This is a genomic window from Vagococcus sp. JNUCC 83, from assembly GCF_053667615.1.
Window position 1 is genome coordinate 1,671,768 of sequence record NZ_CM132204.1, and the last position, 57,671, is coordinate 1,729,438.

The 57,671-nt window shown below is 31.6% G+C and carries 61 protein-coding genes, 1 other RNA gene and 1 pseudogene (2 of these 63 cut by a window edge); 15 read left to right on the top strand and 48 right to left on the bottom strand.

Going from position 1 to position 57,671, the window contains the following annotated elements:
* The 4 genes from JNUCC83_RS08090 to JNUCC83_RS08105 all read left to right on the top strand — a co-directional run.
* On the top strand, positions 1–1,059 hold the 3' portion of the coding sequence (locus tag JNUCC83_RS08090) for a replication-associated recombination protein A (RefSeq protein WP_454459539.1). 222 nt of this gene lie to the left of the window's left edge; 1,059 of the gene's 1,281 nt are visible here — the last part of the coding sequence; its start codon lies off the left edge, out of view; its stop codon occupies positions 1,057–1,059.
* 39 nt (positions 1,060–1,098) lie between these two features.
* Positions 1,099–1,288: non-coding RNA, 6S RNA (gene ssrS / locus JNUCC83_RS08095), on the top strand.
* A 61-nt stretch (positions 1,289–1,349) separates the two neighbouring features.
* Positions 1,350–1,619 (top strand): hypothetical protein, encoded by a 270-nt coding sequence (locus JNUCC83_RS08100; protein WP_454459540.1) that lies wholly within the window; start codon positions 1,350–1,352, stop codon positions 1,617–1,619.
* 16 nt (positions 1,620–1,635) lie between these two features.
* A complete protein-coding gene (locus JNUCC83_RS08105) occupies positions 1,636–2,091 on the top strand; it encodes a universal stress protein (RefSeq protein ID WP_454459541.1) in 456 nt (151 codons plus the stop codon).
* A gap of 55 nt (positions 2,092–2,146) precedes the next feature.
* Here the strand turns inward: JNUCC83_RS08105 and JNUCC83_RS08110 are convergent, their stop codons facing one another.
* From JNUCC83_RS08110 to JNUCC83_RS08160, 11 genes are all read right to left on the bottom strand, one after another.
* Positions 2,147–3,334: an acetate/propionate family kinase gene (locus JNUCC83_RS08110; RefSeq protein WP_454459542.1), complete on the bottom strand. Its 1,188-nt coding sequence runs from the start codon at positions 3,332–3,334 to the stop codon at positions 2,147–2,149.
* 16 nt (positions 3,335–3,350) lie between these two features.
* A complete protein-coding gene (locus JNUCC83_RS08115) occupies positions 3,351–4,361 on the bottom strand; it encodes a class I SAM-dependent methyltransferase (protein WP_454459543.1) in 1,011 nt (336 codons plus the stop codon).
* A gap of 122 nt (positions 4,362–4,483) precedes the next feature.
* Complete coding sequence (locus JNUCC83_RS08120) at positions 4,484–4,813, bottom strand: hypothetical protein (protein WP_454459544.1); 330 nt, start codon at positions 4,811–4,813, stop codon at positions 4,484–4,486.
* Positions 4,791–5,201 carry a competence type IV pilus minor pilin ComGF gene (gene comGF / locus JNUCC83_RS08125; protein ID WP_454459545.1) on the bottom strand — a complete coding sequence of 137 codons (411 nt, stop codon included), beginning with the start codon at positions 5,199–5,201 and terminating at the stop codon, positions 4,791–4,793. The genes JNUCC83_RS08120 and comGF overlap by 23 nt, the downstream gene beginning before the upstream one ends.
* Before the next feature lie 2 nt (positions 5,202–5,203).
* On the bottom strand, positions 5,204–5,503 hold the full coding sequence (locus JNUCC83_RS08130) for a hypothetical protein (RefSeq protein ID WP_454459546.1): 300 nt from the start codon (positions 5,501–5,503) through the stop codon (positions 5,204–5,206).
* Positions 5,487–5,930 (bottom strand): prepilin-type N-terminal cleavage/methylation domain-containing protein, encoded by a 444-nt coding sequence (locus tag JNUCC83_RS08135; RefSeq protein WP_454459547.1) that lies wholly within the window; start codon positions 5,928–5,930, stop codon positions 5,487–5,489. The genes JNUCC83_RS08130 and JNUCC83_RS08135 overlap by 17 nt, the downstream gene beginning before the upstream one ends.
* Positions 5,923–6,168, bottom strand: coding sequence for a competence type IV pilus major pilin ComGC (comGC, locus tag JNUCC83_RS08140; RefSeq protein ID WP_454461349.1), 246 nt, complete (start codon positions 6,166–6,168; stop codon positions 5,923–5,925). Before comGC ends, JNUCC83_RS08135 begins: the two co-directional genes overlap by 8 nt.
* 50 nt (positions 6,169–6,218) lie before the next feature.
* Positions 6,219–7,268 (bottom strand): competence type IV pilus assembly protein ComGB, encoded by a 1,050-nt coding sequence (gene comGB / locus JNUCC83_RS08145; protein WP_454459548.1) that lies wholly within the window; start codon positions 7,266–7,268, stop codon positions 6,219–6,221.
* Entirely contained in the window at positions 7,222–8,169 is a 948-nt protein-coding gene (gene comGA, locus JNUCC83_RS08150) for a competence type IV pilus ATPase ComGA (protein ID WP_454459549.1), read from the bottom strand. Before comGA ends, comGB begins: the two co-directional genes overlap by 47 nt.
* Positions 8,170–8,278: 109 nt before the next feature.
* Positions 8,279–9,001, bottom strand: a complete 723-nt coding sequence (locus JNUCC83_RS08155) for a YebC/PmpR family DNA-binding transcriptional regulator (RefSeq protein ID WP_454459550.1) — start codon at positions 8,999–9,001, stop codon at positions 8,279–8,281.
* Between the two features lie 84 nt (positions 9,002–9,085).
* Entirely contained in the window at positions 9,086–9,589 is a 504-nt protein-coding gene (locus JNUCC83_RS08160) for a VanZ family protein (RefSeq protein ID WP_454459551.1), read from the bottom strand.
* 96 nt (positions 9,590–9,685) lie between these two features.
* On the opposite strand from JNUCC83_RS08160, the gene JNUCC83_RS08165 reads away from it, so the two are divergent.
* A complete protein-coding gene (locus tag JNUCC83_RS08165) occupies positions 9,686–11,500 on the top strand; it encodes a M3 family oligoendopeptidase (RefSeq protein WP_454459552.1) in 1,815 nt (604 codons plus the stop codon).
* A gap of 46 nt (positions 11,501–11,546) precedes the next feature.
* On the opposite strand, the gene JNUCC83_RS08170 is transcribed toward JNUCC83_RS08165, so the two are convergent.
* From JNUCC83_RS08170 to JNUCC83_RS08200, 7 genes are all read right to left on the bottom strand, one after another.
* The gene (locus JNUCC83_RS08170; protein ID WP_454459553.1) at positions 11,547–12,056 is read right to left on the bottom strand and encodes a QueT transporter family protein; all 510 of its coding nucleotides are present in this window, start codon (positions 12,054–12,056) and stop codon (positions 11,547–11,549) included.
* 136 nt (positions 12,057–12,192) lie between these two features.
* A complete protein-coding gene (locus tag JNUCC83_RS08175; protein WP_454459554.1) occupies positions 12,193–12,942 on the bottom strand; it encodes a 3-oxoacyl-ACP reductase in 750 nt (249 codons plus the stop codon).
* On the bottom strand, positions 12,942–13,163 hold the full coding sequence (locus JNUCC83_RS08180; RefSeq protein ID WP_454459555.1) for a DUF2829 domain-containing protein: 222 nt from the start codon (positions 13,161–13,163) through the stop codon (positions 12,942–12,944). The genes JNUCC83_RS08175 and JNUCC83_RS08180 overlap by 1 nt, the downstream gene beginning before the upstream one ends.
* A gap of 12 nt (positions 13,164–13,175) precedes the next feature.
* Complete coding sequence (locus JNUCC83_RS08185) at positions 13,176–13,922, bottom strand: hypothetical protein (protein WP_454459556.1); 747 nt, start codon at positions 13,920–13,922, stop codon at positions 13,176–13,178.
* Positions 13,923–13,985: 63 nt separating this feature from the next.
* Complete coding sequence (locus JNUCC83_RS08190) at positions 13,986–14,795, bottom strand: hypothetical protein (protein WP_454459557.1); 810 nt, start codon at positions 14,793–14,795, stop codon at positions 13,986–13,988.
* Between the two features lie 36 nt (positions 14,796–14,831).
* The gene (locus JNUCC83_RS08195; RefSeq protein WP_454459558.1) at positions 14,832–15,680 is read right to left on the bottom strand and encodes a hypothetical protein; all 849 of its coding nucleotides are present in this window, start codon (positions 15,678–15,680) and stop codon (positions 14,832–14,834) included.
* Positions 15,681–15,707: 27 nt separating this feature from the next.
* Positions 15,708–16,259: a 5-bromo-4-chloroindolyl phosphate hydrolysis family protein gene (locus JNUCC83_RS08200; RefSeq protein WP_454459559.1), complete on the bottom strand. Its 552-nt coding sequence runs from the start codon at positions 16,257–16,259 to the stop codon at positions 15,708–15,710.
* Between the two features lie 264 nt (positions 16,260–16,523).
* Between JNUCC83_RS08200 and JNUCC83_RS08205 the strand changes: the two genes are divergently transcribed.
* Both JNUCC83_RS08205 and JNUCC83_RS08210 read left to right on the top strand, forming a co-directional pair.
* Positions 16,524–17,456, top strand: a complete 933-nt coding sequence (locus JNUCC83_RS08205) for an ABC transporter ATP-binding protein (protein ID WP_454459560.1) — start codon at positions 16,524–16,526, stop codon at positions 17,454–17,456.
* Positions 17,457–18,236 carry a DUF2705 family protein gene (locus JNUCC83_RS08210; protein WP_454459561.1) on the top strand — a complete coding sequence of 260 codons (780 nt, stop codon included), beginning with the start codon at positions 17,457–17,459 and terminating at the stop codon, positions 18,234–18,236.
* Positions 18,237–18,257: 21 nt separating this feature from the next.
* Here JNUCC83_RS08210 and JNUCC83_RS08215 read toward each other — a convergent pair whose 3' ends face one another.
* The 6 genes from JNUCC83_RS08215 to JNUCC83_RS08240 form a co-directional block, all read right to left on the bottom strand.
* A complete protein-coding gene (locus tag JNUCC83_RS08215; RefSeq protein ID WP_454459562.1) occupies positions 18,258–19,121 on the bottom strand; it encodes a sensor histidine kinase in 864 nt (287 codons plus the stop codon).
* A 43-nt stretch (positions 19,122–19,164) separates the two neighbouring features.
* Positions 19,165–19,842 (bottom strand): response regulator transcription factor, encoded by a 678-nt coding sequence (locus JNUCC83_RS08220; protein ID WP_454459563.1) that lies wholly within the window; start codon positions 19,840–19,842, stop codon positions 19,165–19,167.
* A 104-nt stretch (positions 19,843–19,946) separates the two neighbouring features.
* Positions 19,947–23,597 (bottom strand): DNA-directed RNA polymerase subunit beta', encoded by a 3,651-nt coding sequence (gene rpoC, locus JNUCC83_RS08225; protein ID WP_454459564.1) that lies wholly within the window; start codon positions 23,595–23,597, stop codon positions 19,947–19,949.
* Positions 23,598–23,642: 45 nt separating this feature from the next.
* Positions 23,643–27,218, bottom strand: a complete 3,576-nt coding sequence (rpoB, locus tag JNUCC83_RS08230; RefSeq protein WP_454459565.1) for a DNA-directed RNA polymerase subunit beta — start codon at positions 27,216–27,218, stop codon at positions 23,643–23,645.
* Positions 27,219–27,925: 707 nt separating this feature from the next.
* Positions 27,926–28,528: a class I SAM-dependent methyltransferase gene (locus JNUCC83_RS08235; RefSeq protein ID WP_454459566.1), complete on the bottom strand. Its 603-nt coding sequence runs from the start codon at positions 28,526–28,528 to the stop codon at positions 27,926–27,928.
* Between the two features lie 3 nt (positions 28,529–28,531).
* Positions 28,532–29,095, bottom strand: a complete 564-nt coding sequence (locus tag JNUCC83_RS08240) for an SGNH/GDSL hydrolase family protein (protein WP_454459567.1) — start codon at positions 29,093–29,095, stop codon at positions 28,532–28,534.
* A gap of 91 nt (positions 29,096–29,186) precedes the next feature.
* On the opposite strand from JNUCC83_RS08240, the gene JNUCC83_RS08245 reads away from it, so the two are divergent.
* The 5 genes from JNUCC83_RS08245 to JNUCC83_RS08265 all read left to right on the top strand — a co-directional run bounded on the left by JNUCC83_RS08245 (position 29,187) and on the right by JNUCC83_RS08265 (position 34,248).
* Positions 29,187–29,729, top strand: a complete 543-nt coding sequence (locus tag JNUCC83_RS08245) for an acyl-CoA thioesterase (protein ID WP_454459568.1) — start codon at positions 29,187–29,189, stop codon at positions 29,727–29,729.
* Positions 29,730–29,741: 12 nt separating this feature from the next.
* Positions 29,742–30,665 (top strand): type I pantothenate kinase, encoded by a 924-nt coding sequence (gene coaA, locus JNUCC83_RS08250; protein ID WP_454459569.1) that lies wholly within the window; start codon positions 29,742–29,744, stop codon positions 30,663–30,665.
* A gap of 61 nt (positions 30,666–30,726) precedes the next feature.
* Positions 30,727–32,253, top strand: a complete 1,527-nt coding sequence (gene guaA / locus JNUCC83_RS08255; protein WP_454461350.1) for a glutamine-hydrolyzing GMP synthase — start codon at positions 30,727–30,729, stop codon at positions 32,251–32,253.
* A 159-nt stretch (positions 32,254–32,412) separates the two neighbouring features.
* Complete coding sequence (locus tag JNUCC83_RS08260) at positions 32,413–33,336, top strand: tyrosine-type recombinase/integrase (protein WP_454459570.1); 924 nt, start codon at positions 32,413–32,415, stop codon at positions 33,334–33,336.
* A gap of 60 nt (positions 33,337–33,396) precedes the next feature.
* Positions 33,397–34,248 carry a hypothetical protein gene (locus JNUCC83_RS08265; protein ID WP_454459571.1) on the top strand — a complete coding sequence of 284 codons (852 nt, stop codon included), beginning with the start codon at positions 33,397–33,399 and terminating at the stop codon, positions 34,246–34,248.
* A 61-nt stretch (positions 34,249–34,309) separates the two neighbouring features.
* Here the strand turns inward: JNUCC83_RS08265 and JNUCC83_RS08270 are convergent, their stop codons facing one another.
* From JNUCC83_RS08270 to JNUCC83_RS08325, 12 genes are all read right to left on the bottom strand, one after another.
* On the bottom strand, positions 34,310–34,552 hold the full coding sequence (locus JNUCC83_RS08270) for a hypothetical protein (protein ID WP_454459572.1): 243 nt from the start codon (positions 34,550–34,552) through the stop codon (positions 34,310–34,312).
* Positions 34,553–34,846: 294 nt separating this feature from the next.
* Complete coding sequence (locus tag JNUCC83_RS08275) at positions 34,847–36,688, bottom strand: ATP-binding protein (RefSeq protein ID WP_454459573.1); 1,842 nt, start codon at positions 36,686–36,688, stop codon at positions 34,847–34,849.
* On the bottom strand, positions 36,678–37,757 hold the full coding sequence (locus JNUCC83_RS08280; protein ID WP_454459574.1) for an SIR2 family protein: 1,080 nt from the start codon (positions 37,755–37,757) through the stop codon (positions 36,678–36,680). The genes JNUCC83_RS08275 and JNUCC83_RS08280 overlap by 11 nt, the downstream gene beginning before the upstream one ends.
* Before the next feature lie 397 nt (positions 37,758–38,154).
* Positions 38,155–39,423 (bottom strand): hypothetical protein, encoded by a 1,269-nt coding sequence (locus tag JNUCC83_RS08285; protein WP_454459575.1) that lies wholly within the window; start codon positions 39,421–39,423, stop codon positions 38,155–38,157.
* 457 nt (positions 39,424–39,880) lie between these two features.
* Positions 39,881–40,093 (bottom strand): type II toxin-antitoxin system RelB/DinJ family antitoxin, encoded by a 213-nt coding sequence (locus JNUCC83_RS08290; protein ID WP_227288708.1) that lies wholly within the window; start codon positions 40,091–40,093, stop codon positions 39,881–39,883.
* A gap of 28 nt (positions 40,094–40,121) precedes the next feature.
* Positions 40,122–41,018 carry a ParA family protein gene (locus tag JNUCC83_RS08295; protein ID WP_454459576.1) on the bottom strand — a complete coding sequence of 299 codons (897 nt, stop codon included), beginning with the start codon at positions 41,016–41,018 and terminating at the stop codon, positions 40,122–40,124.
* Between the two features lie 316 nt (positions 41,019–41,334).
* On the bottom strand, positions 41,335–41,637 hold the full coding sequence (locus JNUCC83_RS08300) for a hypothetical protein (protein ID WP_454459577.1): 303 nt from the start codon (positions 41,635–41,637) through the stop codon (positions 41,335–41,337).
* Positions 41,618–42,277, bottom strand: a complete 660-nt coding sequence (locus tag JNUCC83_RS08305; RefSeq protein WP_227288705.1) for a recombinase family protein — start codon at positions 42,275–42,277, stop codon at positions 41,618–41,620. Before JNUCC83_RS08305 ends, JNUCC83_RS08300 begins: the two co-directional genes overlap by 20 nt.
* 314 nt (positions 42,278–42,591) lie before the next feature.
* On the bottom strand, positions 42,592–43,686 hold the full coding sequence (locus tag JNUCC83_RS08310; RefSeq protein ID WP_454459578.1) for a hypothetical protein: 1,095 nt from the start codon (positions 43,684–43,686) through the stop codon (positions 42,592–42,594).
* A gap of 164 nt (positions 43,687–43,850) precedes the next feature.
* Complete coding sequence (locus JNUCC83_RS08315) at positions 43,851–44,066, bottom strand: hypothetical protein (RefSeq protein WP_406718822.1); 216 nt, start codon at positions 44,064–44,066, stop codon at positions 43,851–43,853.
* Positions 44,059–44,475, bottom strand: a complete 417-nt coding sequence (locus JNUCC83_RS08320) for a hypothetical protein (RefSeq protein WP_454459579.1) — start codon at positions 44,473–44,475, stop codon at positions 44,059–44,061. The genes JNUCC83_RS08315 and JNUCC83_RS08320 overlap by 8 nt, the downstream gene beginning before the upstream one ends.
* On the bottom strand, positions 44,468–45,697 hold the full coding sequence (locus JNUCC83_RS08325; protein WP_454459580.1) for a phage lytic cycle repressor MrpR family protein: 1,230 nt from the start codon (positions 45,695–45,697) through the stop codon (positions 44,468–44,470). Before JNUCC83_RS08325 ends, JNUCC83_RS08320 begins: the two co-directional genes overlap by 8 nt.
* A 190-nt stretch (positions 45,698–45,887) precedes the next feature.
* On the opposite strand from JNUCC83_RS08325, the pseudogene JNUCC83_RS08330 reads away from it, so the two are divergent.
* Positions 45,888–46,109 (top strand): annotated as a pseudogene (locus tag JNUCC83_RS08330) (GMP synthase (glutamine-hydrolyzing)); the annotation flags it as partial.
* 85 nt (positions 46,110–46,194) lie between these two features.
* Here JNUCC83_RS08330 and JNUCC83_RS08335 read toward each other — a convergent pair.
* From JNUCC83_RS08335 to JNUCC83_RS08365, 7 genes are all read right to left on the bottom strand, one after another.
* Positions 46,195–47,796, bottom strand: coding sequence for a hypothetical protein (locus JNUCC83_RS08335; protein ID WP_454459581.1), 1,602 nt, complete (start codon positions 47,794–47,796; stop codon positions 46,195–46,197).
* A gap of 86 nt (positions 47,797–47,882) precedes the next feature.
* Positions 47,883–48,860 carry a Replication initiation protein gene (locus JNUCC83_RS08340; protein ID WP_454459582.1) on the bottom strand — a complete coding sequence of 326 codons (978 nt, stop codon included), beginning with the start codon at positions 48,858–48,860 and terminating at the stop codon, positions 47,883–47,885.
* Between the two features lie 230 nt (positions 48,861–49,090).
* A complete protein-coding gene (locus JNUCC83_RS08345) occupies positions 49,091–49,420 on the bottom strand; it encodes a hypothetical protein (protein WP_454459583.1) in 330 nt (109 codons plus the stop codon).
* Between the two features lie 199 nt (positions 49,421–49,619).
* Positions 49,620–49,997 (bottom strand): hypothetical protein, encoded by a 378-nt coding sequence (locus JNUCC83_RS08350; RefSeq protein WP_454459584.1) that lies wholly within the window; start codon positions 49,995–49,997, stop codon positions 49,620–49,622.
* A gap of 93 nt (positions 49,998–50,090) precedes the next feature.
* Complete coding sequence (locus tag JNUCC83_RS08355) at positions 50,091–50,423, bottom strand: hypothetical protein (RefSeq protein WP_454459585.1); 333 nt, start codon at positions 50,421–50,423, stop codon at positions 50,091–50,093.
* Positions 50,420–51,601, bottom strand: a complete 1,182-nt coding sequence (locus JNUCC83_RS08360) for a site-specific integrase (protein WP_454459586.1) — start codon at positions 51,599–51,601, stop codon at positions 50,420–50,422. The genes JNUCC83_RS08355 and JNUCC83_RS08360 overlap by 4 nt, the downstream gene beginning before the upstream one ends.
* Positions 51,594–51,809: a DUF3173 domain-containing protein gene (locus tag JNUCC83_RS08365; protein ID WP_454459587.1), complete on the bottom strand. Its 216-nt coding sequence runs from the start codon at positions 51,807–51,809 to the stop codon at positions 51,594–51,596. The genes JNUCC83_RS08360 and JNUCC83_RS08365 overlap by 8 nt, the downstream gene beginning before the upstream one ends.
* 139 nt (positions 51,810–51,948) lie before the next feature.
* Here JNUCC83_RS08365 and JNUCC83_RS08370 point away from each other — a divergent pair, with 139 nt between their 5' ends.
* The gene (locus tag JNUCC83_RS08370) at positions 51,949–52,518 is read left to right on the top strand and encodes a helix-turn-helix domain-containing protein (protein ID WP_454459588.1); all 570 of its coding nucleotides are present in this window, start codon (positions 51,949–51,951) and stop codon (positions 52,516–52,518) included.
* A gap of 318 nt (positions 52,519–52,836) precedes the next feature.
* Here the strand turns inward: JNUCC83_RS08370 and JNUCC83_RS08375 are convergent, their stop codons facing one another.
* The 5 genes from JNUCC83_RS08375 to JNUCC83_RS08395 all read right to left on the bottom strand — a co-directional run bounded on the left by JNUCC83_RS08375 (position 52,837) and on the right by JNUCC83_RS08395 (position 57,467).
* Positions 52,837–53,403: an antirestriction protein ArdA gene (locus JNUCC83_RS08375; protein ID WP_454459589.1), complete on the bottom strand. Its 567-nt coding sequence runs from the start codon at positions 53,401–53,403 to the stop codon at positions 52,837–52,839.
* A gap of 411 nt (positions 53,404–53,814) precedes the next feature.
* Positions 53,815–54,843, bottom strand: coding sequence for a reverse transcriptase family protein (locus JNUCC83_RS08380; RefSeq protein ID WP_454459590.1), 1,029 nt, complete (start codon positions 54,841–54,843; stop codon positions 53,815–53,817).
* Between the two features lie 204 nt (positions 54,844–55,047).
* Complete coding sequence (locus tag JNUCC83_RS08385) at positions 55,048–55,290, bottom strand: hypothetical protein (RefSeq protein WP_454459591.1); 243 nt, start codon at positions 55,288–55,290, stop codon at positions 55,048–55,050.
* Positions 55,291–55,325: 35 nt separating this feature from the next.
* Positions 55,326–57,041, bottom strand: coding sequence for a retron Eco8 family effector endonuclease (locus JNUCC83_RS08390; RefSeq protein ID WP_454459592.1), 1,716 nt, complete (start codon positions 57,039–57,041; stop codon positions 55,326–55,328).
* Positions 57,042–57,146: 105 nt separating this feature from the next.
* Complete coding sequence (locus tag JNUCC83_RS08395) at positions 57,147–57,467, bottom strand: helix-turn-helix domain-containing protein (RefSeq protein WP_454459593.1); 321 nt, start codon at positions 57,465–57,467, stop codon at positions 57,147–57,149.
* A gap of 135 nt (positions 57,468–57,602) precedes the next feature.
* Between JNUCC83_RS08395 and JNUCC83_RS08400 the strand changes: the two genes are divergently transcribed.
* Positions 57,603–57,671, top strand: partial view of a hypothetical protein gene (locus JNUCC83_RS08400; protein WP_454459594.1) — the beginning only. Its footprint extends 96 nt past the window's final position; 69 of the gene's 165 nt are visible here — the first part of the coding sequence; its start codon is at positions 57,603–57,605; its stop codon lies off the right edge, out of view.

The window sequence follows — 57,671 nt, forward strand, 5'->3', positions numbered from 1 at the left end:
GATAGTAAAAAAGATTTACAAATTGTTGTGGAAGAAGCCAAAATGAGTGGCACCCTTATCTTATTACTAGATGAAGTCCATCGCCTTGATAAACCAAAACAAGATTTTTTATTGCCTCATATAGAAAACGGTCGGGTTATTTTGATTGGTGCGACAACTGAAAATCCTTATATTTCAATTAACCCAGCGATTCGAAGTCGAACGCAGATTTTTGAAGTCAAACCGCTCAATGAAGAGGATATCAAACAAGCGATTGAAAGAGCGTTAACTGACAGTCAAGATGGTTTAGGTGAGTTGGATGTAACGCTCACTGATGAAGCGATGACTCATTTAACACGTGCAACAAATGGAGATTTAAGGAGTGCTCTAAATGGCTTAGAACTCGCTGTCAAATCAACGAAACCAAATGATGACGGTAAGATACTTATTACATTAGATATCATAGAAGAATGTGTGCAAAGAAAATCTCTCACCCATGACAAAGATGGGGATGCTCATTATGATGTGATTTCTGCGTTTCAAAAAAGTATTAGAGGAAGCGACGTAGATGCCGCTCTGCATTATATGGCAAGATTAGTAGAGGCTGGTGACATGATGTCGATTTGTAGACGACTGATGGTTATTGCTTACGAAGACATTGGTTTAGCAAATCCAGGGGCTTGTGCTAGAACCGTCTCAGCGGTCCAAGCAGCTGAAAAATTAGGATTTCCCGAAGCACGAATTCCATTAGCAAATGCTGTGATTGATTTGTGCCTATCCCCTAAATCAAACTCAAGCATTGTCGCTATTGATAAAGCTCTAAGTGATATTAGACAAGGAAACACTGGCGATGTTCCTGATCATTTAAAAGACTCTCATTACAAGGGGGCTGAAACACTAAATCGTGGAGTAGACTACAAATACCCTCATAATTATGATGGCCATTGGATTAAACAACAATATTTACCTGATAAGTTAAAAAACACCTCTTATTATGAACCTGTTCAAAACGGGAAATATGAGATAGCACTAGGAAAACAATGGGAATGGTTTGCTTCACAAAAGAAGGGTCAGTCCTAACAATTGAAGAATCTAGTTTCCTGTGCTATTATATAACTAGAATATCTGTGATGTACGCAGTATCCCCATTAGTGTTGACCGAACAAATCGTTTTACTTTGGGAATCAACGAGTATGTATTAAAAACACGCCTTTTCATTTGGTAGTTTGAGATATTTACAGCGATTCCCACCTGCATTTTTTAGCGGGTTCAACCAGCAGGGATACAAAACGGCATCGACGGATATTTTTTGGCAATTTGCTTATGCAAATTGCCTTTTTATCATGGTACAAAGAAAAGGTTGTGATACGTTGTATAAAATCATTTTATTAATTTTTGCAATTACATTATGTATTATTAGTTATTTTTTATCAAAAAAACAACAATCTCTACTAGTTGTATTTACAGAAAAAAACAAACCAACATTAAAAGCTTTTTCAGTATCACTTCTTTTACTAGCAATTATTGGTGTTGTGATTAGTCTTTTTTTTGCGACAAAACTTATTAGTTTAATTTATATCATTATCGTGCTTTGCACATCTGCGTTATTTAGTATAATATTATCTCAAAACATTCACTAAAGGGAGTCCTGTTATCATGCAAAAAGAATACAAAAAAATATTGGTTGCTATGGATGGTTCAAAAGAATCAGAACGTGCGTTAAAAAAAGCCGTGCACGTTACTAAAAGAAATAATGCTACTTTATACATCGCTCATATTGTGGATATGCGTGCCTTTGAAACCGTCTCATCTTATGATGAAACGTTAGCGACAAATGCTAAAAGAGAAGCTGAGACAGCCTTAAAACAATATGTTGACTATGCTCATGAGCATCATTTAGAAACAGTTGAAACAGTCATCCGTATTGGTGTACCTAAAATTGTATTATCTGAAGATTTGCCAGAAGAGTTAGGAATTGATTTAATCATGTTAGGAGCTACCGGTTTAAATGCCATGGAAAGAATTTTACTTGGGTCTGTATCAAGTTATGTTTCTATCCATGCTAAAAGTGATGTGTTAGTTGTTCGTACAGATATAGATAATAAAAATTAATATACAAAAAGCGAGAAACTTAAACAGTCTCTCGCTTTTTGTATATATTTTTTAATTATTTATTTTTTAATTCTTCAACATCTCTTGCAATCATTAATTCTTCATCAGTTGGTACTAAAAGTACTTTAACTTTTGAATCATCTGTTGAAATAACTCGTTCTTCACCACGAACATTATTTTTTTCAGCGTCCATTTCGCATCCAAAGAAGCTTAATCCATCAATAATATTTTGACGAATATTAATTGCATTTTCACCAATACCTGCTGTAAAGACAATAGCATCTACACCGTTCATTGTTGCAACATAGCTACCAATGTATTTACGGATACGGTCTTCAAAAATTTCAATCGCTACATTAGCTGCTTCTGTATTAGCATTTTCTAAATCACGCATATCACTTGAAATACCAGATAAACCTAGTAAACCAGATTTTTTATTTAAAATCTCAACCATCTCTTTAATATCAGTAATTTCTAATTTACCCATTAAATATTGTAACAATGACGCATCGATATCTCCTGAACGAGTTCCCATTGTAACACCTGCAAGTGGAGTGAATCCCATTGATGTATCAATTGATTTTCCTCCATCAACAGCTGTAATAGATGCTCCATTACCTAAGTGACAAGTAATGATTTTTAATTCTTCGATTGGTTTACCTAACATATCAGCCGCACGTTCTGCTACATAACGATGACTTGTTCCATGTGCACCATATTTTCTCGCACCATATTTTTCATAGTACTCAGTTGGAATACTATATAAATAGTTTACTTTTGGCATAGTCGTGTGGAAAGATGTATCAAATACACCAACATTTAATGTGTTTGGTAATAATTTTTGGAATACTCGAATAACTTTGGCTTCTGCAGGGTTATGCAATGGCGCAAATTCTGCTAAGTCATCAACTAATTTAAGTGCTTCATCATCAATAATTGCTGACTCTTTAAAGTGTTCCCCACCAGCAACAATACGGTGTCCTGCTCCTGTAATTTCATCAAATGAGTCAATAATATTTAGTTCTGTTAATTGCTCTAATAACATATTAATAGCAATTTCATGATCCTCAATATCTTTGATAACTTCATATTTTTCATCTTCACCATATTTAATAGTAAAAATTGAATCATTTAATCCGATTCTTTCAACGATTCCTTTAGCGACAACTGTTTCTTCTGGCATTGTGTATAATTGCCACTTTAAGCTTGAGCTTCCTGCATTAATTGCTATTGTTTTTGACATGTTATTTTCTCCCCTATTATATATTCGATTCGCACCATTGACGAAACTGATTAACAAAATTTAACACACTTTTATTCTCTTTTAAAGACGGTAATTCTGCCAGTAATACTTCTTTGGCTTGTTTAGCTTGATCGCCTTTATTTTGAACAAGTACAATCGATTTCCCTAAACTTTTTTGACTAAACAGAGTGGTTGGTAATTGTAAAATACCTTGTAGATAAACTTCTTTCATAAGCCATGTTTTTAATAGTTCAGCTTGTTCTGTTTCTAAGAAGTTGTTTGGCAATAAAAACAAACCAAACCCACTCTCTTTTACATATTTCATGCTTTGTTCCATTATCAAATGATGCGCGTAACTATGCTCAGTAGGAAAAGACGTCATGAAATCTTTTGCTACCTCATCTTTAGGATAATACCCGATAGGTAAATCAGCAATCGCAACATCGAGCGGTTCAATTAAGAGTGGTTCTAAAGAATCTTGATGAAATAACTCTACATCCAATCCTAACCAATTTTTATTAACAGCTGCTATTTGCAATAATAAATCATCAGCATCTACGCCAATACCTTTAAGATTTTTATAGCCTGCTAAATCCAAATGACTTAAAACAGTGTAAAGCAAATTTCCCATACCAACTGACAAGTCCCCAACAACCATATTGTCTTTATTTTTTTTCGTTAATTGTTCAATCATGTAACTAAATAAAAAGCCAATACTATCTGGTGTTAGTTGATGATTTGCTTGAAGTGGTTCCACTTTTAATCCACTAAGTAATGTTAATTGAGTGATTTTTCTTTTGTCTTCAACTGATAAGTCCAAACTTAGCAATTTGTGATAGTGTGTTTCAAGCTGTTTGACTTCTTCTTGATTTGGAACACCATTAATTACTCGGACATTGCCACCATCTAACAAATTTTCACCATTTTCAACATAGGCATCAAAAAAAGACGTGTCTAATGCTTTTTGTAATAATTTCACAGAGTCATTCAACGCTTGAAAACCTATCTCAACATTCGTTTGAGACAAATGTGTCACCTCTTCCTTGTCTTATTCACAAATCTCTTACTTTCCTATTCTATCGAAAGAATCGCTATATTTCAAGGTATTGAAACTGAAATTGATAGGGTTTTTTCGATTTATGATAGCCTTTACTCATTATTTACAAAAACATGTCGTTTAAAACCACTGTTTAATTCGATGTTTAGTTTGATCAAACTCCCAAATCGGCTTTTATCTATAACTAACTTGCCAATAGAATAATTGATGGTTTTTGATTCGCCATTTGACAAATGTTCAGATTCTTTTTTCCCTTTATCCTCTATAATATCTGCCAAATAAGAATCGGTCGCTTGTTTCATGACCAATTGCTTTTGTTTGTAATCATCAATGAAAAATACGGTGGTAATCATAAATAAAGCTAATAAACACAAAAAAGGAAGAGAAACCCCTCCCTCATTATTTCGATAAAAAGTAGACATAACTCTCCCCTTTTACAGTCACAATAGTCATTTGAATGACATTGGTGTATTCAATAAATTCTACTGTTTTTAGACCAACAATAATCGGTTGAAATCCTGGTTGTTTACGTAATTTATCCTCATACAAATCAAATATGACACGCTCTGCTTGATTATTTACCATCTTCGAATAGATTAGTTTATTAGGTTGGACATCAACAATATCTAAGCCTTTAATTTCATGCTCTAATTGTTTTTTACCTATTTGTAACTCCAAATACGTGCCATCTTGCTGTATGTCCCAAAAAGTATTGATTTGCTGAATAAAAGGCGTTAAAAATATTAATAATCCCATCATAATACTTAAAGTAATTAAACATTCTAATAAGGTAAAACCGTCTTGCGACATTATCATCTGTTGCTGATTTCTAGTATAATGTCGCCCTTTTGTAACACAAAATGTTCCTCACTCCCATCTACAACTGTAATCTGTTCTCTTTCAGCTTTCTTCTTTAAAGCCTCTTTATCTTCCTTATCCTCTATAAATCCCCATTCTTTTGCAAAAATAGCCAGTTCCAACTCTATTTGATGTTTCTGATTTTCTTGTCTTAAAAATAATATTGTTTCAAACATAAATAATATCCCCACTGTTAATGTAAAAACAGCTAATAAACTTTCTAGTAATAGAAAACCATCATTGTTTTTCTTCATATCTAAACACCTTACTGCTCCCTAGCTGAACAACATAACGTATGACTGTATCCCTCGATTCATCGATAAACTGAAAGGTTTCTAATTTACTTGGGCTTGCTGAACCTCCTCTTAGTGTCACTTCACTCTTTTTATCAATGATTAGTGGAGGCTTAATATCAATGACTTCCTCAACTTTTTCTCCTTTAAATGTGTAATTAAATACTAATTGTTGGGTTAATTTATTCGCACTTACTTTACTATTTTCTAATTCAATCACTGCACTATGTTGGCTTTTCTCATAGAGTCTTTCAAACCCAATTAATTGAGAAGTAACAAGTTGTTGTTCTTTCCACCTCTCTAATTTTATCAGAGGAAGTATCCCCAACACGCTAATAACCAGTAAGACACATAGACACTCCCACAACGTAAATCCTTGATTATTCAACAACTATCCCAATTTTTTCTGCCTTATCTTTTTGCTCTTTAGAAATATAACCACCTTTAACTAATTCATCTAAATCTTTTGGTCTTTCTGAATTATCTAGGTAATACATTTCTGTTTGCGTTTGTATGACCTTAGTTAGTGCCTCGTCACCTTGTTTGTTGATACTTGATTGTTGTTTAGATAAATTTGGGACGAATAAAATAATCAACACGGCTATCACCAATAACACAATTAGCATTTCAAGTAATGTAAATCCATCATTCTTTTTTCTTAACTTTTTTAATATTTTCAATAGAAATCCCCCATTCCACTATATATTGGTAACAATAATGAGCCATAAACTGAGACAATTAGAATAGCAATTAAGATAAATGTGATTGGTTGAAGCCATTGGATTTTCTTCTCACATTCATCTATAAAAGATTCCCATTCACGTTGCCCGAAAACAACTAATTCTTGCCCTAATTTTCCATGTATTTCACCTTGTCTGATAATCCACGTTAATTCTGGCTTTAAAAATGTCCAACGAGCAATTGGCTCATCAATGAATATCCCTTCTTCTAGCGTTTCTTTTATTTCTTTAGCCATCTCTTGCATCAAATTTGAGTAGCCTGACTGTTGCATTGTTAACACCACTTCTTTAAATTCCATACCTTGTGATAATAAATTTCCCCACTCTGTTGCAAACAGTGACGTGTAGTAGTTTGTCATTAAACGTCCAACGATTGGTATTTTGATGTATATTGTTAATTTTTTTATCTGTGAGCCTTTATTCCACCTCTTATCTAATAAGTAGCCAACTACTAGTAAGACACCTAAAAAAATAAACGTGTATTGAATCCCCTTATCTAGAAAATAAAACATTGGAGAATCAGCCCCATCTTGCGACAAATCAGATAATTGTGGTAGGATAAGCCACTTCATTCCTAGCACCATAGCCACTAAAAATAGTAGTAACAACAACGGATAACTTAATACCTTGATCATTTCTTTTCGTTGTTTTTCTCGTTCTCTCATTTGACGCGACATTCTTTTTAATGTTCCAACCAAATCTCCATGCACTTCAGAAAATTTAATAGGGGCTAATTGTTCTTTGGAAAAACCTATCCCCATTAAACTTTGAGCAAATGACTCTCCCTTTAATAATTTCTTCTCAATAAATATTAATTGTTTCGTCTGTTTGACTGAAATAGTCCTCATAAATGTTATACTCTGTTCAAGACTAAAACCATTTTCTAAAAGAGTCGCCAATAGATAAACAAAATCATCTTTTTGTTGTCGTTTAAATGGCTTAATCTTTGAATTTTTGGTACGTTTTCCCAGTGATTTTCTTTTCATAATATGCTTTTTGTAAACTTTTTTCCCATTGGTTCTCACCTTCTTGATAAGACATATCATATAATACGCCATACTTATCTTTGGTTAATATCGGTATCATCTCTTGATAAACAATTCCTTGAACACTTTGACATATGTCTTCTTTAGGAATCCCTAATTCGATTAATCGCGACTCAACTCCTCTCCTATTTTTTGCATGAATTGTTGAAAAAACTAAATGTCCTGTAAGAGCTGCTCTTATAGCCATTTTTGCTGTTTCAGTATCCCTAATCTCCCCAATCATCAAGCAATCTGGTCGATGTCTTAGACAAACTTTTATTAACTCTTGGTATGTTAGACCTATCTTTTCATTCACCTGAAACTGTAAACACCCCTCATCTTCAATTTCTACGGGGTCTTCAATTGTTATAATATGTTTATTATTTCGAAGGAGTAACTCATTCATCAATACATGCATCGTTGTTGATTTTCCTGAGCCTGTCGGACCAGAAAATAAAAACAAGCCATTTCTACTGATTTGTTGTTTAATCATATGTAGTTGTTGTTCATCAACAAAATTCAGCGTTTTTGAAGACATAGGATATAAAAAACGAATAACTAATGTTTCTCTGTTTAAAAAATCTCCTACAACGGATAAGCGTACCCTGATGACACCTTGCTTTAACTTTATTGTTGTGCCACCCATCTGAGCTTTCCTTTTCTCAGCTATATCCATCCCTGCAAGATATTTAAAATATAAAATTAGCTGTTCTGCGGTTTTATCTGCTAATTCACTATAACGACTTATTTCATGATGGTATCTAAAAGACACTTCATAGTGAGAGACTTTTGGTAGAATATATAAATCACTCATCTGATTCGTATAACCATAATGTAATAATTTCATTGCTAATTTTTTCATGTGTAAATTCCTTTCTCATAACTTATATTTGCTTAATTTTAAAAATTCACTGAAAAAAACAAAAAAACCAACCAGATAGTTTCTGATTGGCTTGTTGATGATTATTATTCTACATATCTGCTGATGTAAAGACTTCTGAAACATCGTCATCATCTTCTAAAATATCAACAATTTTTTCTAACTTTTCTTTATCACTTTCACTTATCTCAACCAAGGTTTGTGGTACCATTGTTAACTCTGCTTGAGCGAGAGTATACTCTTTTTCTAACGCATCTCTTACTGCCGTAAATTCAGTCGGTTCGGTATAGATTTCAAATACTTCATCTGACACTTCGATATCATCACCACCTGCTTCAAGGACACTTAATGTCATCGTATCTTCATCAACGTCTAATCCTTCACGTTCAATGACAATGTACCCTTTACGATCAAACATATAAGCAACTGAACCGGACTCGCCTAAAGAACCGCCATTTTTATTGAAAGCTACGCGTACATTAGTAGATGTTCGGTTTCGATTATCTGTCAAAGCATGAACCAAAATTGCCACTCCAGCTGGACCGTATCCTTCATAAACCACTTCATCATAATTTTCACCTTCACCAGCGCTTGTTGCTTTTTTTATTGCTCGCTGGATGTTGTCATTTGGCATATTAGCTGTTCTTGCTTTATCTAACACTAATCTTAATGAAGGATTAGACGACGGATCAGGCCCACCACTTTTTGCTGCCATATAAATTTCACGCGATAACTTTTGAAATACTTTACCACGCTTAGCATCTTGTGCTCCTTTTCGATTCTTAATGTTATTCCATTTTGAATGTCCTGCCATTCTAATTCCCCACTTTCTAGTATGATTTAAAACATATACTGTCATTTTAACATAAGTTATTCTTAAAAGAGACCTATGACTAACCTATTTTGACTTTTTACGTCCAAACTCAGTATAAAGCAGTAACATCGCACACGCTGTTAGAGCGCCTATACTGTCTAACATGACATCTTGAAACAATGGCGTTCTATCCCCTGTTAACATTTGATGAAACTCATCCATTGCTGCATATCCAGTGGCACTCATCCAAGCAAAAAATAAACTCCAAATAGATTGTTTCAATTTTGAGTATAATATGAGAAATAGGCTACCTCCCAAAATAAAAAACGTAAAAAAATGTGCCGCTTTACGTATAAAGAATTCTACAAATTTAAAATAACCCATTGCTTGTATACTAACCTCGCTCCCACCATAATGAAAGACAACACCTTGTAATTTTGATGAAAATGGCTCGCTTACTAGCCACTTTTGAAGTAGTGGGACTGAACTTTGTTCTGTATAGGTTTTTGATGAACTATAAAATAGAACAAACATGATAGCTAGAGCAACTATCACATACACTTTTGGTTGACTTAATTTACTTTTCATAAACAACTTCTCCTATCTTAAACTTTTTTAGCTTTTTATCATTGTTTTTTAATAGTATAGGGTATAATATAACCATAATGAAAGGAGTCAGATAATATGACATATTCTATAACATGGGATTTAGATTCAATTTTTAATGGAGGGATTGACTCTAAAGAGTTAGAACAACGCCTATTATTACTTGATGATGAAATTACAGAGTACCAATCACTCGTTACAGATTGGAATCCAGAAACAGATGTGCCAGAATTTAAAGCATTCGAGGCTATTATGACTGTTCAAGAAAAAATATCTAAAGGCTTTGGCCAAACAATCAGTTTTGTAAATGCCATTCAATCAGCAGATGTTAACAATAAAAAAGCTGGTAGCGTGTTGGCTGGATTATTTACAAAACATACAGGATTTAAAAATGCTAACGTCCTTTTCAATAAAAAATTAACAAACCTATCTACAGATACTTGGAATGCTCTTCTTGCTTCTGATTTTGCTCAAAAACAAGGTGTGGCTTTTAATTTAACAGAAGCTCGCGAACAAAGCAAACGCCTATTAAGTGAAAAAGAAGAATCAGTAATTAACCAATTATCGACAGATGGATTTAACGCATGGAGTTCTCACTATGATACAATCGTAGCTAATATCCAATTTCCATTTGAAGAAGATGGAAAAACAACATACCTTTCAGCAGGACAAGCATTTAACCGTATGATGGGAGATGCTGATAAAGATGTTAGACAACGTTTGTTTGATACATGGGAAAAAACATGGGCAAATTACGCGCCACTTTTTGCCGACACATTAAATCACTTAGATGGTTATCGTTTAACAAATAATAAACTACATGGTATCACTGATCATTTGGAAATTCCATTAGAGTATAACCGCATGAAAAAAGAAACGTTGGATGCTATGTGGGGAACAATCGCTGCAAACAAACAACCTTTTGTAGACTTCTTAACTCGTAAAGCTCAATTATTCGGCAAAGAAAAAATGGATTGGCAAGACCAAGATGCCCCTGTGATTTTAGGTAAATTTGAAGAAAAACGTTACACCTTTAATGAAGCCGCTGAATTTATTATTGAAAACTTCAATAAATTCAGTCCTAAAATGGCTGACTTTGCTAAAATGGCTTTTGAAAAAAGTTGGATTGAAGCAGAAGATAGACCTGGTAAACGTCCAGGTGGTTACTGTACTGGATTACCTGAAAACGAAGAATCTCGTATTTTCATGACATATGGTGAATCAATTAATGAAGTATCGACTTTAGCTCACGAATTAGGTCATGCATTCCATTCACACGTGATGTGGGATTTACCATCTGTGAGTCAAGACTATGCCATGAACGTTGCTGAAACTGCGAGTACGTTTGCTGAATTAATTGTGGCAGATGCAACTCTTAAACAAGCCAAATCAACAGAAGAAAAAATCAACTTGCTTGATATTAAAATGCAAAATGCCACAGCGATGTTTATGAACATTCACGCGCGCTTCATCTTTGAAGATAATTTCTATACTGAACGTAAAGAAAAAGTATTAACAGATACTGAAATTACTGACTTAATGGTGGCTGCCCAAAAAGAAAGCTACTGTGACTCATTAAATTCATATCACCCACATTTTTGGGCAAGTAAATTACATTTCTATATCGATGATGTGCCATTTTATAACTTCCCATACACATTTGGTTACTTATTCAGTTTAGGGATTTATGCTTTTGCACAAAAACAAGGAACATCATTCGAAGATGATTACATCGCTTTATTGCGTGACACAGCTTCGATGACAACGGAAGAATTAGCACAAAAACATTTAGGTGTTGACTTAACATCCAATGAATTCTGGCAAGCTGGAATTGATATGATGATTCAAGATGTAAATACCTTCTTAGAATTAACAGAAGACTACGTAAAATAATTTAAAAACCTCTATGATTGAAGAAAATCAATCATAGAGGTTTTGTTTATTTTATAAAATCAATTTTTTTACTCATCCAATAGATAATGATACCGCCAACTGTCATAGAAAATAATTCACCTAACCCAATAATCAACCAGTTATAAAAAAATGGTAAATCATATAATATCGTGAGTTGTCCTGCGACGGTAAACATGGATATGGCAAAACTAATAGCTGTTATCACCATTTTGACTTTCATATTTTTAATACGTTTAGTGAGGGCATAATTTATTACTAATACTAAAAACGTGCTAATGCTTCCAACCAATACATCGATGATTCCTAATGGTGAAAAAGCATTTGCTATTGCTACACCTAGTGTTACAGCAACAATATAGCGCTTATTATAAAGTGACAAATAATTAAACATCTCAGATAATCTTAACTGAATTGCTCCAAAGCTAGTCACTGATAAAACTAACGTCACTGCAACATATAAACCTGCGACAATTGCCATTTTTGCTGTATCTTTTGTGGTCCATGACACAGCAGTGTGTTCTCTTTTATTTTCCATTGATATTTCTCCTTTACAAGGGATTACCTTGCTAATAACTACAACCAAAGGATGTGAGAAAAAATTCCCAACGAAGTGTTGTAGTGCGATAAACTCGCTAATTAATAGGATACACTTTTTCTACAAAAAAACAATCCTATTTTGTCATCCATCCACCATCAATAGGGACAATACTTCCTTGAATATAAGACGATGACTGACTCGCTAAAAATAATGTTAATTGAGCAACCTCTTCAGGTGATGCCCATCGTTTACAAGGGGTTTCTGCTGCCACCCATTTAGCCATCTGTCCGTCACCAGCAAAATCAACTGCATTCATTGGTGTTTCGATAGCACCAGGTGCTATACCAACAACATGAATCCCTTGACTGGCATAGTCTAACGCCAATTGTTTCGTAAATCCAACTATCGCGTGTTTTGACATCGTGTAACTAATACCACCTCCGCCACCAATTAACCCAGCAATAGAGGCCATATTTATAATTGTCCCGTGTTGTTTTTCTAACATAATAGGTAAAATTAATTTTGTTAATCTAAAGTAACTTTTTACATTTGTCTCGTAAATCGTATCCCATAACTCTTCAGACGTGTCATTCAATGTCTTAAAATCATCTAGTTTTCCAGCAGTATTTAACAATATATCGATTTGATTGTATTTAGCTAGACACTCACTAACAGCTTTCTCTAAATCTTTTATATTTGTGACATCACCTTTAAAAAACATAAACTGATTAGAAAATTGACTGTCACTATCTACTTTATCAATCCCGAACACATAAGCACCCTGTTCTAAAAACAAACGTGCTTGTTCTTTTCCTATACCCGAAGCGACACCTGTCACAAAAACGACTTTTTTATTAAATTCTGTGTAAATAATAGAACTCATTATTCAACAATCTCCCAATCATCTGCTAAAATATCGCACACAGTTGGTGCAAAACTTGAAAAACCTTCATCACTTGTCTTAATTAAAAAATAGTCTGTTACTGGACAGCCATCATAGACCTCACCGCTTACTAAAGTAACGTATAACTCAAATCCTCCCCAGCCTTTTCTAATTACTTTTTTCCCTGCTTTAAGTTCTGGCAATATTTTTTCAAATATCATATTATTTCTCTCCTATTGATTTATTATCGATATAATTCGTTGCAGTTCATTAATCTCATCCGTATCTTCTGAATAGCTAAACTCTTTCACATTAATTTGACTACGTGGAATCGTTCCATCATCAGTTGCTTCATTGAATCCTATTGACAATGAAGCATTACTAACCAATTCATATATCATGCCATTATCGCATAAAATATACTTAATAATAGGTTTAGTTGTATCTGCAACTTCACTAAATCCAGCAGCAAATGAACTCCTTTGTCGTTCATCAGTTGCCCCAAGTGTCCCATTTTTTGAATAATAAAATGTCACACCACCCACAACATGAAGTGGGAAAAAATCATAACCAGGATTATCAAGATTTTGCGCCATAGCCATACCATCTGGTGTCACAGCAAACCAATCTCCTCGACCTGCTGCACCGTGATCAAAAAACTCAGATGTAACAGCCATACCTCCAACTTTCGCTCTATGACTTGCCCAGTTTAAAAATTGCTGGTTAATATTTTGAAGTACACTCGTTTGATAAAACATCTCTTTTGATAGGGTTGTTTCACCAGACCCCTTTTCATTCGTCTCGTCAGATGTAGTTGAATTTTGTTCGGATGTTTCTTTCGTTGAACTTTGTTTTGTTGTTGATTGACTGGCTTGCACACTAGAACTAGTTTGACTAATTTTCGTCTCATCATTGTTTGAGTTTTGACTACAACCAACCAATACTAGGGATAATGACAATAATCCCGCCCATTTTTTCATCATACTCTCCTCACTTTTTTTTGATAGATTAAGTTTAGCATGATTTTTTATAGTTGATTATAACTATTCACTTGATGTTTTAGAAAATACAATACTCGATTCATAAAAATCTAACGTTTCTTTAAAACGAGAAATAAACTCACTATACGTTAAATCGTCTGTTATCCCTTCATCATAAGCACTACCAAATATATCATATTCAATTAAAATTCCTGTGCCATCATCAAAAATATAATACCGATATAAATTATTGCTAATAGACTTCTCATTACGATGAAATAAAATATATCCCGTTTGTATGTTTTCTATCTCTTCTGATGGAAATACCTTAGAAAAACTTTTTTTCTCTTCAACATATAAATCAAAACCATTAATTAAATTATCATACATTTTAAAATCAGCAGTATGCCCGACACTGCTCTTTTTATCATACACATTGGCTACTAGTATATCTTGATTATCTTGATATTTTTCTACATTAGGGATAATTGACCAATCAGTCTGAGTTTTACTTGCTATTTCTGTATTTTCTTTAAATTCAAATTGACATCCTTTATTTGTTATTAACTTTTTATCCTCTAATTTCAAATAAAGAGGTTGAGATTTATCAATATTCTCTTTATCTATTTGAGTAATAGTTGAGATTTTAAGAGGATAGAGAATATCATTCTCTTCATCATTATACATAAATAAATTATTATCAGTAATAAAAAAAATTAATACTATTAAACTAAAAAAAATACCCACGACCACTAATATTATTTTCAATATTTTATTTAGCATTCTATTCTTCTTCTTTTTAGATCTATCAATATCTGGTTTTATAAACAACTCATCGTAATCATCGTTAAACATTGGTTCTTTTTTAGTCATTTTATATCCAGCCCCACATAGTGAATAATATTATTTTCAAATCGGTGATAACACGATTTTTCTTTCTAAAAATTCTAAATCATCTTTAAAAACATTTCTAAATTCCTCGTATGTCATATCATCTGACACATTTTCATTTTTGGATTTATCTGGCCCGTTCATTCTTAGAAGTATCCCGGTACCATCATTAAAAATATAGTAACGATAAATATCATCATATAGATAAGATTCATCTTCTCCATCATGTTTAAACATATATCCTGTTTGAACATTTTCAGTTGTTTCTTCTGGATATACTTTTGTAAAACTTCCTTTTGCTGTGTCCATAAAAAAATATTTACCATTAATAACATTTTCATATATTTCAACATATATAGAAGAAACCAATCTTCCAACACTATATAAAGACACACTCATTATATCCTCACCGGAGGAATATTCCATTAAAGTAGGTATAACTGACCAACTTTGTTGATCATATGATTCTATTTGAACTTCTTCAATAAATTCTATCTGATATCCCTTGTTTGTCACCAGTTTATTACCATCTAATTCTACATATAATGGATTAGCCTTATCTACATGTTCATTCCTAGCTTGTGTTACCTCAGTTACTTTAAAAGGATAGTAATTATCATATACTTCTTCTTCACTTTCACTAACAATAGCATTTTTTTCATCTGTTTCAATTTCTATATCAGTAGGGGAAGACCCTATCCATGCTAAAAAAATCACTATCATAATTAATGAAAAATATATGCCAATGTTTTTAAAAAGTGTTTGTTCGTTAAAAATTATATCTTTCTGTACTTTTTTCTTTTTATATTTTGGTTTTATAAATAATTTATCATAAGAATCATAAAAATTCCCCTTTTTCTTTTTCATCACTATCTCCTAACTTCTAAGCATTTTTCATCGTTGTTTTTCTAACACTTTTTTAGTCAAATCAATTTCATTCATCACATCAACAATGCTCTCTTCATAGTCATCTGTAATACTCTCACAAATAAAAATTAAACTTAATAAAATTGATTTCATTGATTCTTTTATTTCTTGAGTATCAATACTAGACGCTTCAATCGACTCGTATCGCTTGGTTGCAGACAAAACACCCGGTAATTTAACATATAAAAAATCGTTAAATCCTGTCATCTCATTAGGATACTCCATTAATCGTTTAAATATCTCTTCAGCTGATTGAATCGCTGTATTAATCTCTGTATTATTTCTTAAATTATTTGAGTTTTCTACAAGTTCTTTCCACTCGATTATTTGATTTTTAGCTACTCCCATGGTCTCTTTAAACAAATCCAAATCATTTTTTGATAAGTGATGTTTCTTTTTATAATTTCTAATCCCTTGTTTGTATCCTATAATCAACTTAACTTTTTCCCTATTTTGATAAACAATGATACCTGCTATTATCGCTAAAACAAAGATTAATCCTATCATCTCAATTCCCACTCCAATTCCTCATTATACAAAAATTACATTAATTGCTATAAAGTCCCTTTCTTTATGATAGCTTACTATACTCAAATTTTAAATATAAATAATACATTTTATGAACAAAAAACAAGTTATTTATACTGTTATTATTTTTCAAATTAAAATAGATAAATAGAATATGTTAAAACAATTAAGAATTAATTAATAATTAACTTAAGATTTCGTTTATTAATACACAGTATATTAAATGTATAAATAAAAACAGAGGAGACACATACCATGGAAAATATTCTAGGATTAAAAAATATTTCAAAATCATTTAAACAATATAATGTTCTACATGACGTAAACTTAACTATCAAAAAAGGAGATATCTACGGCTTAATAGGAAAGAATGGTGCAGGTAAAACCACACTACTAAAAATTATTACTAGCCTATCAAAACAAAGCTCTGGAACGATTCAATTATTTGGATCAAATACACATAAAGATTTTATTAACTCTTTAAAACGCACAGGGAGTGTTATTGAAACACCTGTTGCATATGATAACCTCAGTGCTAAAGAAAATCTAATTTATTATAGTAAATTACGAGGAGTAGTTGATGAAAAAGACATTGAGGATACTTTAAAATTAGTTGATTTATCTGATGTTGGCAATAAAAAGTTTAAACACTTCTCTCTTGGTATGAAGCAAAAATTGGGCATAGCCATTGCTTTATTAAGTAAACCAGATTTTTTAATTTTAGATGAACCGATTAATGGTCTTGATCCAATAGCTATCGTTGAATTTAGAGAATTACTAAAAAAATTAAATACCGAATTAAATATTACGATTCTTATATCAAGTCATATACTTACAGAGCTTTATCATGTGGCTAACAGATTTGGTATTTTAAATAATGGTACTTTGGTAGAAGAAATTACTAAAGAAGAATTTGAGAAAATGTCTCAAACAATGATAACCTTACAAGTAGCAGACACAGCAAAAGTGACATCAATATTACACGAACATTTGGTACATGATTTTAAAACCATTTCATCTTCAGAAATCAATATTTATGAGCCAAAAATAGACGTATCAGAATTAATCCCTATTTTGATTAAGGAAAAAGTAAAAATTAATGGGATTTATAAAACAGGAATTGATTTAGAAAATCATTTTCGAGATTTAGTTGATGGTACAGTTTTAACAAATAAGGAGGGAAAATAGATGATTGCAACATTCAAAGCAGACTTCTATCGATTATTTAAAACAAAAGGATTTTGGTTATCACAATTATTTATTATTGGTTTTATATTTATTTCAATAGCCAGTCAAAGCGTTGGACAAGTCGGCGTAAACCTCGAAGAATCAACACAAGAAACAGCCGCTCAATATGCTATGAAATGGACCGGCATTATATCTGTACAAGCAGTGACATCTATGATGACGATGTTTTTCTATGCTATGTTACCAATGCTTGTTATTATTATCGGTCATGATTTTTCAAAGAAAACATATAAAAATATTTTAACTGTGGGCGTATCTAGAACAAAATACTTTTTATCTCAATACATATCATTTGCTATTATGATTTTCTTACAAGTTATCTATATTTATCTAGCTTCGTTTCTAACAGGTACTCTTTTTTATGGTGTAGGAAGTGGCTTTAATCAAAAACAGCTACTCAACTGGCTCATGACTGCTAGTGTTCAATTCATCATGATAATGGCTATTTTAACTATCAGTTGTTTTGTCACATATTTAACAAAAAATAATGTATTGTCAATCTTAACAGCGATTATACTTCCAATTATTCTAACTCTGTTAGGTTTTATGTTTAAAAATGCCGAGTGGGTCAGTCTTTTCGACTTCCAAAATACTTTAGGTGATACAGAATTTATCTTAAGTAGATCTAATGAACTTTATCAGAGTATTTTGGTAGCTCTTAGTACGATTTTGGTTTTTCTTATGTTAACTATTTATCAATTCAATAAAAGTGAACTATAAATAGAAACAACTCTTTTCAACTTAGGAAAGAGTTGTTTTTTTATATAAGGGTAAGCTTATTAACAATTCAAAATACTTTTTATTCCCACTAGCTTCTGCTGTCCCTCCAAGAAGAGTCGATAGTTCCTTAATAATATATAAACCCAACCCTGAATTTTTATTAACTCTTGATAAATCTTCGGTATAAAATCGTTCAAATAACTTCTCATAATTTGAAACAACTTGCTCAGTAGCATTTGAAAATACTAGATTAACAGCTTCTCCACTTTTGGATAACTTAATAGATCCCTTATCTATGCCATGATTCAATATATTTCCAATTGCATTATCTATAATTCGACTAAGTATGTCTTTATCACTAATGATATGTACATTTTTTTCAATCATAATATCTAATTCAATGGACTGCTTTTTAAATGCTTCATAATAAGTAATTATCTTTGATTCTAATAAAGATGATAGATTAATCTCATCTAATTCAACATCAACCCTATCTTCCACCAAACGATTATATGTCAGTAAATCATCTAATTTCTTTTCAACATCAGTCAAATTTATAGAAATCTTTTTTACCAAATTTTCCTGTTTAGCATCTACTTGTTTTCTTAAAATTTGAGTATAACCACTAGCCACAGTTAATGGGGTTCTTATATCATGAGAGATATTGTTGATAGATATATCAAATTGTTTTTGACTTTTCACAAGTTGCTGATGATTTCTTTTATTTTGTTCAATTAACTGATTAATTTGTTTCACTAACATTATGATGAATGGATTTTTGCTTGTTGATTCAATGACTAGATTACTTTGGATAGAATTAATATAGTCTAAACGTTCTGTTACTTTTAATAGCATGATATGGATATAAATTAAATAACCAAACACGCCTATACTTATTACTATAAAAACATAAATCATTTTATTCTCCTTAATCAGCCAATTTTATACCAATTCCCCAAATTGTATCAATATAATTATTATCTGCATCCAATTTTTTTATTTTTTTTCGTAAATTACTTATATGCACGTTTATGGTATTTTCATCACCAAAATATAATTCATCCCAAACTGCATTATAAATGTCTTCTTTTGTATAAATTTTGTTTGGATATAGAAATAATAACTTTAATATTTCCGCTTCTTTTCTTGATAAATCAATTTGTTTATTGTTATTCTTCAACTTAAAAGCTTGTACATCTAATTCAATGTTCTTATAATACATATTTTCGCTACTATCCTGAATCATCTGAGTACTTTTTCTTAACTGAACATTAATTCTAGCTAGCAATTCATCTACATCAAATGGTTTAGTCAAATAATCATCTGCTCCATTGAGCAACGTTTCGCTAATTAATTTTTTATCATCCAAAGCTGTTAAAACAATAACTGGTATTTGGCTATCTATTCTAATTTTTTTTAATACATCTTGACCATTCATACCTGGTAACATCATGTCTAATATAACTAAATTTAGTTGTTTTATTTCCAATAATAATAGTCCTTCTGTTCCTGAATAAGCCACTTCTACTTCATAATTAATTGCCAACATCTCTTGTAATAGTTGACTAATTTCACTATCATCCTCAATTATTAATATACGTTTCATGAACTTCTCCCTAAGATAAATGAGAACTTTATAAAGTTCTTTTATAAAAGAATTTTATACTAAAAACTAGCATAAGTCTATTCAACTTATGCTAGTAATACATTTTATTCTTGATTTTTTAACGCTTCTGCAGCAGCCATTTGTGCTTCAATATCACTGATACTATACACATTTTCACTTGCTACACCCACTTCTTTTGGTTCCATGTTACGGTATTTTGCCATACCAGTACCAGCTGGAATGATTTTACCAATGATAACATTTTCTTTCAATCCAAGTAAGTGGTCTTTTTTACCTCTAATCGCAGCATCAGTCAAGACACGAGTTGTTTCCTGGAATGATGCAGCAGATAAGAAACTGTTTGTTTCAAGTGAGGCTTTTGTAATACCTAACAAGACCGGACGTCCAGTTGCAGGTGTTCCACCAGAAACAAGTGTGTTGTAGTTACGGTCTTTAAATTCACTAATATCAACTAGTGTACCTGGTAAGATATCTGAATCACCTGGATCCATGACTCTTACTTTACGTAGCATTTGACGAACCATAACCTCAACGTGTTTATCTCCGATTTCTACCCCTTGCATACGGTAAACTTTTTGTACTTCTTTAAGCAGATAATTTTCAACAGCTAAGACATCTTTGACTGTTAATAATTGTTTTGGATCAATTGATCCTTCTGTTAACGGAGTACCACGGTCAATAATATCACCTTCAGCAACTTTCATACGAGAAGTATAAGGAACAGAATAAGTTCTAGTATCTGTTGTTCCCTTAACAACCACTTCTTTTGTACGATCCGCTTGATCCTCAGTAATTTCAACAACTTCTCCAGCTACTTCAGAAATAACGGCTTGTCCTTTAGGATTACGTGCTTCAAAAATCTCTTGTATACGAGGTAAACCTTGAGTGATATCATCTCCGGCAACCCCACCCGTATGGAATGTACGCATGGTTAACTGAGTACCAGGCTCACCGATTGATTGGGCTGCAATTGTACCAACTGCTTCTCCAACTTCAACTTCAGAACCAGTCGCTAAGTTACGACCATAACAATGTTTACATACACCATGTTTTGTATTACATGTAAAGACTGAACGAATCGTAATTTGTTCAATACCCGCATCAACAATTTGTCGCGCGATATCTTCTGTAATAATTTCATTTGCACCAACAATAACTTCTTTTGTTTCGGGATGAATCACTGATTTACGAGTGTAACGACCAAGCATACGCTCTTCTAGAGTTTCAATGACTTCATTTCCTTCTTTCATCACTGTAATGTCTAGACCTCTGTCAGTACCACAATCCGTTTCACGAATGATAACATCTTGAGCCACGTCAACTAAACGACGAGTTAAGTAACCTGAATCGGCTGTCTTAAGGGCTGTATCGGTCATACCTTTACGAGCACCGTGAGTCGAGATAAACATTTCTAAGACAGTTAACCCTTCACGGAAGTTAGATACGATAGGTAACTCCATAATACGACCATTAGGAGCGGCCATAAGTCCACGCATACCAGCTAACTGAGTAAAGTTGGAGATGTTACCACGAGCTCCAGAATCACTCATCATGAAGATTGGGTTACGTGCGTCTAAACTTTCCATCAGTTTTTCTTGGATAGCATCTTTCGTTGCGTTCCAAATACCAATAACTCGCTCATAACGCTCATCATCTGTAATTAAACCACGACGGAATTGTTTTGTTACTTTTTCTACTTGGTCATGTGCTTCTTCAATCATTGCTTGTTTTTCATGTAAAACAACGATATCAGCAATCCCTACAGTCATACCTGCATAAGTAGAGTGTTTGTATCCTAAGTCTTTCATTCTATCTAACATTTTAGATGTTTCAGTAATTTTGAAACGTTTGAAGACTTCAGCGATAATATTACCAAGATTTTTCTTCTTGAATGGTCCAATTTCTGGTTGTTCTTTGATAAATGCAGGAATATCTGCTCCGGCTTCAACAAAGTATTTATCAGGTGTTTGAACTGTCAAGTTATAATCAGTTGGTTCATTTAAGTAAGGGAATTCTGGTGGCATAATCTCATTAAAGATTGCTTTACCAACAGTTGTTGTTAAAATGCGTTCGCGTTGCCACTCTGTAAATGGTTTCTCAGGCATTGAGCTTGTTTGTAAACCAATACGAGTATGTAAGTGGACACAACCGTTTCTCCATGCTAAAACAACTTCGTCTAAGTCACGGAAAATCATTCCTTCACCAATTTGTCCTGGTTCCTCCATTGTTAAGTAGTAGTTACCAAGGACCATATCTTGAGATGGTGTAACAACTGGTTTACCATCTTTTGGATTAAGGATATTTTGAGCAGCAAGCATTAACATGCGTGCTTCAGCTTGAGCTTCTTCGTTTAATGGAACGTGAACCGCCATTTGGTCCCCATCAAAATCGGCATTATACGCCTCACATACTAATGGGTGAAGACGAATCGCGCGTCCTTCAACTAAAACTGGCTCAAACGCTTGGATACCAAGTCTATGTAGAGTAGGTGCTCGGTTAAGTAACACAGGATGTTCTTTAATCACATCTTCTAATACATCCCAAACAGCGTCTTCTTGACGTTCGATTTGGCGTTTTGCATTTTTAATGTTGCTTGCAATTTCACGCTTAACTAATTCATGCATCACAAATGGTTTAAATAATTCAATTGCCATCTCTTTTGGCAACCCACATTGATACATTTTTAAGAAAGGTCCAACAACGATAACTGAACGGCCTGAGTAGTCAACACGTTTACCTAATAAGTTTTGACGGAAACGACCTTGTTTCCCTTTCAACATATGAGATAACGATTTAAGTGGACGGTTACCGGGTCCAGTTACTGGACGGCCACGACGACCATTATCGATTAACGCATCTACCGCTTCTTGAAGCATACGTTTTTCATTTTGAACGATAATTCCTGGTGCATTTAAGTCTAATAAACGTTTCAAACGGTTATTACGATTAATAACACGACGGTATAAGTCGTTCAAATCACTTGTTGCAAAACGTCCACCTTCTAATTGAACCATCGGACGTAAATCTGGTGGGATAATTGGTACAACGTCCATTACCATCCAGTCAGGATCATTTCCTGATGTACGGAATGCTTCTAAGATATCTAAACGACGAATAGCACGCGTTCTTTTTTGTCCAGACGCTTTTTTCAATTCTTCTTTTAATTCAGCGACTTCTTTTTCTAAATCAACTTGTTCTAATAAACGTTTGATTGCTTCAGCACCCATACCAGCTTTAAATGCTTGGCCATATTGCTGACGTTTTTCACGGTATTCACGTTCAGTTAGAAGTTGTTTTAATTCTAAGTTAGTATCACCTGGATCTGTTACCACATAAGAAGCAAAATAAATGATTTCTTCTAATGCTCTAGGACTCATATCTAATACAAGACCCATACGACTAGGAATTCCTTTAAAATACCAAATATGTGTTACTGGAGCTGCAAGTTCGATATGACCCATACGTTCACGACGAACTTTAGAACGTGTTACCTCAACCCCACAGCGGTCACAAACGATTCCCTTATAACGGATACGTTTATATTTACCACAAGCACATTCCCAGTCCTTAGTAGGACCAAAAATACGCTCACAGAAAAGACCATCACGTTCTGGTTTTAAAGTACGGTAGTTTATTGTCTCTGGTTTTTTCACTTCACCATATGACCAGCTTCTAATTTTTTCAGAAGAAGCTAGTCCAATTTGCATACTTTCAAATTTATTTACATCGATCAAAAGATGTCCCTCCGTTTCTTTGTCTGTCAGAATAATTCAGCTGGATTATTCTTCGTTTTCTTGTGCATCTTTCAACGATTGTTCTGCCAATGCTTTTTCTTCTTGCTCTTTAGCATATTTTGCTAGTGCATCAACAGTAATCAAATCATCGTCCTCATCATCCATGTCACGTAGTTCAATCTCTTGATCCTCAGCATCCAATACTCGCATGTCTAATCCTAAAGCTTGTAACTCTTTAACAAGTACGCGGAATGATTCAGGAACACCTGGTTTTTGAATTGGTTCACCTTTAACGATAGATTCATAAGTTTTCACACGACCAACCACGTCATCTGATTTGTACGTCAAGATTTCTTGTAGAGTATAAGCCGCACCGTAAGCTTCAAGTGCCCAAACCTCCATCTCACCAAAACGTTGTCCACCAAATTGTGCTTTACCACCAAGTGGTTGTTGTGTAACTAATGAGTATGGTCCAATAGAACGAGCATGTAACTTGTCATCAACCATGTGAGCTAGTTTCAACATGTACATCACACCAACAGAAATACGATTATCAAATGGTTCACCTGTACGTCCATCATAAAGAACTGTTTTAGCATCACGAGCTAGTCCTGCTTCTTCAACAGTGCTCCATACATCTTCTTCATTGGCCCCATCAAATACTGGTGTTGCAACATGAATATTCAATGAACGAGCTGCCATACCTAAATGCAACTCTAATACTTGCCCAATGTTCATACGAGAAGGTACCCCTAATGGGTTTAACATGATATCAACTGGTGTTCCATCAGGTAAGAATGGCATATCTTCTTCTGGCATAATACGAGATACTACCCCTTTATTACCATGACGACCGGCCATTTTGTCCCCTTCATGAATTTTACGTTTTTGAACGATATACACACGAACTAACATGTTAACACCTGGAGATAACTCATCTCCGCCTTCACGAGTAAAGATTTTCACATCATGAACAATACCGCCACCACCATGTGGCACACGTAGAGATGTATCACGAACTTCACGCGCTTTCTCTCCGAAGATTGCGTGTAATAGACGTTCTTCTGCTGATAACTCTGTTACCCCTTTAGGAGTGACTTTACCAACAAGTAAATCACCATCTTTTACTTCAGCACCAATACGGATAATACCCATTTCGTCTAAGTTTTTAAGTGCATCTTCCCCAACGTTTGGCAATTCACGTGTAATTTCTTCAGGTCCTAATTTTGTGTCACGTGCTTCTGATTCATATTCTTCAATATGGACAGATGTGTACACATCATCTTTCACTAATCGACGACTCATGATAATCGCATCTTCGTAGTTGTAACCTTCCCACGTCATAAATGCGACTAAAACGTTTTGTCCTAATGCCATTTCCCCTTCTTCCATAGAAGAACCATCAGCTAATGTATCGCCTTTTTCAACGATTTCACCTTTTCTAACGATAGGGCGTTGGTTATAACTTGTACCTGCATTTGAACGGTGGAACTTAATCACATTATATTTATCTAAAGCACCGTCATTACGACGAACACGTACTTCACGCGCATCAACGTATTCAACGACACCATCATGTTTACATAAAAGTGCTGCTCCTGAATCATGGGCAGCTTTGTATTCCATACCAGTCCCAACAAGTGGAGAACGTGGTTGAATCAAAGGTACTGCCTGACGTTGCATGTTCGCTCCCATAAGTGCACGGTTAGAGTCATCGTTCTCCAAGAAAGGAATACACGCTGTCGCTACCGCAACTACTTGTTTAGGAGAAACGTCCATGTAGTCAACTTTATCAACTGATACTTCCAAGTTTTCACTTTGGATACGAGCCATTACGACATCTTCAGCAAATGTTCCATCTTCATTTAATGGAGAGTTCGCTTGCGCTACCATGTAATGATCTTCCTCGTCAGCTGTTAAGTAATCAATATGTTCTGTTACACGTTTTGTTTCACGATCCACACGACGATATGGTGTTTCGATAAAACCGTATTTATTTACTTTCGCATAACTTGACAAACTATTGATTAACCCAATATTTGGTCCCTCAGGTGTTTCAATCGGACACATACGGCCATAATGTGAGTAATGCACGTCACGTACTTCATATCCGGCACGGTCACGTGTTAACCCACCAGGCCCTAAGGCTGATAGACGACGTTTGTGTGTCAACTCTCCTAATGGGTTTGTTTGGTCCATGAATTGTGATAACTGAGAAGAACCAAAGAATTCTTTCATTGAAGCCACAACTGGACGAATATTAATCAATTGTTGTGGTGTCAATGTTTCAGTGTCTTGAATAGACATTCTTTCACGAACCACACGTTCCATACGAGATAACCCAATACGGAATTGATTTTGTAATAATTCACCAACTGAACGGATACGACGGTTTCCTAAATGGTCAATATCATCTACTTTACCGATATCTTCCATTAAGTTTAAGAAGTAGCTGATTGTAGCCACAATATCCGCCGGACGAATTGTGCGTACATCTGCATCAAGTTGTCCATTACCAATCACGTTTACTACACGTTCTGGGTCTTTTGGAGACAATACTTTAATCACTTGAACAGTCATAGGTTCAGTTACCACACCATCTTCACTTGGATAGTATGTTTCGTTGTTTAAACCATTGTCTAAATGTTTTTCTAATTCATCCATGACTGAATGTGTAATAACTGTTCCTTTTTCTACAAGAATCTCGCCTGTTTCAGGATCAACTAACGTTTCAGCCAACGTTTGATTTAATAAACGTGTTTTAAGACTTAACTTCTTATTTACTTTATAACGACCAACTGCTGCTAAATCATAGCGTTTTGGATCAAAGAAACGAGAATTTAATAAGTTTCTTGAACTTTCAGCTGTTTTCGGCTCACCTGGACGAAGTCTTTCATAAACATCTTTCAATGCTTCTTCTGTACGAGAATCGCTAGAATTTTTATGAATATCTTTTTCGATTGTTAACTGTAAGCTGTCACTTTCACCAAAAATTTCTGTAATTGTCGTATCAGAACCAAATCCTAGTGCTCTAACTAATACAGTTAAAGGAATTTTTCTTGTTCTATCAATACGAGCATAAGAAAGATTTTTAGCGTCTGTTTCAAGCTCTAACCATGCACCACGGTTAGGAATAACAGTTGTTCCAAATCCCTCATGTCCATTTTTTTCTTTTTTCTCATTGAAATAAACTCCGGGTGATCTTACTAACTGTGATACCACTACACGCTCAGCACCATTGATAATAAATGTTCCCATCTCTGTCATTAATGGGAAATCGCCAAAGAACACTTCTTGTGACTTAATCTCTCCAGTCACTTGATTATCCAAACGTAATGTTACGTGGATAGGAGCTGAGTAGTTAGCATCATGTGCACGTGCTTCCTCAACTGTATACTTTGGTTCTTTCATTTCATAATCGACAAATTCTAATGATAATTTATCACTAAAATCTGTAATCGGCATAATGTCCTCAAACATTTCGCGCAAACCTTCATCTAAAAACCACTTGTAAGAATCAGTTTGAATTTCAATTAAGTTTGGCAATTCTAGTACTTCACTAATCCTAGAATAGCTACGTCTTTCTCGGTGTTTTCCGTATTTAACTACGTGTCCAACCAAATTAGTCACCCCTCTGAGTTTTTTCAAAAATACCTTATGTTACAAATGTTAAAAATACTTAACAATTTTATTACTGATCTGTTTTAAAGTAAAAAAAAACCAAAAATAGACGGTGAACATATCTCGATATGGTCGATCTATCTTTGTTTTCCTATAAAATAAAGGCGTATGGACAATATTTCATCGCCTTCAACATTCAAAACATAAAGGTTTCTGCAACTAATCATTCTACCGTATAACCTTTTATATGTCAACACAAAAACACAACAAAAAAAGCTAGAATTTCTTCTAGCCTCTCCCCCATAAAACAATCCATCATAACAAACTAACCCGTAACTTATTTTTCCCCTACAAAAAATAATTACATGAGTTAATTAATCTGGACTGGCGTTCCAAGCATTATCATTTTTATTCCCCTAAATAAACAAAAGATAAGCCAATTAATGTTATTTTGTTTTCATTATATTTGAACTTAGTACTTATATTCCCTTACCCATACTTGTACTATGTGTTACAACACGTGTTCTAACTTACTAGACCAAAATATCTTATAAGACTTATAATAAACCATCTCTAAACGGAACTGCCTCTTTATTATAATGATTTTTTTATCTTTTTTTATCCCACTTTTTTCCTATGCATATGCAAACCGTTCGTTTAATCATTTTTGAATAACTGTTTTCACACAACAAAGTTCGTATTTTACTTTATAAACGATAACTTTTAAAAATATAATACCCTTTTGAACTTGTTACAACTTCAACTTGTCCATAGACTTCTTCCATTTTTTTCTTTGCACTTGGTGCTCCCTGTTTTTTCTGAATAACAATCGTTAACGTCCCATTTGGTTGTAAATGTTCTTTCGCACCTTCGATGATAGCATGAACAATTTTTTTACCAGCACGTATCGGCGGATTACTCACTACAGCGGCAAAATCTTTTTTAGTCACGGAATCATAAACACTCGATTCATATATATCAACATTTTCTACATGGTTTAATTTTGCATTTTCTTGAGCTAATTCTAGCGCTCGTTCATTGACATCTACCATATGTACACAACGTTTAGTTGAATCTGCTAAAGATAAACCAATTGGTCCATATCCACAGCCAACATCTAAAATGGCTCCATCCGGTAAATCACTATCAGAAAACGCCTCTATCAATACACGCGACCCAAAGTCAACAGTATCTCTGGAAAAAACATTGCTATCTGTTATAAATTGGTAATTTTTTTCTAATAAGGGAAACGTCCATGTCTTTCTATCATGTTCTGTCTCCGGTTTATTTGTATAGTAATGGGCACTCATTTTTCACACTCTTTCTTTAATTGTTTCTACTATTAATTTCGCTAATAAATTATAACCATCATCTGAAAAATGCAATCCGTCAGATTGTAAATACTTCGTTGGCGCTTCTGATGCAATCATTTCACCTAGTATATCGATATAGTTTACATCAAATAAAGAAGCCACTCGTTGAGCTGCATTATTGTACTGCATTAAGTTAACTAATGGTCGCTCGTGTTGATACATCATTTGGTGAGCATAAGGTGGCCCAATAAGCACCACTTTTTTAGGACCAATCTGTTCAACTAAATAAGATAGATTATCTTCATATTGCATTAATGAAATACCTGAAAGCTTTTCAGCGTCATTAGCACCAAAGAAAATAGTGACAATATCTGGCTCATAAGATACAACATGGTCTTTAAAACGACTAATTGCACCTTTTGTCGTATCACCAGGAATACCTGCATTGATTATTTCAACTTTTTTATTCAATAAACTCATCATTTTAGTGTTTAAGATAGTATCAATCTCACCATTTTTGTATCCAGCAGTAATGCTATCACCAAATAGAATTATTTTTTTCATCTTTCAAACCTCATTTCATTATCTCAGCGTTTATCTATGATATAATCAGTTAGACTTTATAATATCATACCACGAAAAAGGAGTTTTTAACGTGTTTGTACCACTACCAAATGAAAAAAAATGCAAAGAATCCTATGCTACCCAAACGCATCGTGTGTTTCCAAATGATTTAAACTCATTCGGTGCTTTATTCGGAGGTAAATTAATGTCATTGATTGATGACACCGCATCTATCGCTGTTTCTCGTCATTGCCGTATACCAACAATGACCGCTTCAACAGACAGTCTAGATTTCTTGCATCCTATTTACGAAAATGATGCTGTCGCTGTTGAGGCATATGTTTCTGGTACAGGTAAAAAATCAATGGAAGTGTTTGTTAAGGTAACTGGAGAAGTCCTAGAAACAGGGCAACATTATCTAGCTGCGACATGTTTCATGACGTTTGTCGTTGTTAAAACCGATAATAATTTTACGAGTGTACCAAAGATTATTCCTGAAACAACTGAAGAAAAAATGATTCATAAAGGTTATAATAAAAGACGTGAAAATAGACTAAGAGAATTATCATTTAACAAAGAATTAGGTAATTACATTTCTAAGCAACTACCTAATTTGATTGAAGATGATAAGTAGAGGTTATAACATATGGATGAAAAAACAAATTTTTATCATTTAACCAGAGATGAGTGGCAAGGCTTTTATCGTAATGGCACAGCTCCATTGACGGATGAAGAACTGCAACAAATTAAAAGTTATAACGACACCATCTCTCTTCAAGACGTTCAAGATATATATATCCCTTTGACTCATTTAATAAACATATATATGAAGGAATACGAATCACTCCATCTCAGTAAAGGATTATTTATGCAAAAATTCTTGCCTTCTTCTCCGTTTATCATAGGGGTTGCAGGTAGTGTGGCCGTTGGAAAAAGCACGACAGCTCGTTTACTACAAATGATGCTCTCTCGTATTTTTAAACGACGTCACGTACAACTCATTACAACTGATGGGTTTCTTTACTCGACAGAAGAACTAACCAAGCGAGGTATTTTAAATAAAAAAGGATTTCCTGAAAGTTACGATATGGAAAAGTTATTATCTTTTCTAAATGCTGTAAAAAATGGTGGAGATAATTTAAAAATACCTATTTATTCTCATGAAATTTATGATATTATTCCAGGAGAATTTGAAACAATTTCGCAACCCGATATCTTGATAGTTGAAGGGATAAATGTTCTTCAATTACCAGCTAATCAACACATTTATATCAGTGATTTCTTTGACTTTTCAGTCTATGTAGATGCTGACCCGAAACTCATTGAAAGTTGGTATTTAAAACGCTTTGAAGATTTATTGGTTCTTGCAAAAAATGATAAAACTAATTATTATTATGAATATGCTAATGGTCCGCGTGAAGATGCATTAGCTATGGCTCGTCGTGTGTGGAAAGATGTCAATCTAAAAAACCTCAATGAGTTCATTTTGCCAACTCGTAGTCGTGCAGATGTTATCCTGCACAAAGCACAGAATCACGAGATTGATGAAATTTATTTGCGTAAGTTTTAATAATATTAATATATAGAAAGAAAAGGTGAAGTAAGTGACGAAAGTATCTGAACTTAAAGATATGGAAAAGATTATAGTGTTGGACTTTGGTAGCCAATATAACCAACTAATTACACGTCGTATTCGTGAATTAGGAGTATTCTCAGAATTATTAAGCCACAAAATTACTGCTGAAGAGATTAAAAAAATCGCACCAAAAGGAATTATTTTTTCAGGTGGACCAAATAGCGTCTATGATGATGGTAGTTTCAATATCGATCCAGAAATTTTTGAATTAGGTATTCCTATTTTAGGGATTTGCTATGGTATGCAATTAATGACCCACAAATTAGGTGGTGTTGTGTCTGAAGCTAATAGCCGTGAATATGGTAAGGCAATGCTATCTTTAACAACTGAATCAACATTGTTTGACTCTTTACCTGAAGAACAACAAGTATGGATGAGTCATGGTGACTTAGTTACTGAAGTTCCTGAAGGTTTCACTGTAACAGCTACAAGTGAAAACTGTCCAATCTCTGCTATGGAAAACCATGCGAAAAAAATGTATGCTGTTCAATTCCATCCAGAAGTTCGTCACTCAATCAATGGTAATGACATGCTTCGTCAATTTGCTTTTGACATCTGTGGATGTAAAGGTGATTGGTCAATGGGTAGCTTTATCGACATCGAAATCGCTAAAATCCGTGAACAAGTTGGCGATAAAAAAGTCTTACTTGCTTTATCAGGCGGGGTTGACTCAAGTGTTGTTGGGGTATTATTACAACGCGCGATTGGGGATCAATTAACATGTATCTTTGTTGACCATGGTTTATTACGTAAAGGTGAAGCAGACCAAGTAATGGAAAGTTTAGGTGGAAAATTTGGCTTAAACATCATTAAAGTGGATGCAAAAGATCGTTTCTTAGATAAATTAAAAGGTGTTTCTGATCCTGAACAAAAACGTAAAATCATTGGTAACGAGTTTATCTACTTATTTGATGATGAAGCAGCAAAACTTGATGGGATTGAATTCTTAGCTCAAGGTACACTTTACACAGACGTTATCGAAAGTGGAACTGATACTGCCGAAGTCATTAAATCACATCATAATGTTGGTGGACTTCCTGAAGATATGGCGTTCAAATTAATTGAACCATTAAACACATTATTTAAAGATGAAGTTCGTGCATTAGGAACTGAACTTGGAATGCCAGACTCAATCGTATGGCGTCAACCATTCCCAGGACCTGGATTAGGTATCCGTGTCTTAGGTGAAATCACTGAAGAAAAATTAGAAATCGTGCGCGAAAGTGACGCTATCTTACGCGAAGAAATCGCAAATGCTGGTTTAGATCGTGACATTTGGCAATACTTTACTGTTTTACCAGGCATCCGTTCTGTTGGGGTTATGGGAGACGGTCGTACGTACGACTACACTATCGGTATCCGTGCGATTACATCAATCGATGGTATGACTGCTGACTTTGCTCGTATTGATTGGGACTTACTACAAAAAATCTCAGTTCGTATCGTAAACGAAGTCGATCACGTTAACCGTATCGTGTATGATATTACAAGTAAACCACCTGCAACAGTAGAGTGGGAATAAAGGGAATTGGTATAGTTTGTAAATTTATATATTTCAACATATACAATGGATTGGTATACTTTAAAAAGTGGAACTAGCAACTATTCTTGGAATATTTGACCTACAACTGTTCTCAAACTCTCTTTTCAATTATTTAATAATTGGAAGGAGAGTTTTTTTATGCGTTTAAAAGAATTACAAGAAGAATATCTACTAAATTTAGAAATATTAGGTAGAGCAGATGGCACTATTTGGAATCACACCTACTCTACTACATTATTTATTCAGTTCATGGATGATAGGTTTGATATTACTCATCTTGAGGATGTTCGTTCACCTCATCTCAAACAGTTAGTACTACATTGGAAAAACGATAAAAAATGGGCTGCGAGAACTATAAATAAGATGACTGGCTTAATCAAAGTTATGTTTAATTACGCTGTTGATGAAGGCTATCTCACCGAATATAATAATCCTGTTAATCGTCTAAAGAAACTCAAAGAATCAAAGACTATTTTTGTTTCTTTTGATGATGAAGAAGTTAGAAGAATCCTTGAATCCTGTACAGGCAGTACATATAGCAACATAAGAGATAAGTTAATTCTTATGATGTTATTTGACTTAGGGATTCGTGTTTCAGAATTAACACATTTGAAAACTATGGATATCCGAGAGAATCATATATTAATACGTGGTAAAGGAGACAAAGAAAGATTCTTATATATTAGTCCGATTCTTAGGAAACAAATCATAAAATTTAAGGCTACTAAAAAAGAACGTTTTAAACACAAACTATCATTTGAACTTGATGATTATTTTTTTATTAATCAATGTGGTAAACAACTAAGTCGCTCACGTATCAATAAAATACTGAATGAACATGCTGAGAAAGCCAATATCAGAGAGGAAATTAGAGTTTCGCCACATACATGTAGACATTACTTTGCTCATGCTCAATTAAGAAATGGGCTTGATGTTTATAGTTTGAGTCGTCTAATGGGGCACTATGATACCAGTATTACATCTGAGTATCTAAGAGGTTTAAATGATAGAGATGTTCTAGTAAAAGGGATTCAATCCAGCCCTTTATCAAATATTAAATAACACGACTTATACAATATAGGTTATAATGATACTTTAACAAAAAAGAATTGGAGAATTTAAATGAAAGACGGAAAAATTCAGGGTATTGGATTTATTGTTGCTATTATATTCACCTTTATTATGCTCACAGTTGGTAGAGTTCCTACCGTCGAGGAGCAAGAACAGAAGAAAGAAGAAGACAAAATTGAGTCAAATAAAAAGGAACAAGCAAAAAAATACGAAGAAACCTTAATGTTTAGTGAATCTGTTGGCATGACGCATTCTGACGGAACGGAATTAAAAAAAGTAGCATACAAAGATCGAGAAAATCCAGACATCGAGAGATTCATTTTAGAAGACGGTCAAACTTTTACATTTGAATTTCAAATGCTTGATTGGAACGTTAGCCTAGATGATGTAGCGAATAACGATATGAAACTCGCTACTATGGAAATGATGGAAAATATAGACTACGATAGATTAAAGTTGGAAGATAACGAGTCTAGAATAGATTTTAAGAATCTTAGAGATTTTGAATTAGACGAGGATCGAATGATTCTCAGCTTCAAGGCAGATTTAAAAGAAGACGAGTACGGTATGAACCATCTTCCTATCAACCTAAATTTAGAACTTTTATATGGAAACACTAAGGTTATTGTTCGTAAGAATGGCGGAGATTTCGCTACGACAACACCTTTCGCAGAAATTATAAAAAACAGAACCTACGAAGACGATGGTAGAGTTATGGGGCAAGGAAATGCGTCTGAAAAAGAATCATCCCCATACACTTCTTGGATAAAAGAAACCTACGAAGAGGGAGAAGATACGACAATTCCTTTAAATGACGGTAATATAGAGGATTGGGATCACATCTTAGACGAAGAAGAAATCGAAAATGGAATAGCTGCAGATGGAGAAGGTATTTATGATTAGTACCTTTTTCTCTTTTTTAACAAAAAAGCTACTAATTTCTTAGTAGCTTAAATATTTTAACCTAGTCAAATTTTCCATTTCTATTTTCCTCAATTAAAGTTTCAATAACTCCGTCTTTTTTAAAGAGTACATAGATAAAAAATAGTCCTATCGGTAGCCAAGGATTCATCATAAGTCCTGTTTTATAGTAGATGAAAAAGACAAGTGACATAACTAAGATAAAGAATAACCACATACTTATCACAATTGCCATCGTTTCAAAAATTGCTGCAAAAAACATCCTCGTGTATTTCATACTAAACACCTTCAACTCCTCTCATTATCACTTACTCTTCACTCAAGTAAAAATCACCTAGTTCATACGTCATGACTGATGTTACCTCTAATTCACATTTTACGACTAGATCACAAATTTTATCTTCATTAATCAACATAATAACTCTCGTACCTACTCTAGAATATTCAATACGTAATAATTGATTATATTTAGCAATACAGTTTGTACGGCTAAGTAGGAAAAATATTAAATAACGATTTATCAATACACTTATTATTGCTTATTAAGTAGTGAAACTCTTAAATCAATTAAAAAGTTTCATTAAATTTCCCAAACATCACTTAATTTTATATCGTCACTATTTGGTCGAATATTTTTCTCTTTTTCTACTTTCACAAAAATTGGTACCTGCATTGCATTGCCAGTCACTATAGCTTCACCTTTTCCCAAGCTTGGAATCATTTCATACGAACTATTATCCAATGTTGGCATCGTATTCTCTAGCATTCTTAAATCTTTTTCATTTACTAACCTATGAATAAAATAATTATGCACTTGAGATAATATAGTTGGAGAAATATCGGCTGGACGTTGGCTAGATAAAGTTAGATAAAATCCGAATTTTCTTCCTTCTTTTATTATTTCCTCAAAAACAGCTATTCTATAATCTTGCCAACCATCATTATTATTTACATAACTCGCTTTCAGTATGTTATGTGCTTCATCGATTATTAAATGTTTTGTATTATTTACATTTTTTCCTGTGACATTCATTTTTTGCTCATCATAAATCATTTTTGATAGAAGCATCGGAACGACTCTTTTAATTTCTTGATTACAATTAACCAAAGAAACCACGTTTAGCATTTTAAAATGATCATTTGTCTCATCGACAATCTCTATTACCTTGATTAAACTATTAATTGATGAATCTATTCTTTTAAATAACGGATTTATAAATTCAATATTAGTTCCTCTCCAAGCTACTTGATGAATTTTTTGAAATTCTAAATGAATTTTCAATTTGCTTATTATATCGGAAATATCATACTGATTAGCAATTGCTACTTGTATTTCATCTAATTGTAATTTTGTATAGGCCTCTGCGCTTACACCAGATTTATTGTTAATCCATAATTTAGGTTCTACTATATAACTTTGATACTGAGTATTATAATCGATTGACTTTAATATTTTGAATAATTCAGTATCTTTAACGAAATTACTTGCTAAATCAGCCCACATATTTTTTGCTTCAGAAGATGCATCATTACCTGTTGTTAAAATTCTTTTTAGTGTTCCTATAACAAATTTTGAAAACTTTGTTCCATCAAACTGGCTCTCTTCCCAAATTTTCATTGCATTTCTTAGAAACGGTACTTGTGTAGCTGTTGTTGCATCAAACAAAATAGAAAGTATATCTGGATCAAATAGATACTCTTGCTTTATCGGGAGCTTAGTGCCATCGGTAAATCGAGTTGAAATATCAAACACTTTCTTACGAGACTGATCCAAACCAAAACTATTTTGATTGGTGTACTCACCGTTAAAATCTATAATGAAAAATTGTGAATGCTCTTCAATTTTTGATAAGAACGATTTTCTAAATAGTTCTAAATAAAGTTTATGCATTGTATTGGATTTACCACTTCCAGTATTTCCAAATATTCCAATATGAGAAGCAAAAAAATTATTAATAGATAGATTTATCACTTGGTTCTCTAAAAGTGATTTTCCTAAATAAATTACATGTTCATTCTTTTCTACTCCATAAATTAAATTTAATTCTTCCCTACTTGTCAATGTAACTTCATTTCCAACCATTGGAACGTATTGGCTAGTAACTTGAAACTCACCATTTTCTATTACACCTTTTGTTTTTAATGTAATTAGTCTATTAAGAGCGTTTTTGTTAAACCTATTATCAAATTCTACACTTTTAACAGTGTTCTGCTGATCTATTATTTTTTCTGTTGATACTGAAGCAATGATTTTTATATCATTTTGATTAATTGTTAAAAAAGCTCCTATTTTAGGCCCTGTAAGAACCTCACCGTGCCATAAAAAGTTAGAATCATTAGACATACTATACATACCTACTTGTGAGATACTACCATTCACTCCAACAATAACGCCTAATTTTTTTTGTAAACTATTCTTCATGACTTTCACCACTGTAATTTTTTCCAGATAAAATTTTAGTTAGACTTTCTAATTCTAGACTATACCAAATCTCTTCATTTTCTTCTCTATGTATTCTTAAGTATTGTTCTGCATTTTTAAAATCCTTAGGAGTATAGATTTTAAAATTATTAGGTAAACTCTCCAGTTCAAGGTTTTTCATATATATATCTTTATCTTTATCACTATAACCAAAGGCTATTATAATTAGTTCTGGGTTCTTCAATGCTCTTAGTATCATCTTTCCTATATGTTTATCTTGAAAAGAGAATCCTATTGTAAATAAAATAGACTGTGGTTTATCCAACTCTAATTGAAAAACTCTCAACATCTCATGAAAATAATTATTTAAGAACGTGTCTTGCCCTTCTAATCCCGTTGGCTTAACTACCATTGGATTATCAACAACTTTTTTTTCTACAATAATCTTTTTATCAACTTCATCCCAATTAACAGACCCGTGAGGTTTAATCAAGGTAATAGATGGTATTTCACTTATATAATTATCATTTAATCCTTTATATGAAACTACTTGATTATAATTTGAACTATCTAAAATTCTCTTAAAATAACCACTAGCTCCATCATTCAAAACAAATCTATGTTTAGAAGATAAACTATCAAGTGATTTTTCTATAAATAAATCATAATTGGTTGTAAAAATGTTCACACTTCTAGGAACTTGCCTTGCATTGGAAGCATTTAATATATTTAAAATTTCAACAAAAAAACTAGTATAGTCATTTAGGTTAGATTCAATCCGCCCTCTCTCTTTTATACTTTTTGCCATAAATTTATATATATCAGTAATAGCTAATTGTTCTACTTGGTCAATTTTCTTAAACTCATTTATCAACATTGAACTTGTAAATTGGACTTGTTCTAATAACAGATCATTTGCAGTTTTTCCACTTTGTTCATCATCTTCATATTGACCCATTAAGCCAACAGATTTCGCTGAAGTTCCAGAACCTATTAATAGATTCAATTGTTTTGTAATAGCTAACTTTCTAATTCCCTTAATCCACTCAATATCATTTGTTTGTTCCATTTCCCCTAACATACCTTCATACTCTCCGATTCTTTATTTTTATATAAATTTAATTCAAATAAGGCATTCATCAATATTTTAAGTATATCAGTAATACCATTTTACATCATTACAATAATAGTAAAATAAATACCAGTTGAATTGTCCTTAGGTATCTACTCATATTTAGACATGTTGAAATTCTACTTTGAAAAAGGAACTATTTAAAGTTAACATTAATTGTAATAGAGTTTGAATTAAAGTTAACTGAATATACAGGTGTTAGTAACAGGTTAGACCTACAGGTTTAGAAAATCAATTCGGCTTGCCAACTCCAGTTTGCTTTATCATTTCACTATTTCATATTAAAACTATTTACGTAAAATTACTGTTGGTAAAATAATGATTTTATAAAGTACTAATCTAACGATACATAACTCTTATCATTTTCACTATTATAAATGATTCTAACTTTCTCGGGTTTAGTTAACTTAACTGGTTCTTCTAATGATAAATCTATATGATTACTTAGTATTTGAGAAAAATCAGCATCTAGATAATCGTATTTTTTATCTTTATTATGTAAAGCTTGAACAGAACCAAGAGCTCCTCTCATTCCTCTTTTTATTCTTCTATTATTTTCTAAGTCAATTTCATAGACAATTCCATGATCACTGTGCCATGTCTTAATATTTTCAAATAAAGACAGGACTTTTTTTTCTTCTATATTATATCGACTAAAAACCATCTCTTTTGGTCGATCACCTTTCCCTAAGATTAACTCAATATTTCCAAGCTCTTGAAGAGACATCATCAAACTAATCAGAAATTTTATTTCCTTATCTAAGTCTCGACTTTTTTCTTCATACTCCTTGATTTTTTTCTTATTTATAGGTTCTAGCTTAATTTGAAGTAGTAGTTGTTCAATCAACTGAGCTATATCACTTTTTAGCAAATCAATCTGAATAAGTTTATGTTGTCTAACTTCTTCACTTCTCATAATCTCATCACTAAATTTTGACAATTCCATAACATCAACAATTTTTGTAATAACATTACTTTCAAATTCATTTTTTTGAAAATCACCTATGCTTTTGATTTCATTTTCAATAGTTTGTAACCTAGAATTTATTTCTGACATATAGTACTGCCCCACCATAATTGAAGCTATATTCATCACAGATGATACAGTACCCATAACATTACCTAACTTAGATCCTAGCTCTACTGGAACAAGATTGGCTTGCCCTGCAATTTTTCCGTTTGCATTTTTATAAAAACCTCTAACAGCTCCCTCTAAATCACCTGATTTGGCAAGCTCCACTCCATTAGGTATTATCACTTCAAACAGACCATTAGCAGGTATTTTGGGTTGATTCAAATAGCTAGCAGACTCATTCACGATAGTTGGCACTAAAGAGCTCACATGCGAAAGAATAGACTGATCAGTCACTTCAATCAATTTTGTTTCATCAAATTCATTTCGAGTAATTTCACCTAATAGGATATCCATTTGATCATTAAATGGGCGATCGTTGGCAGGCTTCTCTATTGTACTTGATACTTCATTTGAGTCTATTTCATCGTTTACATTTTCTTTTGTATTACTCTTCTCATGCTGCTCCCTGTAGTACAGCAATATACCAATAAGTAATACTATGACTACAATCCCAATTACGTACTCCATAAATACCTCCAAATAAATGTTATCTATCAATATTATATCAACAATAAGTATATAAACCTATATACAATCATACTAATATACGAGTATTTTCCATACCAGCAAGTAATCTATCAACTTCTACATACAAAAAAGAAGGTGTAAAGAATTTTTCCCTACACCTCACTTCATAAAGTTTTTAAGTTGCTATCACAGGTAATTAACCCTATCTATCGCTCTAATTTGGTAACAAAATGTTGGCTTTATCACTTTATCACTTTATCACTTTATCACTTTATCACTTTATCACTTTATCACTTTAGTTAATTATAACAATTTTTTTATTTCCTAAAATAAAAATTAAAATTAAAATTAGAAATGTTTATTTCTTGTCATTTATTGGACGTTTACTTGAATCAGTTAGGAAATCATCTAAATCAATTATAGCAACACAAAAAAACTAGTAGCTATATTTCGACTACTAGTTTTTTTCTGTAAAATATTCTCTCATATCACTCTTTTCTTCCTCTGTTAATGATAGATCAAAGGGTAGTCCTTTAGTAGCTACAACCCGAGTAATAAATGATCTGATTACATCTTCCATTGTAAATCCTAATTTATTCACTACATAATCTGCCTTTTCATACAGTTCTGTATCTATCTCTACATCTAATTGCACGATTTTTTTATCCAATTTTTTTCCTCCTACATAGCTATGCCTACTACTTTGAGTAAATAATCTCCTTATCTATCAATTCATTAAAAAAAATATCATATGCTTCAGATAATTTATCAGTTTTATTTAATCGCGTGTTGATTTGATGTTTTAAAAATTTTAACTCTCTATTTTTTTCAGACATAGGTATTTGACTACTAAAAAACGGTATATTGTTGCTTGAACTCATTCTAAATATATCTAATAATATTTTATTGGTTGTATTTTCATTAATTTTTGTGACTAAAACTGGTAGTAAACCAGCTATTTCTACTTTAGGATTAAATCGTTCTTTTAAACTTGAAATTGAATTTATCAGTCTGATCAACTCTCTCTCAGAAGACTCTGTTGCTACAAAAGGAATTATAATACTATCAGACACATTTATTACCGAACAGGTAACTGAGTCTATAGAACTTGGTGTATCAAATAGTATATAGTCATACTCATCATCATATTTTTTTACAATATTTTGATATAAATTATAATAATCTTTCTTAAATCTCATTTTAAATATATAATTCCACTCTGATATTGATAGCCCTATATCTGCCCCATCTTTTTTATTCTTTATAAGTTCATTTTTCTTTTTAGACCACTCTTCATTGTATTTTTTTACAGTATCAAATTCAACAAAGTCTATATCTGATGGACTTTTAAGTACATCTATCTGAAAAAAAGCATTTTCTTCAAATAAATCGCCGCTACAGTCACCACTTAATAAAGACTCTGTTGAACCTTTTAATTTTACACGACTTAATATTTTTGTAATCTCACCTTGAGCATCAACTATCAATACTTTTTGATTACTCCCTTGTTGAACAATTTTTTTTGCAAGGATTAATACTGATGTAGTCTTTAAACATTTTCGATTCACATTAACAAAAGAAATTTTTCTAGCCATAATATCCCTCCTAGTATATATACATATTAACATAAACACGTTTTTATTCAACTTAAATAATAAAAAGTGTCAATTATACTGTTTGTATTTTACTATATATGTTAATTAGTAAAACTAATACTTATTGATAATTTGATATTTCCCATTTGATTTAGTTTAGAGTAGATGTCAATACTACTGTTTATAATTTCCAATATTTTTTGATTTTGGTGTGAGTAAACTGACTATATCTTTTAAAATAAAAAGATTCGACCTGTTTAGAGCCTATTATCCCCCTAGGGGCTAGCCAACAGATCGATTCTTACTTATATTCAATTTATAATTTTTCAATTGTCTGATCTAAATATCTCTCAAATAATTCATCTTCAACATAGAATAAATCCTTAGCATACTGTTGATTGCTTTCCTTATCCACAAATCGATAGTCTGATTTCAACACTTCTTTAGTAAAGCTCTCATTCAAGTTAAACATAAACTGTTGAAATCGTTGTTCATTCGCAGTTGCTTTCCAAATAATCAAAAGCTTTTCTAATATTTGAGGTGTACGTCTTTCAATCTCTTCACCTTTACCTAGATCTCTTATAACCTTTCCCATCATCTCATCCATGTCCTTGTTCATTTTCAAATCCTCCCTCTTCAACACTCAATCTATTTTTTATCGCATATACAGTCTTTCTTGAGATATTAACTTTCTCTGCAATATTCTTAACTGTTTCTCCTTTATCAAGAGAGTTAACAACTTCATCATAAACAAGCTTCTCAGCACCCTTTGCATCTCTATGATACTTAACTGGTCTGCCTTTATAGACTCCACGCTCTTTAGCAAGCTCAATCCCTTCACGTTGTCTCTCTTTAATCTTGTTACGTTCTGATTCAGCAACATAAGAAAACACCTCTATAACAAGGTTTGTCAGTAAATCTCTCAACGCTGGTTCACTCACACCAGAGAAGGTAGGTAGATCAAGTATCTCTACGTTAGCTCCTTTATTTGCTATCTCTTGCAATAGTTCTTTGATATCTCGACTGTTTCTTCCAATCCTATCCAAGCTCGTTATAACGACTGTATCACGCTCTCTGATGAATGACAACATGTTATTCAATTCAGTTCGATCTGATATGTTCTTACCTGACATCTTTTCTTTGAATACTTTTAGTTCTGCATCATCTATATCATTTTTCTTTTGCCAATCTAATATAGACTGCTCTTGTCTAGCTAAATTCTGATCTGATGTTGAGACTCTTAAATACGCTACATACATTAAGCTTACCTCCTAGTATTTTAAATGTAATTGAAACGCAATTAATAGTCAACCCATAGGATACAAAAATATCATCACAAAACACTTAAATTTCAAGCATCTCATGATGATATTATTTTTTCTTTGAAGTGTACCCAAAAGTAACACATTTAATTACAATTTAAAGACTACAGTTAAGCATTATTTCCATTTATCATCGATATATGAAAATAATGCTTAACTACACTCATTCTACTATTCTACAGTGCTTAACTACCTATTATTTCACATTAAACAACAAATTACGTTTTCTTTTTATTCGCTTGTGTGTGTGTTTAGGTGATTATTTTACTTGCTTTATCAATCAATTTCCTTTGTTTTTTTATTTGATCTTTAATAGTTTTCACATGATTTGAATTACTATATTTTGAAGCTCTAATTCGATCACTATCTAAAACCCTGTAATTATCCCAAGGATAGTCTTCACTTGTTTCTCTCCCAATTGTTTTTGAAATTTCCATAACTTGATAATGTACACCACTTTTTAAAAATATATAATATTCTTCAAATATAAATATCTCATGAAAGCAATCAGTAATGTAGTATCTGTATTCTGGTTTATTATCTATTACTCTTTTCGATAACAGTACAGAGATAATTTTATGATTGATTAGAAATCTAACGCTATCTGAAAAAGATTTTGTAGAAATTCCAATCAAACCAGAGATATTTTCAAAAGTTTTGTAACATACTGAAGATATGGTTCTAACATTTCTTTTTTCCTTACTTTCTTGTTTCATTGGTTTAACTTGAGCAGATGTCATAATTGCGTAAAATGCTGATATGTGTCTTTTCGTAATTTGAAAATCTTGACATATTGAATTTTCAACAATAGTGTCAAAAAGTTTCTTATGTATAGAATTAAAAATTTCTCCGTTAATAGATAAATAAAAACTTTTATTGTCTTTTGTTTTTATTACATCTACTTCATCCAACTGTTCGCATAATATGACAAAACGATCGAATGATTTCCTTATAGTTGTTTTTTTATTATTATCAATTTCATTAGAATGATGAAATAAAAAATACGCTATAGCTGAATCTTTTGAAACATAATAATCATATTTATATCGTGGCTTATTTTCTTCATTATAACCATCAATAGAAATGTTTTGATTAAATCTATTAATAACTGTCAACCAACAGTAAAATGATGTTCTATCTTGGTTAGATAATTTCTGAACTGACTCTACTAAAGGTACTTTAAAATAATCCTTATAGTCTGTTCCTCTTGTATTATCAACAGCTGAAAGTAGCCACATTCTAGGACTAACCCAAATTATGGCACCAGTTTTATCAGTTCCAAACATCACAAACCGTTCTTCCTTTTTTTCATTTAAATCATTTTGTTCTACTTTAACATTTTCCAAGTGCATCCCCTTTTTTCCGATTCGACTTACGGAATAATAAAGTGTACTTATATAGTACTGTGTTAATATATAGTCCGTAATAATTCAAATTATTATTGAGTAATTTCTAAAAATAGAAATAAAATTCAATAATAATTTGAATTAGTATCTACGGACACAACATTTTAAATCTCACTATCTTTTATTACTGCCAATAATTCATTTCTCTTACTAATATTCTGTCGTAGTGTCATTCTAACCTTTTCAATTTCAGACATATCAGAGGTAAATAGCATATCAAATACTAAATTTTCTTCTTCTTGTCTTAATAAACATTTCTCTAATTCAATGAAATAAACGACACTGTCCAGACTTACTACTTTTTTTAACTCTTTACTCATCTATCAATTTCTCCTTTTCTAATCGTTGTTTTAAAAACCTGCTTAAACAATGTAATCCTACTATTGCTATACTTAAAATTAAGATCATCATTTCACCTTGAATCTCTTTAAACTTATTGGTAGTTTGATAGTATTTACTTGTTTTGCTGAGTTGTAAGTGACATTCTTTTATATTCATCTTGATTATTAATGTGTCGATTTCAAATATTAATTCCGTTCTTCTAATTTTTCTATTAATCATTTTATTTATTTTTCTCTGATTTTTTTCAATTTTCCTATACATTTTTTCATTGCTTCTGTGTATTTTTTTAATGACTTTTTCTGATTGCATAAATTCCTCCCTTTCAAAGTTGTCAATGAGTGTCTTTACTTTTAAAAGTGAATCAATCTCACTTTTAAATTCATTCATACATAGTATAAATCCTTCTTAATCTAGCTATTCTGATTTTATTTGTATCTAATTTCACCTCCTCCTCAAAAATTCCATTTGAGTTCCATTCTCCAAACCGTTTGAGTGTTTTTATGATAGCCTCTGTCTCAGATAACCCATTTTTCATAAATTTATTGATGTAATGACTCTTTCCACAATTTGCTATATATCTAGTTGAAAAATCATCAATTTCAGGATTAATAGATTCCATTTGTCTTCGGCATTCTTTAATCCTATTAATCGTCCCTCCATAACTAAGTGTACCAGAAGGACTATTTAACTTATCTCTTCTACCCTCAGCACTTCTTAATAGATAAGGTGTTTCAACTAAGTTTAGATACTCAAATTCATGTCTATTAATCCGAATCATATTTTCTGAATTTGCTGCTCTATCAATACATTTCATAACTTCTTGATCCAATTCTAATGTCCTATCTATGGATAAATTAAATCCTCGATTATCCAACTTGTCTGTACACGATTTAATACAAATAGATTCAGTATCAACATCATTTTTTAAGAGATGTCTTAATTCATCTGATTCATCAATTCTAGACAAGGTAATTCCTTCAAAAATTAACAACGGTATAATGCCTTGTTGTGGGTTTATCATAGTATTAAACAGAGAGATAAGATCATCTCTAGTTAAATTTTTTTTCTTTTCATCTACGGACAGTATCATAGAAAGATTTTTAGTTGTTTGATATTTAGCCCATAAGTTCTCTTTTACCATCAATCCATACTCTCTCGAATAAAAATTATGATAATCTTTATAGATCTTTATTCTAAATTTCAACCCATAAAATGAAAATCTATCTCCTAATCCATTAATCGTTTGTATGATTTCTTCTTCTGAGAACAGTAGTAAACTTTTATTAAACTTGGTTTCATAAGATTCCACTCCTTCCAAAGCAAGCTGGGCATACTCAACACTAGATTCGGATTCCCAGATATTTGATAAATGTGTTATAAAAATAGACTTTGCTGCTCTATTGAAATTGAAGGGATTTTCTTTTTCCCCTTCAAACAAAGGATTTACTTCATCATCTAGTTCATTACTGCTAATTAATGCACCTAATATTGGTAAATCTGAATCATTTAAACAATTAATCCATTCACCATCATTAGATATTACTCTATTTAATTTTCCCGATGTTAACTCTGATAACTTTTCACTAGTTCTAAAAAATAGTATTTTCATATTTTCACCCCTGCCAATAATATATCATCTAAACGAAAAGGTGTCAATGAGTTTATCTAGTTGGAAAGTAACAAAAATATTTATGATTACTTTTTTAATTACCTCATATATATTTATCACCTACAACTATTCACCCTTGATAATTAACCTCAAACGTGCAACAATTCTACTAACTAAATAATTGAAAAGAGGCATCCGTTCAGTTGGTGTTATGGGAGACGGTCGTACTTATGACTACACAGTTGGTATCCGTGCCATTACATCTATTGATGGAATGACTGCTGACTTCGCTCGTATTGATTGGGACTTATTACAAAAAATCTCAGTTCGTATCGTAAACGAAGTAGCCCACGTTAACCGTATCGTGTATGACATTACGAGTAAACCACCAGCAACTGTTGAGTGGGAATAAGATATAATTATTAAAAGCCTTGAAAAATCAAGGCTTTTTTCTTATATTTTTATTTTGTGGTAACAATTTGGTAACAATAATACTCTTAAAAGTTTGGATTCCAATTATAGTCAATGTTTTTTTCACGACGGTTCTTAAATTGTTTGTACATAAAGTTATTGTGTATAGGAAATTCATTATCAACATCATATTGAATTTGAACTATAAAATTTTCATTATTTGGAAACAAGCTCCTATCTTCACCTCTACGAACTTCTTTTTTATATAAAACCAAATAAATTATATCAGCATCCATTTTTCCATGCTTAACTTTATGCGATGAAAAACCATAATTCTCATATTTCTTAATTTTTTCTATTATAGATTTAGTTGCTTTTTCAACATGTTTTTTTCTTTTCGCTCTTTTTAAATATCCTACTGCTTTAAATCTTTTTTTCCCTTCTATACTTATATCTTCAATCTCCGTCACATAAAAATCTTCATTTTCTATATCTTGATAGTATCTAAAAGCATCTTCATATAAATTTCTTTCTTCCTCATTTACCGACCACATCATTACTTGGTTTTGACTTAAAATAGTTTTATATGCTTCCTCATACGTTATTCTTCCACTTATCAAATTATTAACCGTAATACAATCAACAATAAAAAAAGAATTTAATGTTTTTGGTGAATGATAAGATATCATTATGGAATCCTCTAAAGATAAATTTCTCAATTGGAATATTCTTTCTGCTGTACATAAACCGAACATTATTCGAGAATCTATATCTAAATCAACACCTAAAAGTTCAACATTCACTTGTTGTTTGATTCCTCTATCATTACTTATGTCTTGTGTAAATACTTTATCACAACTTATAAGTAATGTGGACATAGATAATTTTTCAAAAAACAATGAAGTTTCTTCATGAACTAAACTATTTTCATAAACTTCATCATATGTTATGTTCTTTTTACATAGATATGATATCCAAGATAATATAATACCACTTACTCCGTCAAACAATTGAAGCATTGAATCTCTCAATTCATAAGTACTAGATTCTTGTATAAAGTATTCCCCCCCAATTGTATATGAAAATTTAACTGTCGAACCACTAATTTTAACTCCACCATGTGACATTGCATTACGTATATTAGAATCAGCTAAATCTGTAATTTTTTGATAACCTCTTGTAGGCTTTGATAAACATTCAATTTGTGCAGTTAAATGTTTTTGAAAGAGTTTATCATTATTTTCTATTATACTTTGAAATTCGATAAATAACTTTAAGTTATCGCAAAATACAGTATTAAGCATGTCATTATATATATTGATACTAAAAATTTTAGTTTTTAATTCTTCACTAGAATTAAATCTATTCATTAACATGATACGTTCTTCTAAATCAATTAAGCTATTATAGCTACTTATTAACAAATGAAAATTAGATAATAATGTTGATAACATTAGCTCGTCACCTAATTTATTTTCAATTTCTTCTATCTTTTTTAGTGAAAAATTAAATGTTTCTTTATCGTAATGTTTTAATTGAGGATTTTTAAAAAATTTATATAAAATTGGATAATAAATTGATGGTAAAAATTTTACATTAGTGAAATCTCTTATAAATATCTTTTTCATTTCTTCCAATTCTGGTTCTTTAGTTGATTCCCACCAATTAATGTAATCTATTTCCTCCATTCCCAGCCCCCCTAAAAGATTTATTAATTATATTATACTTTTTAAATATTTACGTCACAATATAATTTTTACAACAAACTAAGATATTAAGAAAATAAGATATGATTACAAAAATCTACTAAACTAATTTTTTGCGGTACATCATAACAATATTCAATATCTAATATTGCTATTCTAAATCCATCACTTAAATCTACATCACTAATATCTCGGGCTAATTTATTATATTTAGCTTTTGACATCTTACCTAATTGAGAATATAGATTCGGTGCCTTATCCTTTGTGTATAGCATGATTTGCTCTTGTACTGATAAATCATGAACTAAATAATTTCTTTTGGTAATTTTTGTTTCTTGTAAAATATGAAAGTTATTCTTAATTTGTTTCTCTATAAATTTTGAGCCATTTAATTGAAACTCCAACCTCCAATAGCAATCATAGCTACCATATTGAAGTATTTCAACATCTGTCCCTTTCTTTTTACGCTCTTTATATTTATCATACATTCTTATTTGAAACTCACTTTTTGGCGAACCCCAATAAACTGTTTCAAGCTTATCATCTTTACCGTAAAAAACACGTCTGCTCATTGCCTTATCTATTACATAATCATATAATTCTCTTTCATAATCAAAAGCAATATCGATTCTAGAAATACCTATATTATTAATATTTGGAACAATCAATTTAAAAATAAAATCCATTTGGTCTTTTCTAGATATTCTAGGGTTAAATTCTAAGCGAAAATTTGAAATTTTTAATTTTTGAGCTTTTTCTAAATTGTACTCTATGTAAAAATTTTCATCAGCATCTTCAAATAGCTGTCCTGTAAAATAATCCGAATGATGATACTTAAGTTTGCAATTATAGTCATACAACAATATATCTTTAAGTTTATCTGTCATATTTCCTACTATGGTTAATCTATCAATGTAACAGCCTAAATAGCCGTAATCTGTTATATAATCAAGTAGTTGCATTGGTATGCTTCTATTTTGAAAGTCCGTTTTATGATACTCTAACTGGCTGTTAGAGAGAGCCAGTTTTTTCGTCTCTTCCGTCAACCTACATCATCCTCTACCTTTAGTCACTTTTTTGTTATTTAATTATAGCCTAACATCTTCGCCCTGGCACATCCGTGCCTAGCTCCGATTAGCCGACTCACATTCGCATCTGCTCATTTACCGTCTAAATAGAAACGCGTCCTCAATGCTCACGCGAGGACGCTCAAAAAGGCATCCGCCTTTTATGTTCTAAGCTTACGGCTATCAACCCAAATGTATAGCACCAATAACTAAATTTTAAGCTCTTTGTTGAGAACTGGACGTACATTGTCAACTGTAAACCATAGACGACCATTGAACTGTCCCATATTCAACCCTTCAAGCTCAATATCACGTGTTTTGTTAGTTTTCATTTCATCAACTGAAATAGTCGGTGTAGTTGTTTTAATCTTAACGCTAATCATTTCCATATAAAACGGTGATTTATCATCTTGTAAAGATATGTTCACTCTATAAGCCACAATAGCCCCTGTTTCTCTATCTGCGACTGGTTCATATTCCTTTACTGCAACAAACTTATTTCCCAATAACTTAATATCTAAAAAATCATTGATTTCCATGTCTTCCACCTCATTAGTATTTCTTTCTGTTTATTAATCGCAAGCATTGACACATGGAACCTCTAAGCATGCATAATTTTTAGAGCGTTCAGCATTGAAAAGATCAATCTAAAATTGCTACTGCTGAACAGCAGACAGCTTAGCATGCACGACCACGTGTAAATGCACCACTTCGTTTTGCTATGTTTATAATTCTATACTAAGCATATACCCTCATAATATGCCTCTCAACAGCTCTTATATCATCTTCTAACCACAACTCCCTTAAATATGGATATTTATGTTCTTTCAACTTCTCAAATCTTTTAATAATCCATTGCTCCCAATCTGCATCAGAGTAGCCCTTGAATTTTCTATAACTCTTTAATAAAGCTGATTGTATTTCATAGTAAGGTATTACTTCATGTTCTTGATATAGACCATTAGTAAAGCGTATTTGTTCCTCAAACTGATAATATAAAGGTGCTATAATGCTTTTTGCTAATTCGACACCATCATTAACACTTGAAAAACTAGCTTTTAAAACTACTAACTCACTTAATGCTTTCTCATAACCTTTTACATATTTGCTTGTCATTTTCTATTCCTCCGATTTATATGGATTGTATCTTTATAAAATGGTAGTATAGACACATACATATTTGCTTGAGACTGGTTTTCCTAGGTGCAACTAGGCAGTCTCTTTTTTTATTTTCACAGCAGATGCATGGCCTCTTGTTTTCAATAGTCCATCTTCAATATAGTTGTAGACGTATAAATTCATTATTACTCCACCTATTTCTTCAAAACATTTATAAGTCTTGCATTGTCTACTTACATCTTTATAAACCGTGACAATAATTTCTTCTTGAATATCTGCATCATTAACTAATACAGTGTAGTCAGTTCTATATCTAAAAATAGGACTGCCATTCTCATAGTAACTAGCATCGTATCCTATAAAGCTTTTAATTCTACATTCAGCTTGTTCTAAATCCTTTAATAACCATTCTGAACTAATCATCTATTATTCCCCTTTAAATACTGATTTCCATTAAATTTATTCTTCATTAATCCTTCTGTTTCCTTTACTGTAATTATTCCATTAAGCTTGCTAGCAACCTCTTTATTAGCATTTGAATATAAATGCCCATATGTTCCTAAAGTTGTTGTAACGTCCTCATGTCCTAGCCTATCTTTTATAATCAAAGCATTTTCTCCTAATGATATTAGTAACGATGCATGGCTGTGTCTCAATGAGTGAGTTTTAATCGGATGAACATTAGCAAGCTTTGAGTGTCTTGTAATTATATGCTTACTGGTACTCTTGTTTGTTGGTAATCCATTATAAGAAATTATGTACTTAGATACTCCATGAGCTTCTTGTACTTCTTTCCAACTGCCTAAATTACTTTTTGTAATATCATCCAAAATAATTACTCTATTACTCGCTGATGTCTTTGTATCTGTTAAATAAAATTCTTTTGCATTTTTATAATACATGGACTTATTTATATTTAATTCTGATGTTTCAAAATTAATATCATTCCACTCTAATGCTTGCATTTCTCCTAGCCTAATACCTGTCATAAATAGTAACCATATCAATATAAATGAATAGTGTTCATAATAATTAGACCTATCGAATGTGGAAATGACTTTTTCAAATTCTTCTTTAGTCCAAAAATCTACTTTCTTTCGTTCCTTCTTAACATTACCTGCAATCTTTACTGGATTCTTTGAGATAAATCCTAAACGTACAGCTAAATCAAAACTTTTTTGTAATAAGCCACAAATATTTCTAATATATGCATTACTGTACTTTTCAGTAAGTGTATTTTGCCATTTCTTTATATGTGCTGGAGTAATTTTAGTTAATTTCATTCTGTAAAAATATTGTAAATGTAATTTTAATGACGATAGCCTATTTTCAAACGTTCTTTGCTTTACAGATTGTTTGTAATCAGGAATAAAATAGGTAAATAAAAAAGTTTCATAGTCCATAGTACTGTTTCTAGAAATAGCACTTTCTGAATGATTTTTCATAAAATCATCATATGCTTGTTTTGCATCTTTTTGTGTCTTAAATCCTCTTTTTTTCTTCTGTATCCTCTCCCCTGTAATTTCATCAAATCCTAAACTTGCAACAAAATACCAAGTTCCTCTTTGCTTATCCATATAAATATTAGAAATTTTAGGCATTTTGAATCACTTTATCATTAATGGCTAAATCAATTCCTAATAATTCTTCAACTGCTGTTACTGGTACACGTCCTAAACCTTTAGAATTATAATAAGCAAAACCTTTTTGAACCATTAATGCTTTTGCTCTACGAATTAAATCTGCTGATTGAGAAGGTCCGTATCCTATTTCCATTAATTCATCTTTGGTAATTGTTACTTGCTTCATATTCCATGTCTCCCTTCTAGTTTATTTATATCTTACAAGGGTAAAATAATTTTACCCTTGTAAGAACAATTCAAATATACTAAAATTAGTTAGAATAGTCAATAACAAACTAAAATTATTTTACCCTAAGGAGATTTGTATGAGATTATATGATGCTTTTCCAGATAACTTAAGAAATTTAAGAAAAAAAAATAAGCTAACTCAAAAACAATTAGCTAATGAATTAGACATTTCGAAACAAAGTATTCAAAATTATGAAACTGGACGTTCATTTCCTACTGACAATATACTAACTCAATTAGCAACCGAATTAAATGTCACTGTAGAAGAACTTATTATTCCAATCGAAGATACTGAAACTCAAAGAAAGATTGAAATGTTTAATAAAATTAAAGAATTTGAAGAAAAGAATTCTTTAGAAGGAAATTTTTGGAAAGTATACCTATTAGAAAAAATAGATGAGCTAACAAATTTTGAAATAAAACTTAAGTCTGTCCAACAAAACGAATTACAATTATCTAATTTTCTTAAAACACATTTAAAAGGCTCTTTAAATATTTCTACAAGTGAACAAATTGAATATATTCGTGGAAAATTTAAAAATGACATTGATAATACTATATCTAAGATAGTAAGCACAACATTAGATTCAGACTTAGAGAGGAAGGAAGCTTTTAAACGTGAACTAGATACCTTAAGGAATGACTAGAGTGGTCACAATTTGGCAACAACCCATAACAAACTATATCGATTTAATATAGTTATATGCTATTTAGATTCAATGAAATCAATACTTTAATATATATAAAGTAACTACTATCATTGAGTGGGAATAAAGAGCTAATACAAATCGAAGTGGGAAAGCCTATTTTAAAGCGTTTATTGAGATTATAAAGTGGATAAAACTACTTAAATAAACATGGTTTCCTGCCAAATCCCTGCCAAAATTAATAATTCTGGTGGGGATTTTTTTATCTAAAAATAAAAGTAATTCCACCACTTTGACAGGGTAGAATTACTTTTTGTTTTAGATAAATTCAATATAATAATCGTGATCTACAAATTCTCCACACATACTATAATTATAATCTCTACCAATTGCTTCATAATCAATATAATTAATTAAATTTTCAGGTATTACCATTATTCCTTCATCATATAAAGCGTAACCTAATTTCTCTTCCATTGTTGATCCTTCATATAAATTATGAATAATAAATTCTTGGTCTAAATTCTCTGATATAGCTTTTACTAATTCTCTCGGATAATCTAAATATCTTTCAATTTCTTCATACTGTTTAATTAGCGATGGAACATATTCATACTCTCCTACTAAAAAAGGAGCATCATAATCTGATATAAAATATTCTTCATATGGACTACCAAATTCATCTACAAACTCACTCCCTACATAAATCTGATTAAATGCTTGATTTAAGTCATCTCTATCAAACGGGAAATGTAAGTAAGTTCCTAACAGTATTCCTTCGTTATATGACTTTAAATTGGTTAAATACACCCAATAATCACTATCTCCACCTATTCTTTGTCCATCTGCCTTAATCATCATCTCTTCTGTAATTCTTTTTGCCATCTTTCTTCATCCTCTCAATTTTTTAAACATCCATTTTGTTTAGAGCTGAGGCGCAGGTTGTTAGGATGCAATCCTGACGATTTTGCTCTTTTGATTTAATTTTCAAACTGTTAGTATCAATTTAAAATGAATGGTTCATTTTGCTCTTTCGCTTTCGGCGCAACTTAAAAAGCATAATTATTTATTTTAGGAAAGGATGAAGAATTCAAATGGCTTGTCCTGCTCCTTGTAGAAAATAAATTATTATGCTAAATTGCATAGTCCGAATCGAAAGAGCAAAATGGAACATGGATTAATTGACATACTGAAAATAGAGATACAAAAAAAGACTTGCTGTTTTGCAAGTCTAATATTTTAATATTAATTATAGTTCAACTTTATATTTTTTAATAAGTACATCATAATAAAAAACTAATATATTTGTACTATGGCTTTTTCTATTCTTGTTATTAATTTACTTCCTTGAGTTTCCCAACTAGCAGATGTATTTGATTTCTTTTTTAACGAAGAGATTAAGAAAGACCTATTCCCACTTAGATACTCTAATAAATATTCTTTAGTAAAAACTCTTTTTTTATTATCTTTCGTTACGTTTTTATCTAAATTAATACTTTCTATTATAAATTCTGATGTGTTTTTTTTATTTTTTTCAATTATAAATAAAACTCTTCTAAGCTCTTTTAATTTTTTTTGACTTAAACGTACTTCAGATGAAACTACAAAACCATTTAAACTTAATTCATTTTTTGAACTTTTAGTTTTTTCTTTATTCAATTTTAAATTAAAATCATATAAAATATGACCGATCATTGAAATTGTTTTGCTAGATATTAGATCGGTTGACTTCTCTGAAGAAAGTATTATGTCATCTGCATATCGACTATATTTATAACCCAATTTAGAGCAATAATTTTGTATTCTTAAATCTGCTCTAAAAAAATAGTAATTTGATAAAAATGGTGATGATTGAAATCCTTGTGGTAATTTTTTTTCACAACTAAAAAGTAGCAAAAATAATCTTTCTAACTCTTTTCTTTTTGTTGGGTCCTTCTCATAATCTTCAACTATTTCTTTTATTAAGAAGTCTACATCTATTGAATCAAAAAACTCCTCAATATCTAATTTTAAAAACAATCGAGTAGCATCTCTAGATACATGATGATTCAAAAAATCAAAATATGATTTACCTTTTTTAAATCCATATGCACAATCTGGTAAAATCTTCAAAGAAAAATAATTGTTTATTATATATTTTTGAACACTCCATAGTAATGAGTTTTTATCAACCATATAAATTTCTCTAAGACCACCATTTTTTTTATTTTTACTATATTTTGATACTGTGTTTTCATAGTTAGCAAGTATTTTTAAAACCAATTCTTCTACTGACATTGAATAAAAAGTAGTTAATTGATCATATAAATTATTGTGTTTTTTCATATAATTCTCCAAAATGGTATGATGAGTACTCTCTTAAAGCCTCGCGGCGCGACAACAAGTGTGCATAGAGGCATACTTGTAGGCAAAATTCTCATTATTATTCTATATCCCAATCCCTTTTTCATGGATATCAAGAGTGTCAATCTTAATATCAGAAGTATGACGGGTTTTTATTATCTACTGAAGCAGATAGATAAAAACATACTACTCATCATCCATTATTTGTTCGACAAGATTAATTATAGCATATAATTCTGGGAAATCTTTCTTAAAACGTTCTTTCTTCTTTTTATTATTCTTATCTCCTCTATATTGCTGTTGCCCTAATATAGTTTTATCATAATATTCCAAAAAATTGCTAATCCAATAGCTATTTTTCTTTATTTGATTTTTCATTAGCTTAGAATACTTATCTGGTATTTCTATATCAGAATAATTATTAAGCATTTCTGTTTTACCAGAGAAACGCAGACGATTGAAACTTACTCTATCTTTAAGGATAATATTTTTAAGTATTTTTTTTCTTTATTCATTCTTTCTGAAACTGTCTTATCTAACTTTATCATTTCAGCCAAATTCTTATAACTAGTTTCATTTATATGCTTATTTCTTCTCCATCTATTTATATATTTATTAGTCTTATTATTGATAATCGTTCCCTCAATAGTTGTTCTAACAGCAAACACGTTATTATAATTATTGAAATTATTTATCCTCTTATATGCTGCTGAAAAATTTTCTACTGATTGAAAATATCCATTAACTGTATATTCTCTTTTGGATGAGTCAACTATTTTCTTTTTCATATTTAAATATTTTTGAGACTCTAACTTACCATAATTATATTTCAACTTATTCTCTATCTCTTTATTAACTAAAGGCGAATACCATAAATCAATTATTTTAAATTTACACTTATTCTCTTTGTCATCAATAAATTGAAATTTAATTAATTTATCTAAGTCGATTAATATTAAATATGGTATTGCCGCATTACTCCTGTTCGGTCCTAACATTTTAAGTATATGATCATTAGAATTCGTATTCACTATTTCTACTTTTTTTAAGATTGGAAATAACGAAACTAGCATCTTATTACTAAATAATTCTACCTCCGATACACCTTCGACAAATAATAAAAAATCTGCAAAAAACAGGCTCGCCTCACGATCAGATATAATCAATTTATGATTATTTTCTGAAATCTTATTAATTTTTCGTATTTCTGTATAAGAGTCTTTTAATTTTAGATTGTATAAATCTCCTCCGTTTCTTAGTACATATGATATTAATCTAGCAGAGTGAGAAAAAATGATAAAATTTACATTTTTAGAATATTCCACTAATTTTTCCATTAGTTCGTCAATCATCTTAGGATGTAATCCTAATTCTGGTTCATCTAATATAACTGTCACATCTTTTAATCTTTTATTTGAAATCTCATAAGCTATATAAGCTAAGAAGAGTATGTAATTTTGAGAATTAGTACCATCAGAATAAAACTCTAGCTGCTCATCATTACTTATAAATTTTCTTCCGCCCAATTGTAATTGTAAAAGCGATATTATTTTTTCCTTTTTACTGTGTTTATGTATGGATAAGTCATTACCTACTAAAAAATCTCTAAATAACTTTGAATACTTATCAAACTTTTGAAATTCATTAGTTTTTAAAGTTTCTAATAATTCGTTACTAATTTCATTAGCGTCTTTCGCATTTACTAAATCCCCAACAACACTCCATAATTCTCCCCAATCAGTTAACCTTATATTTCTAGTATCACAAAAATAAACTGGATGAGAGTTAAATATAATATATCTTAACTCATAATCAATATTCCATTCTATATGTTCCCTTTTTTTTTGTTCTAATGTAACAAAAAACGACTGTTCTGTTGATACATCAGTGTTAAGCATACTAAATAACTTTTTGTCATAAGAATCAGTAGAATATTTTTTTATTCTACTAAAATCATATTCTATAGTTATTATTATTTTATTTTTATACTTATTTAATGTATCAAAATAAGTATTACTTTCTTTTATATCTATTAAATTATCATAAAAATATGATATTGCATTCATAATTGTAGTTTTTCCAACTCCATTCTTCCCTACAAAAGAATTAATTTCAGAAATATCCAATTTTAAATATTCAATCGATTTAAAATTTGTTATTTCTATAGATTTAATTGACATAATAAACCCTCTTCATCACTATTTATTTATTCCTATCATAACATTATTAAATTTAAATAATATATTCTACTATAGATTTATATCTAAAACTCTTAAAGTAATTCTTTATCTTTCATTTTTATCTAATTCTAAAATTCCATTAATCAAAGTTAATACTTGCTCTTTATTATTAGCAATCGATATGTCATATTGTATTCTTTTAAGATCATCATCCGAACTTTCAAAACTAAAAAATTCATCATAACTTACTCCTAAACCACTAATAATTCTATCTAAAAGTTCTAATGAAATATTATTTCTTTGACCTCTCTCAATTTTTCCTAAATAAGATAAATCTATTCCTGCCTTATTCGATAAAATTTCCTGAGTTATTTCTTTTTTTACGCGTAATTCTCTTATTCGCTTTGATACCTCATCATTTAGCATTAAGTTCTCCTCACCTTATTCATTCTTACCTCTAATCATATATTCTTTCCACTTATTTTTTTAGGTTTCAAAAAACCTTTTAAAGATGTTAAAATAAGGAATATATTACTTGTTAATAACTAAAAGGAGGAAATTATGAAGAATAGAGATTTTTCAACTGTTCAATCATCTAAACAGATTGAAAGAAAAGTAATGAAGAAAGCC

Excerpts from the sequence above, each read along its gene's own strand:
- JNUCC83_RS08260 (WP_454459570.1), top strand. The coding sequence starts at position 32,413 with ATGCGTTTAAAAGAATTACAAGAAGAATATCTACTAAATTTAGAAATA.
- JNUCC83_RS08335 (WP_454459581.1), bottom strand. The coding sequence starts at position 47,796 with ATGGAGGAAATAGATTACATTAATTGGTGGGAATCAACTAAAGAACCA.
- JNUCC83_RS08390 (WP_454459592.1), bottom strand. The coding sequence starts at position 57,041 with ATGTCAATTAAATCTATAGAAATAACAAATTTTAAATCGATTGAATAT.
- JNUCC83_RS08170 (WP_454459553.1), bottom strand. The coding sequence starts at position 12,056 with ATGGAAAATAAAAGAGAACACACTGCTGTGTCATGGACCACAAAAGAT.
- JNUCC83_RS08355 (WP_454459585.1), bottom strand. The coding sequence starts at position 50,423 with ATGATTAGTTCAGAATGGTTATTAAAGGATTTAGAACAAGCTGAATGT.
- comGC (WP_454461349.1), bottom strand. The coding sequence starts at position 6,168 with ATGCTAATTGTGTTATTGGTGATAGCCGTGTTGATTATTTTATTCGTC.
- JNUCC83_RS08205 (WP_454459560.1), top strand. The coding sequence starts at position 16,524 with ATGGAAAATATTCTAGGATTAAAAAATATTTCAAAATCATTTAAACAA.
- JNUCC83_RS08180 (WP_454459555.1), bottom strand. The coding sequence starts at position 13,163 with ATGATATTTGAAAAAATATTGCCAGAACTTAAAGCAGGGAAAAAAGTA.
- JNUCC83_RS08185 (WP_454459556.1), bottom strand. The coding sequence starts at position 13,922 with ATGAAAAAATGGGCGGGATTATTGTCATTATCCCTAGTATTGGTTGGT.
- JNUCC83_RS08110 (WP_454459542.1), bottom strand. The coding sequence starts at position 3,334 with ATGTCAAAAACAATAGCAATTAATGCAGGAAGCTCAAGCTTAAAGTGG.
- JNUCC83_RS08295 (WP_454459576.1), bottom strand. The coding sequence starts at position 41,018 with ATGGCTAGAAAAATTTCTTTTGTTAATGTGAATCGAAAATGTTTAAAG.
- JNUCC83_RS08265 (WP_454459571.1), top strand. The coding sequence starts at position 33,397 with ATGAAAGACGGAAAAATTCAGGGTATTGGATTTATTGTTGCTATTATA.
- comGF (WP_454459545.1), bottom strand. The coding sequence starts at position 5,201 with ATGTCGCAAGACGGTTTTACCTTATTAGAATGTTTAATTACTTTAAGT.
- JNUCC83_RS08370 (WP_454459588.1), top strand. The coding sequence starts at position 51,949 with ATGAGATTATATGATGCTTTTCCAGATAACTTAAGAAATTTAAGAAAA.
- JNUCC83_RS08210 (WP_454459561.1), top strand. The coding sequence starts at position 17,457 with ATGATTGCAACATTCAAAGCAGACTTCTATCGATTATTTAAAACAAAA.
- guaA (WP_454461350.1), top strand. The coding sequence starts at position 30,727 with ATGGAAAAGATTATAGTGTTGGACTTTGGTAGCCAATATAACCAACTA.
- JNUCC83_RS08315 (WP_406718822.1), bottom strand. The coding sequence starts at position 44,066 with ATGAGTAAAGAGTTAAAAAAAGTAGTAAGTCTGGACAGTGTCGTTTAT.
- JNUCC83_RS08325 (WP_454459580.1), bottom strand. The coding sequence starts at position 45,697 with ATGAAAATACTATTTTTTAGAACTAGTGAAAAGTTATCAGAGTTAACA.
- JNUCC83_RS08280 (WP_454459574.1), bottom strand. The coding sequence starts at position 37,757 with ATGGAACAAACAAATGATATTGAGTGGATTAAGGGAATTAGAAAGTTA.
- JNUCC83_RS08360 (WP_454459586.1), bottom strand. The coding sequence starts at position 51,601 with ATGCCTAAAATTTCTAATATTTATATGGATAAGCAAAGAGGAACTTGG.
- JNUCC83_RS08380 (WP_454459590.1), bottom strand. The coding sequence starts at position 54,843 with ATGAAAAAACACAATAATTTATATGATCAATTAACTACTTTTTATTCA.
- JNUCC83_RS08275 (WP_454459573.1), bottom strand. The coding sequence starts at position 36,688 with ATGAAGAATAGTTTACAAAAAAAATTAGGCGTTATTGTTGGAGTGAAT.
- JNUCC83_RS08385 (WP_454459591.1), bottom strand. The coding sequence starts at position 55,290 with ATGCTTAATAATTATTCTGATATAGAAATACCAGATAAGTATTCTAAG.
- JNUCC83_RS08195 (WP_454459558.1), bottom strand. The coding sequence starts at position 15,680 with ATGAAAAAGAAAAAGGGGAATTTTTATGATTCTTATGATAAATTATTT.
- JNUCC83_RS08285 (WP_454459575.1), bottom strand. The coding sequence starts at position 39,423 with ATGGAGTACGTAATTGGGATTGTAGTCATAGTATTACTTATTGGTATA.
- JNUCC83_RS08155 (WP_454459550.1), bottom strand. The coding sequence starts at position 9,001 with ATGGCAGGACATTCAAAATGGAATAACATTAAGAATCGAAAAGGAGCA.
- JNUCC83_RS08190 (WP_454459557.1), bottom strand. The coding sequence starts at position 14,795 with ATGACTAAAAAAGAACCAATGTTTAACGATGATTACGATGAGTTGTTT.
- comGB (WP_454459548.1), bottom strand. The coding sequence starts at position 7,268 with ATGAAAAGAAAATCACTGGGAAAACGTACCAAAAATTCAAAGATTAAG.
- coaA (WP_454459569.1), top strand. The coding sequence starts at position 29,742 with ATGGATGAAAAAACAAATTTTTATCATTTAACCAGAGATGAGTGGCAA.
- JNUCC83_RS08220 (WP_454459563.1), bottom strand. The coding sequence starts at position 19,842 with ATGAAACGTATATTAATAATTGAGGATGATAGTGAAATTAGTCAACTA.
- JNUCC83_RS08320 (WP_454459579.1), bottom strand. The coding sequence starts at position 44,475 with ATGAATGAATTTAAAAGTGAGATTGATTCACTTTTAAAAGTAAAGACA.
- JNUCC83_RS08160 (WP_454459551.1), bottom strand. The coding sequence starts at position 9,589 with ATGAAAAGTAAATTAAGTCAACCAAAAGTGTATGTGATAGTTGCTCTA.
- comGA (WP_454459549.1), bottom strand. The coding sequence starts at position 8,169 with ATGAAAAAATTAGCAATGAAATTATTACATTATGGTTATACGAATCAG.
- JNUCC83_RS08350 (WP_454459584.1), bottom strand. The coding sequence starts at position 49,997 with ATGACAAGCAAATATGTAAAAGGTTATGAGAAAGCATTAAGTGAGTTA.
- JNUCC83_RS08300 (WP_454459577.1), bottom strand. The coding sequence starts at position 41,637 with ATGAACAAGGACATGGATGAGATGATGGGAAAGGTTATAAGAGATCTA.
- JNUCC83_RS08235 (WP_454459566.1), bottom strand. The coding sequence starts at position 28,528 with ATGAGTGCCCATTACTATACAAATAAACCGGAGACAGAACATGATAGA.
- JNUCC83_RS08240 (WP_454459567.1), bottom strand. The coding sequence starts at position 29,095 with ATGAAAAAAATAATTCTATTTGGTGATAGCATTACTGCTGGATACAAA.
- JNUCC83_RS08130 (WP_454459546.1), bottom strand. The coding sequence starts at position 5,503 with ATGAAGAAAAACAATGATGGTTTTCTATTACTAGAAAGTTTATTAGCT.
- JNUCC83_RS08395 (WP_454459593.1), bottom strand. The coding sequence starts at position 57,467 with ATGCTAAATGATGAGGTATCAAAGCGAATAAGAGAATTACGCGTAAAA.
- JNUCC83_RS08165 (WP_454459552.1), top strand. The coding sequence starts at position 9,686 with ATGACATATTCTATAACATGGGATTTAGATTCAATTTTTAATGGAGGG.
- JNUCC83_RS08105 (WP_454459541.1), top strand. The coding sequence starts at position 1,636 with ATGCAAAAAGAATACAAAAAAATATTGGTTGCTATGGATGGTTCAAAA.
- JNUCC83_RS08305 (WP_227288705.1), bottom strand. The coding sequence starts at position 42,277 with ATGTATGTAGCGTATTTAAGAGTCTCAACATCAGATCAGAATTTAGCT.
- JNUCC83_RS08365 (WP_454459587.1), bottom strand. The coding sequence starts at position 51,809 with ATGAAGCAAGTAACAATTACCAAAGATGAATTAATGGAAATAGGATAC.
- JNUCC83_RS08120 (WP_454459544.1), bottom strand. The coding sequence starts at position 4,813 with ATGTCTACTTTTTATCGAAATAATGAGGGAGGGGTTTCTCTTCCTTTT.
- JNUCC83_RS08175 (WP_454459554.1), bottom strand. The coding sequence starts at position 12,942 with ATGAGTTCTATTATTTACACAGAATTTAATAAAAAAGTCGTTTTTGTG.
- JNUCC83_RS08375 (WP_454459589.1), bottom strand. The coding sequence starts at position 53,403 with ATGGCAAAAAGAATTACAGAAGAGATGATGATTAAGGCAGATGGACAA.
- JNUCC83_RS08345 (WP_454459583.1), bottom strand. The coding sequence starts at position 49,420 with ATGGAAATCAATGATTTTTTAGATATTAAGTTATTGGGAAATAAGTTT.